This is a genomic window from Bradyrhizobium sp. SZCCHNS3016 (assembly GCF_032484535.1).
GTDB lineage: Bacteria > Pseudomonadota > Alphaproteobacteria > Rhizobiales > Xanthobacteraceae > Bradyrhizobium.
The window spans coordinates 1-57,671 of record NZ_JAUETE010000009.1 but is presented as its reverse complement, the minus strand read 5'-3'; the positions used below and the strand labels follow the sequence as shown (position 1 = coordinate 57,671).

At 65.6% G+C, this 57,671-nt stretch carries 45 protein-coding genes and 1 pseudogene (1 of these 46 running past the window's edge); 28 read left to right on the top strand and 18 right to left on the bottom strand.

Annotation, left to right across the window (positions count from 1 at the left end; all coding sequences use genetic code 11):
- On the top strand, positions 1-360 hold the final stretch of the coding sequence (locus QW881_RS18145) for a peroxiredoxin-like family protein (RefSeq protein WP_315758493.1). The gene continues 360 nt to the left of window position 1, outside the view; 360 of the gene's 720 nt are visible here — the last part of the coding sequence; its start codon lies off the left edge, out of view; its stop codon occupies positions 358-360.
- Here the strand turns inward: QW881_RS18145 and QW881_RS18140 are convergent.
- Positions 348-1,244, bottom strand: a complete 897-nt coding sequence (locus QW881_RS18140; protein WP_315758494.1) for a LysR family transcriptional regulator — start codon at positions 1,242-1,244, stop codon at positions 348-350. The two genes, QW881_RS18145 and QW881_RS18140, sit on opposite strands and share 13 nt — an antisense overlap.
- A 184-nt stretch (positions 1,245-1,428) precedes the next feature.
- Between QW881_RS18140 and QW881_RS18135 the strand changes: the two genes are divergently transcribed.
- The 3 genes from QW881_RS18135 (at position 1,429) to QW881_RS18125 (ending at position 5,845) form a co-directional block, all read left to right on the top strand.
- Complete coding sequence (locus QW881_RS18135) at positions 1,429-2,250, top strand: 3-hydroxybutyrate dehydrogenase (protein WP_316159123.1); 822 nt, start codon at positions 1,429-1,431, stop codon at positions 2,248-2,250.
- 76 nt (positions 2,251-2,326) lie between these two features.
- On the top strand, positions 2,327-3,481 hold the full coding sequence (locus QW881_RS18130; protein ID WP_316159122.1) for a patatin-like phospholipase family protein: 1,155 nt from the start codon (positions 2,327-2,329) through the stop codon (positions 3,479-3,481).
- A 240-nt stretch (positions 3,482-3,721) separates the two neighbouring features.
- Complete coding sequence (locus QW881_RS18125; protein WP_316159121.1) at positions 3,722-5,845, top strand: HAMP domain-containing methyl-accepting chemotaxis protein; 2,124 nt, start codon at positions 3,722-3,724, stop codon at positions 5,843-5,845.
- Between the two features lie 157 nt (positions 5,846-6,002).
- Here the strand turns inward: QW881_RS18125 and glgA are convergent, their stop codons facing one another.
- Positions 6,003-7,418 (bottom strand): glycogen synthase GlgA, encoded by a 1,416-nt coding sequence (gene glgA, locus QW881_RS18120; protein ID WP_315758499.1) that lies wholly within the window; start codon positions 7,416-7,418, stop codon positions 6,003-6,005.
- Positions 7,419-7,656: 238 nt separating this feature from the next.
- Between glgA and QW881_RS18115 the strand changes: the two genes are divergently transcribed.
- The 3 genes from QW881_RS18115 (at position 7,657) to QW881_RS18105 (ending at position 11,331) form a co-directional block, all read left to right on the top strand.
- Positions 7,657-8,826 carry a CaiB/BaiF CoA transferase family protein gene (locus QW881_RS18115; RefSeq protein ID WP_410052073.1) on the top strand — a complete coding sequence of 390 codons (1,170 nt, stop codon included), beginning with the start codon at positions 7,657-7,659 and terminating at the stop codon, positions 8,824-8,826.
- 229 nt (positions 8,827-9,055) lie between these two features.
- On the top strand, positions 9,056-10,123 hold the full coding sequence (locus QW881_RS18110) for an alcohol dehydrogenase (protein ID WP_315776388.1): 1,068 nt from the start codon (positions 9,056-9,058) through the stop codon (positions 10,121-10,123).
- 128 nt (positions 10,124-10,251) lie between these two features.
- Positions 10,252-11,331, top strand: coding sequence for an isocitrate/isopropylmalate dehydrogenase family protein (locus QW881_RS18105; RefSeq protein WP_315758501.1), 1,080 nt, complete (start codon positions 10,252-10,254; stop codon positions 11,329-11,331).
- Positions 11,332-11,434: 103 nt separating this feature from the next.
- Here QW881_RS18105 and QW881_RS18100 read toward each other — a convergent pair whose 3' ends face one another.
- From QW881_RS18100 to QW881_RS18090, 3 genes are all read right to left on the bottom strand, one after another.
- A complete protein-coding gene (locus QW881_RS18100) occupies positions 11,435-12,256 on the bottom strand; it encodes an enoyl-CoA hydratase (protein ID WP_316159120.1) in 822 nt (273 codons plus the stop codon).
- Positions 12,257-12,696: 440 nt separating this feature from the next.
- Positions 12,697-13,092 carry a helix-turn-helix domain-containing protein gene (locus QW881_RS18095; RefSeq protein WP_015668220.1) on the bottom strand — a complete coding sequence of 132 codons (396 nt, stop codon included), beginning with the start codon at positions 13,090-13,092 and terminating at the stop codon, positions 12,697-12,699.
- A 7-nt stretch (positions 13,093-13,099) separates the two neighbouring features.
- The gene (locus tag QW881_RS18090) at positions 13,100-14,320 is read right to left on the bottom strand and encodes a LysR family transcriptional regulator (protein WP_315758503.1); all 1,221 of its coding nucleotides are present in this window, start codon (positions 14,318-14,320) and stop codon (positions 13,100-13,102) included.
- 407 nt (positions 14,321-14,727) lie between these two features.
- On the opposite strand from QW881_RS18090, the gene QW881_RS18085 reads away from it, so the two are divergent.
- A complete protein-coding gene (locus QW881_RS18085; RefSeq protein ID WP_315758505.1) occupies positions 14,728-15,039 on the top strand; it encodes a hypothetical protein in 312 nt (103 codons plus the stop codon).
- Between the two features lie 304 nt (positions 15,040-15,343).
- Positions 15,344-16,078, top strand: coding sequence for a cytochrome c biogenesis CcdA family protein (locus QW881_RS18080; RefSeq protein WP_315758506.1), 735 nt, complete (start codon positions 15,344-15,346; stop codon positions 16,076-16,078).
- Between the two features lie 6 nt (positions 16,079-16,084).
- Here QW881_RS18080 and QW881_RS18075 read toward each other — a convergent pair whose 3' ends face one another.
- On the bottom strand, positions 16,085-17,602 hold the full coding sequence (locus QW881_RS18075; RefSeq protein WP_315758507.1) for a sensor histidine kinase: 1,518 nt from the start codon (positions 17,600-17,602) through the stop codon (positions 16,085-16,087).
- A 244-nt stretch (positions 17,603-17,846) separates the two neighbouring features.
- Complete coding sequence (locus tag QW881_RS18070) at positions 17,847-19,121, bottom strand: serine hydrolase domain-containing protein (RefSeq protein ID WP_315758508.1); 1,275 nt, start codon at positions 19,119-19,121, stop codon at positions 17,847-17,849.
- A 149-nt stretch (positions 19,122-19,270) separates the two neighbouring features.
- Here QW881_RS18070 and QW881_RS18065 point away from each other — a divergent pair, with 149 nt between their 5' ends.
- Positions 19,271-20,185 carry an intradiol ring-cleavage dioxygenase gene (locus QW881_RS18065; protein ID WP_315758509.1) on the top strand — a complete coding sequence of 305 codons (915 nt, stop codon included), beginning with the start codon at positions 19,271-19,273 and terminating at the stop codon, positions 20,183-20,185.
- 23 nt (positions 20,186-20,208) lie between these two features.
- On the opposite strand, the gene QW881_RS18060 is transcribed toward QW881_RS18065, so the two are convergent.
- The 3 genes from QW881_RS18060 to QW881_RS18050 all read right to left on the bottom strand — a co-directional run bounded on the left by QW881_RS18060 (position 20,209) and on the right by QW881_RS18050 (position 23,367).
- Entirely contained in the window at positions 20,209-21,939 is a 1,731-nt protein-coding gene (locus QW881_RS18060) for a bifunctional protein-serine/threonine kinase/phosphatase (protein WP_315758510.1), read from the bottom strand.
- Between the two features lie 68 nt (positions 21,940-22,007).
- On the bottom strand, positions 22,008-22,841 hold the full coding sequence (locus QW881_RS18055; RefSeq protein ID WP_315758511.1) for a formate/nitrite transporter family protein: 834 nt from the start codon (positions 22,839-22,841) through the stop codon (positions 22,008-22,010).
- 208 nt (positions 22,842-23,049) lie between these two features.
- Entirely contained in the window at positions 23,050-23,367 is a 318-nt protein-coding gene (locus QW881_RS18050; protein WP_315758513.1) for a hypothetical protein, read from the bottom strand.
- Between the two features lie 147 nt (positions 23,368-23,514).
- Between QW881_RS18050 and QW881_RS18045 the strand changes: the two genes are divergently transcribed.
- From QW881_RS18045 to QW881_RS18000, 10 genes are all read left to right on the top strand, one after another.
- Positions 23,515-24,831 carry a CmpA/NrtA family ABC transporter substrate-binding protein gene (locus QW881_RS18045; protein ID WP_315758514.1) on the top strand — a complete coding sequence of 439 codons (1,317 nt, stop codon included), beginning with the start codon at positions 23,515-23,517 and terminating at the stop codon, positions 24,829-24,831.
- A gap of 64 nt (positions 24,832-24,895) precedes the next feature.
- The gene (gene ntrB, locus QW881_RS18040; protein ID WP_315758515.1) at positions 24,896-25,804 is read left to right on the top strand and encodes a nitrate ABC transporter permease; all 909 of its coding nucleotides are present in this window, start codon (positions 24,896-24,898) and stop codon (positions 25,802-25,804) included.
- A gap of 12 nt (positions 25,805-25,816) precedes the next feature.
- On the top strand, positions 25,817-26,608 hold the full coding sequence (locus QW881_RS18035) for an ABC transporter ATP-binding protein (RefSeq protein ID WP_315737171.1): 792 nt from the start codon (positions 25,817-25,819) through the stop codon (positions 26,606-26,608).
- 84 nt (positions 26,609-26,692) lie between these two features.
- Positions 26,693-27,118, top strand: a complete 426-nt coding sequence (locus QW881_RS18030) for a globin family protein (RefSeq protein WP_315758516.1) — start codon at positions 26,693-26,695, stop codon at positions 27,116-27,118.
- Positions 27,119-27,123: 5 nt separating this feature from the next.
- Positions 27,124-28,338 (top strand): NAD(P)/FAD-dependent oxidoreductase, encoded by a 1,215-nt coding sequence (locus tag QW881_RS18025; protein ID WP_315758517.1) that lies wholly within the window; start codon positions 27,124-27,126, stop codon positions 28,336-28,338.
- 19 nt (positions 28,339-28,357) lie between these two features.
- Entirely contained in the window at positions 28,358-31,048 is a 2,691-nt protein-coding gene (locus QW881_RS18020) for a molybdopterin-dependent oxidoreductase (protein WP_315758518.1), read from the top strand.
- A 212-nt stretch (positions 31,049-31,260) separates the two neighbouring features.
- Complete coding sequence (locus tag QW881_RS18015; protein WP_315758519.1) at positions 31,261-32,100, top strand: aldo/keto reductase; 840 nt, start codon at positions 31,261-31,263, stop codon at positions 32,098-32,100.
- Between the two features lie 196 nt (positions 32,101-32,296).
- On the top strand, positions 32,297-33,250 hold the full coding sequence (locus QW881_RS18010) for a DMT family transporter (RefSeq protein ID WP_315737709.1): 954 nt from the start codon (positions 32,297-32,299) through the stop codon (positions 33,248-33,250).
- Positions 33,251-33,459: 209 nt separating this feature from the next.
- The gene (locus QW881_RS18005) at positions 33,460-36,495 is read left to right on the top strand and encodes an autotransporter domain-containing protein (RefSeq protein WP_316159119.1); all 3,036 of its coding nucleotides are present in this window, start codon (positions 33,460-33,462) and stop codon (positions 36,493-36,495) included.
- 85 nt (positions 36,496-36,580) lie between these two features.
- Complete coding sequence (locus QW881_RS18000) at positions 36,581-37,753, top strand: fumarylacetoacetate hydrolase family protein (protein WP_315758522.1); 1,173 nt, start codon at positions 36,581-36,583, stop codon at positions 37,751-37,753.
- 180 nt (positions 37,754-37,933) lie between these two features.
- On the opposite strand, the gene QW881_RS17995 is transcribed toward QW881_RS18000, so the two are convergent.
- The 4 genes from QW881_RS17995 to QW881_RS17980 form a co-directional block, all read right to left on the bottom strand.
- On the bottom strand, positions 37,934-39,196 hold the full coding sequence (locus tag QW881_RS17995) for a 2Fe-2S iron-sulfur cluster-binding protein (RefSeq protein WP_315758523.1): 1,263 nt from the start codon (positions 39,194-39,196) through the stop codon (positions 37,934-37,936).
- Positions 39,197-39,252: 56 nt separating this feature from the next.
- On the bottom strand, positions 39,253-40,356 hold the full coding sequence (locus tag QW881_RS17990; RefSeq protein ID WP_315758524.1) for a ferredoxin: 1,104 nt from the start codon (positions 40,354-40,356) through the stop codon (positions 39,253-39,255).
- 644 nt (positions 40,357-41,000) lie between these two features.
- On the bottom strand, positions 41,001-41,438 hold the full coding sequence (locus tag QW881_RS17985; protein ID WP_315758525.1) for a hypothetical protein: 438 nt from the start codon (positions 41,436-41,438) through the stop codon (positions 41,001-41,003).
- 70 nt (positions 41,439-41,508) lie between these two features.
- The gene (locus QW881_RS17980) at positions 41,509-41,970 is read right to left on the bottom strand and encodes an Lrp/AsnC family transcriptional regulator (RefSeq protein ID WP_315758526.1); all 462 of its coding nucleotides are present in this window, start codon (positions 41,968-41,970) and stop codon (positions 41,509-41,511) included.
- A 139-nt stretch (positions 41,971-42,109) separates the two neighbouring features.
- Between QW881_RS17980 and QW881_RS17975 the strand changes: the two genes are divergently transcribed.
- Positions 42,110-44,479, top strand: coding sequence for a transketolase (locus QW881_RS17975; protein WP_315758528.1), 2,370 nt, complete (start codon positions 42,110-42,112; stop codon positions 44,477-44,479).
- 487 nt (positions 44,480-44,966) lie between these two features.
- Positions 44,967-46,397 carry an aldehyde dehydrogenase family protein gene (locus QW881_RS17970; protein WP_315758529.1) on the top strand — a complete coding sequence of 477 codons (1,431 nt, stop codon included), beginning with the start codon at positions 44,967-44,969 and terminating at the stop codon, positions 46,395-46,397.
- Positions 46,398-46,508: 111 nt separating this feature from the next.
- Here QW881_RS17970 and QW881_RS17965 read toward each other — a convergent pair whose 3' ends face one another.
- Entirely contained in the window at positions 46,509-47,477 is a 969-nt protein-coding gene (locus QW881_RS17965) for an SMP-30/gluconolactonase/LRE family protein (RefSeq protein WP_315758530.1), read from the bottom strand.
- Positions 47,478-47,566: 89 nt separating this feature from the next.
- On the opposite strand from QW881_RS17965, the gene QW881_RS17960 reads away from it, so the two are divergent.
- Both QW881_RS17960 and QW881_RS17955 read left to right on the top strand, forming a co-directional pair.
- Entirely contained in the window at positions 47,567-48,385 is an 819-nt protein-coding gene (locus tag QW881_RS17960) for an NAD(P)-dependent oxidoreductase (protein ID WP_315758532.1), read from the top strand.
- Between the two features lie 138 nt (positions 48,386-48,523).
- The gene (locus QW881_RS17955) at positions 48,524-50,230 is read left to right on the top strand and encodes an IlvD/Edd family dehydratase (RefSeq protein WP_315758535.1); all 1,707 of its coding nucleotides are present in this window, start codon (positions 48,524-48,526) and stop codon (positions 50,228-50,230) included.
- An 8-nt stretch (positions 50,231-50,238) separates the two neighbouring features.
- Here QW881_RS17955 and QW881_RS17950 read toward each other — a convergent pair whose 3' ends face one another.
- Complete coding sequence (locus tag QW881_RS17950; protein ID WP_315758536.1) at positions 50,239-51,024, bottom strand: enoyl-CoA hydratase/isomerase family protein; 786 nt, start codon at positions 51,022-51,024, stop codon at positions 50,239-50,241.
- A gap of 150 nt (positions 51,025-51,174) precedes the next feature.
- Here QW881_RS17950 and QW881_RS17945 point away from each other — a divergent pair, with 150 nt between their 5' ends.
- Positions 51,175-52,410: an NAD(P)/FAD-dependent oxidoreductase gene (locus QW881_RS17945; protein ID WP_315758537.1), complete on the top strand. Its 1,236-nt coding sequence runs from the start codon at positions 51,175-51,177 to the stop codon at positions 52,408-52,410.
- Here QW881_RS17945 and rbsK read toward each other — a convergent pair.
- Entirely contained in the window at positions 52,407-53,315 is a 909-nt protein-coding gene (rbsK, locus tag QW881_RS17940; RefSeq protein ID WP_315758539.1) for a ribokinase, read from the bottom strand. The genes QW881_RS17945 and rbsK overlap by 4 nt on opposite strands.
- A 20-nt stretch (positions 53,316-53,335) precedes the next feature.
- Positions 53,336-54,229, bottom strand: coding sequence for a sugar kinase (locus QW881_RS17935; RefSeq protein ID WP_315737711.1), 894 nt, complete (start codon positions 54,227-54,229; stop codon positions 53,336-53,338).
- 205 nt (positions 54,230-54,434) lie between these two features.
- Here QW881_RS17935 and QW881_RS17930 point away from each other — a divergent pair, with 205 nt between their 5' ends.
- From QW881_RS17930 to QW881_RS17920, 3 genes and pseudogenes are all read left to right on the top strand, one after another.
- Positions 54,435-55,694, top strand: a complete 1,260-nt coding sequence (locus tag QW881_RS17930) for a Glu/Leu/Phe/Val dehydrogenase (protein ID WP_315758540.1) — start codon at positions 54,435-54,437, stop codon at positions 55,692-55,694.
- Positions 55,691-56,539, top strand: a complete 849-nt coding sequence (locus QW881_RS17925; protein WP_315758541.1) for a VOC family protein — start codon at positions 55,691-55,693, stop codon at positions 56,537-56,539. The genes QW881_RS17930 and QW881_RS17925 overlap by 4 nt, the downstream gene beginning before the upstream one ends.
- A 13-nt stretch (positions 56,540-56,552) precedes the next feature.
- Positions 56,553-57,279 (top strand): annotated as a pseudogene (locus QW881_RS17920) (NAD(P)H-binding protein); the annotation flags it as partial.
- Between the last annotated feature and the right edge of the window lie 392 nt (positions 57,280-57,671).

Sequence of the window (57,671 nt, the reverse complement as noted above, 5' to 3'; positions counted from 1 at the left end):
CGCATCGACGCCGCGGGCGGCGCGATCGTCGCGATCACGCCGGAGCTGCAGGCGTTCACGCAGCAGTTCAAATCGGACGCCGGCGCCACCTTCCCTGTGTTGACGGATCTCGACAACGGCTATGCCTTGTCGCTCAACCTCGCGATCTGGCTTGGTCGTGAGATCCAGCAACTACTGGCGCACCAGGACCTGGCGAGCTTCCACGGCAATGACGGCTGGGTGTTGCCCATCCCGGCTGCCTTCGTGGTCGGGCGTGACGGTCTCGTAAAGGCGCGCTTCGTCGATCCCGACTTCCGCAAGCGGATGGAGATCGACGATCTGGTCGAAGCGCTTCGCCAGGCCGCAGCTCAGGACTGCTGAGCGAGCCATTCCTGCCAGTTCCTGCCGCGCAGCATGCGCATCACGGTCGAGGCAACCGCCGTGCGTTCACGGCCAGCAACGCCGTAGAGATGAACGGTGCGCCGCACGTCGAGTCCGTCGACGGTGGCCCGATGCAGGGTCTCCGGAAGCGTGGTCGTTTGCGGCACCACGCCGATGCCGACTCCGGCTTCCATCAGCGCGATCAGGTCGCGTTCGGAGTGGACATCATGAGTTCGTCCGAGGTCGACGCCGCGTTCGCGGAGCAGCGTGCGCAACCTGTCCGCATGTTCGCAATAGTTGCGGCACAGCAACGCGTCACCGCCCAGATCATCGATCGCGATCGGATCCTGCCCGGCCAGCCGGTGCCGGCTGCTCACGGCGAGCGCGAAGTCCTCGGTGAAGAGAGGCCAGACATCCAGCCGATCCCAGGTCTCGTCGATCTCCGAGGCTATGCCGAGCTCCGCTTCGCCGTTCTTCAGATGCTCTGCGATCATGCGGCTGCTGCCGCGTAGAAACCTGAGCTCGAGCTGGTTGAACTGGCGCTGCAGCTGATCGAGCAGCGGAATCAGCAGCGCAAGGTCGACCGAGTCGGCGAGCGCGATCCGGAGCGTGCCGAGCTCTCCGCTCTTGAAGGACGAGGCGAGGGTTCGCGCGCCGACGGCAGCCTCGTAGCATTGTTTCAGCAGTGGATGCATGCGCTGGCCGAGCTCGGTGAGTTGCGCGGCCGGCCGCTCACGCCGGAACAAGTCGCCGCCGAGCTCGGCTTCGAGCTGCTTGATCGCACGCGTCAGCGACGGCTGCGTCACGTTGCATTCCTCGGCCGCGCGCGTGAAGTGCAGCAGCCGGGCAACGGCAAGAAAATACCGAACCTGATGCATTTCCATCGAGGTGCTCCGTTCGATCGGGCCGACGTCCCCGGGTGCAATATCCTACCAAGCGAGGCTTGGCACCAGCGATTGCGATAGCGAGCACCTATCGTGTGGCGAGCCAAACGGCATTTCCATTGGTCATGGCGGCCCGGCAATTTGTGCAGGCACGGAGCTCAACTGCTCGGACGAAGGCGACGCCATGGCTGTAGATTCACTGAAAGCCCGATCCACATTACCTCCGCTGTCCGGCAGGGTGGCGGTGATCACCGGCTCGACCAGCGGCATCGGTCTGGGGATTGCGCAGGCACTTGCCGGTGCCGGGGCGCACGTCATGCTGAACGGCTTCGGAGCTCCCGAGGAGATCGGCCGCATCAGGTCGCAGATCGCTGCGGAGTTCGGTGTTCGCACCGGGTATGCTGCGGCCGACATGACGCAGCCGGAAGCGATCGCGCGCATGATGGCGGACACCCTGCAGGAATTTGGCCGCATCGACATCCTGGTCAACAACGCGGGCATCCAACACGTTGCTCCGCTGGAGCAGTTTCCCGCGGAAAAGTGGGACGCCATCGTTGCCATCAATCTCTCGTCGGCGTTCCACACGATGCGACTGGCGCTGCCGTCGATGCGGCGGAATGGCTTTGGTCGCATCATCAACATCGCCTCCGCGCACGGCCTCGTCGCGTCGCCGTTCAAATCGGCCTATGTCGCTGCCAAGCACGGCATCATCGGCCTCACCAAGGTCGCGGCGCTGGAGGCGGCCGAGATCGGCATCACCTGCAATGCGATCTGTCCGGGTTACGTCTACACGCCGCTGGTCGAGGCGCAGATCGACGGACAGGCCAGGGCGCACGGCATCTCCCGCGATCAGGTCATCCGCGATGTCCTGCTGGCGCAACAGCCGAACAAGCGCTTTGCAACGGCGGAGGAGATCGGTGCACTCGCGGTCTTTCTCGCCAGCGATGCCGCCGCATCGATCACCGGCGTTGCCCTGCCGGTCGATGGTGGTTGGACCGCACATTGACGGTTGGGCGATGTAACAGCGACGGGAAAACTGCGAACAGGACAATGCATCAGGAGGGAGACATGAGGAGGGAGACATGGCCGACGTCGACGACACGATGTGCGCGATGATCGATCGCGGCAGGCTGCCAGGGCAGGTGGTTCTCGTCCTGCAGGGCGGTGGTGCGCTCGGTTCATACCAGGCCGGCGTCTATCAGGCGCTGCACGAGGCTGGTCTGGAGCCGGACTGGGTGATCGGGACATCGATTGGCGCCATCAATGCCGCTCTCATCGCCGGCAGCCCCGTGCAGGAGCGCATGACGCGGCTGCGGGAGTTCTGGAAGCGGATGCACCGGCGGCCAGCCTGGACGGTGCGCACGGCCTTTCCGGATTTCAACGAGCGGCTGTCCTATTGGACGACCGTGACGCATGGGATTCCGGGCTTCTTCCGTCCCAACGCCCTGGCGCATGCCGGGGAGTCCTATCCGCTCGGTGCCGAGCAGGCCGGCTATTACTCGACCGCTCCGCTGCGCGAAACGCTGCAGGAGCTCGTCGACTTCGATCGTCTCAACAATGGCGGTCTACGCCTCACGGTCGGGGCGGCGCACGTCAGGACGAGCCGGATGCGCTATTTCGACAGTCGCAACGAGGTGCTGGATGTCCGCCACATCCTGGCATCGGGCGCGCTGCCTCCCGCGTTTCCGGCAGTTCGCATCGATGGCGAACTGTATTGGGACGGCGGCATCCTGTCGAACACGCCGACCGAGGTCGTGTTCGACGACAATCCGCGAAAGGACTCGCTGATCTTCGCCGTGCATCTGTGGAATCCCGAAGGAGCCGAGCCGACGACCATGGCGGAGGTGTTCAACCGGCACAAGGACGCGCAATATTCGAGCCGAATCTCGAGCCATATCGCGCGCCAGCAGCAGACGCATCGGCTGCGGCATATCATCAATCAGCTTGCGGTTCATTTGCCGGAGTCGGTCCGCAATGATCCGGCGATCCGCGATCTTGTCAGTCACGGTTGTCAGACGCGGATGCATGTCGTCCGGCTGCTGGCCCCGCAACTTGCTCGCGAGAGCCATACCAAGGATATCGATTTCACCGAGCGAGGCATCATCGCGCGCTGGACTGCGGGCTATCAGCACACGCGATCGGTCCTGCAGCGCAGGCCCTGGTCGGGCGAGCACGATCCGCTCTCCGGCGTGGTGTTGCACGATCCGTCGGTGACGCTCGCAGCGGCTGCGGAGTAGAGGGGCCGATGAGCTGAGTCGATCCGATTAGTGCGGTATCTCGGCATTCCGATACCGCTCGGATCAACTCAGTTTAAGGGATTAGTCGCCATTCGTTCTTAATCATTATGGCGCGGCGGCGTCGCCGCGATCCTTGTTTGCCGACCGTGCGAAGACGTCGCCGGAGGGCCGCTGCGCAAGCGCGTATCGGCCGATGCGAGCGTGACCGGCCGGGCAGCGGTATTTGATTGGGATTGGCCAATGTCCGAACGCGCGGTGCTGCAGAATGAGACGGTTGAGCCGGAGACCGGTGCGGTCAGCCTCAAATGGAAAATTCTCGCCGGCAATCTGCTGACCGGATTTTTCGCGATGGCCTTCGCCTTTGCGCTCGCATGGAGCGGGTGGGGCGACTTGCGCAAGCGCGAGCGGGCGGAGCAGGTTCTGGACGCCTTCGAGCTGGCGCTGAAGGTCAATGCCCAGATCCCGCTCGAGCGCAGCCAGTGGAATCTGCTCGCGGCGGCCGGGTCCGCATCGGCTGATGATATCGCCAAGCTCGACAAGGCCATCGTCACGACCGACGAGTCGCTGGCACGGGCCAAGGCTGCCGCGCAAGTTGCGGGACTGCCGACCACCAATCTCGATGCCGCGGAGACGACGCTGCGTGGCGTACGGTCCGCAGCGCGCAGCGCGGCACCGCTTCCGGCCGCGCAGCGTCCGGCGAACATCCAGGCGACGACCACGGATGGCCTCGGTCGCGCGGCCGAGTCTCTGAATGCCGCCATCGACGAGTCCGCGATCGAGCTGTCGCGGGCCGGCGGCGAGGTCGAGAACCTGTTGCCGTCGGCCCAGCTTGCGCAATTGGCGCAATCGATGCGCACGATCAACGGCGCGCGCTCCGCCGTGTTGCGCTTCTTCATCCAGAACACCGGCTGGACCCCGGCGCGTCTTGCGGAGGTGACCGAGCAGAGCGGCCAGGTGACGTTGCTGTGGCAGCAGATCGAGCTTGCGGCGCGCAGCGTTCGCAATACGCCGGAAGTGTCCGCAGCGCTCGAGCACGTTCGCACGACCCTGATGGGCGCGGGCGAACAGCGCTACCGTCAACTCGTCACGGCGGGGCGCGACGGACAGCCGTCGCCGGTCACGGCGGAGGAGTGGGGCCGCTGGACGACGCCGATGCTGAACAACGTCATCGTGCTGCGCGATGCGGCGCTCAAGTCCGCGCATCAGGCCATCGATCAGGCCATTGGCGCGGCGCGGCTGCGGCTGTTCATCGCGCTCGGCGTTCTGCTGCTGGTGGCGATCGTGTCGGTCGCCGTGGTCATCGGCATCGTCCGTGGCGTCGTCGGCCCGCTGGTCGGACTGACCGGCGTGACCCTGCGGCTCGCCAATGGCGAGCTGAGCGCCGACATTCCGAACGAGTCCCGCAAGGACGAGATCGGCGCGATGGCGCGCGCCCTGAAGATCTTCAAGGATGCGCTGATCGCCAAGAAGGCCTCGGACGAGGCCGCGCAGCGCGACGCGCAGGCGCAGATCGATCGGGCCCGGCGGCTGGATGCGCTGACGCGCAACTTCGAGTCGACGATCGCCGACATCGTCAACACCGTGTCGTCGGCGGCCTCGGGCCTCGAAACGTCGGCGGATATGCTGACAAACACCGCCAACCGCTCGCAGGAGCTCAGCACGGTGGTGGCGGCTGCGTCGGAGGAAGCTTCCGCCAACGTTCAGTCGGTCGCCTCCGCCACCGAGGAGCTCTCCTCGTCGGTGACCGAGATCAGCCGTCAGGTCCAGGCGTCGGCGCGCATGGCCGGCGACGCCGTGCAGCAGGTGCGCCAGACCAATGGGCGCGTCGCAGAATTGTCGCAGGCCGCAGCCCGCATCGGCGACGTCGTCGAGCTCATCAACAGCATTGCCGGACAGACCAATCTGCTCGCACTCAACGCCACCATCGAGGCGGCGCGCGCCGGCGATGCTGGGCGCGGTTTCGCGGTGGTCGCGACCGAGGTCAAGGCGCTGGCCGAGCAGACGGCGAAGGCGACCGAGGAGATCTCGCAGCAGATCTCGGGCGTGCAGGCCGCGACGCAGGAATCGGTGAATTCGATCCAGGCGATCAGTTCGACGATCGAGCGGCTTGCCGAGATCGGCGCGGCCATTGCGGCGGCGGTCGAAGAGCAGGGTGCTGCAACGCAGGAAATCTCCCGCAACGTGCAGCAGGCCGCCCACGGCACCCAGCAGGTCTCGTCCAACATCACGGACGTGCAGCGCGGCGCCTCGCAGACCGGCTCGGCCTCCGCCGAGGTGCTGTCATCGGCCAAGTCGCTCGCCGGAGATTCCAACCGCCTCAAGCGTGAGGTCGGCAGTTTCCTGGAAGCGGTCCGCGCAGCGTAAGAAGCCCGCCTTTCAAGCGCACAAGAAAAAGCCCGGACGACGTCCGGGCTTTTGTTGTTTGACCGTAGCCCGGATGAGCGAAGCGATATCCGGGGCCTGTTCGACAGGATGAGATGAACCCGGATGCCGCTTCGCTCATCCGGGCAAGGGGAGCGGGCTACGACGCCAGCATCTTCCGGTACAGCGCGTTGTAGCAGGCGGCCGACAGGTTCCAGCTGAAGGAGCGTGCCATCGCCGACAGCCGCATCGCGTTCAGTCGCTCGGTGCTGGTGAACGCGGAGAATGCGCGCTTCACCCCGCCAAGGAAGGATTCCGCCGACGGCTTCTCGAACAGGAATCCGGTCTCGCCATCTGTGATGGTCTCGGCGAGGCCGCCGGTCTGGTGGCCGATCGGCAGCGAGCCGAAGCGCTGGGCATACATCTGGCTCAGGCCGCAGGGCTCGAAGCGCGACGGCATCAGGGTGAAGTCGCTGCCGGCGAAGATGCGCCGCGCCTGCGCATCGTTGAAGCCAATGGCGACCCCGATCGCGTCCGGCCGGCGGCGGTGAGCCTCCATCAGCGCGCGCTCGATGGCGGGCTCGCCGGTGCCGGTGACCACGATCTGGCCGCCGGCGCCGACGATCTCATCGGCGGCTTCCAGCACCAGGTCGATGCCCTTCTGATGGACGAGGCGCGCGACGATGCCGAACATCGGACCGCGCGACACCGCGAGGCCGAACTGCTTGCGGACGTAGTCGGCGTTGGCCTTCTTGCCCTTCCAGTCGCCGGCGGCGAAGGGCTGCGCCAGCTGCTGGCAGTAACGGGGATCCCAGCTCTCGTCGATGCCGTTGAGAATGCCGGTCAGCTCATGGGCGTTGGAGCGCTGCCGGAGCAGGCCCTCCAGCCCGCAGCCGAGCTCCGGCGTCGTGATCTCCTGCGCATAGGTCGAGCTGACCGTGGTGAGATGCGACGCATAGACCAGGCCACCCTTGAGAAAGGACAGCTTGTCGTAGAACTCCAGACCGTCGATGTGGAACGAGGATTCGGGGGCGCCGATCCGGCGCAGCGACTCGCGCGGGAACAGGCCCTGATAGGCGAGGTTGTGGATGGTCAGGATCGAGGGAACCTCGACCCCGCGCCATGCCAGATAGGCCGGCACCAATGCGGCCTGCCAATCGTTGGCGTGCACCAGATCGGCTGCCCAGTTCTCATCCAGCGTGCCCGCCGCCAGCTCGGCGGCGGCGGCGGCGAGACGGCCGAAGCGGATGTCGTTGTCCGCCCAGTCCTGCCCGTTCTCGTCGCCGTAGGGGTTGCCCGGACGGTCATAGAGCTCGTCGCAGAGCAGGACGTAGACCGGCAGGCCGTCGCGGGTCGAAGACCGTCCCAGCGCGCAGCCTGGCATCTCTGCCAGAGGAGCGCATTGGCCGACGATCTCGATGTGAGTGAGTTGCTCGATCACGTCCCGGTAGCCGGGCAGCATGATCCTGACGTCGGTGTGTGAGCGCAGTGCCCGGGGAAGTGCCGCCGAAACGGCAGCCAGTCCGCCCACCCGGACGAAATCGTCCATTTCGGTCGTAACGAACAGAACCCGCAAGAGATGTCCTCGATCAAGCCCCATGTTCGTCCTATGCAAGAAAAGGTCCAAATTCAGTCGTGAAGAAAAGCGTCGCCCCACCGCGGCGGAAGGCCAAACGCTTTCGACATCGAATGGTTCGAACTAGACTCCCCGCGCACCGCGCCCGATGGCTTACGCTTCGTGAATCGGCGAAGAGGAAGTGGATCATGCCGGCTTCGGCGTGCGGAAAAGAGAACTCCACCAGGGAGCTGCGCTCGTGAGTCTAGTTGGAAACGATGAGAGCCGTTTGACAGGATGCTTCGCGGGGCTGCGCGTCCTGGATTTTTCGACCACGATCGCCGGCCCGCATTGTGCACGCATGCTTGCAGACATGGGTGCGGAGGTGATCAAGATCGAGTCAGCTGAAGGTGAAACGATGCGCATCCGGCCTCCGATGCGCGGCGGCTGCTCCACCGCCTTCGGCCAGCTCAACGTCGGCAAGAAGAGTGTCGTGCTCGATTTGAAATCGCGCGACGGCGGCGACGCGGTGCGTCGGCTCGTCACAGGTGCCGACATCCTGGTCGAGAATTTCCGCCCCGGCGTGATGCAGCGGCTCGGGCTCGACGATGCGACCTTGCGCAAATTGAACCCGCGGCTGATCTACTGCTCGATCTCCGGCTACGGCCAGACCGGCCCCTCGGCGGAGCTCCCGGCCTACGCGCCGGTGATCCACGCGGCCTCGGGCTATGACATGGCGCATCTCGCCTACCAGCCCGGGCGCAGCCGGCCTGACTATTGCGGCATCTATCACGCCGACGTGGTGACGGGGACCTATGCCTTCGGCGCCATCGCCTCCGCCCTGTATCAGCGCGAGCGCACCGGCCGCGGCCAACACATCGACTGCTCGATGCTGGAATCGATGCTGAGCCTGACCTTGAACGAGATCCAATGGTCGCAATTTCCCGTCGCGCAGCCGTCGCGGCCGACCTTCGGCCCGGCGGAGTGTCGCGACGGCTTCGTGATGATCGCCATCGCCAGCGAGAAGACGTTCCAGAACCTGATGACGGTGATCGGCCAGCCGGACTGGGTCGATGATCCCAGATTCGGAAAATATTCCGACCGGCGGGCAAACTGGGGCGCGCTGATGGATGGCGTCGAGGCCTGGTCGCGCCGGCTCAACGTCGCCCAATGCCTGGACGCATTGAACGCGGGCGGCGTGCCCAGCTCGGCCTACCGCAGCGTGGCCGATGCGCTGGCCGATCCGCAGATCGCGCATCGCGGCGCGCTGGTCGACGTGGAGGATGCCGCCGGGACCTTCAAGGTCGTCAACCTGCCGTTCCGGATGTCGGAGGCAAAGGTTGCGGCGGGCCCGCGGGCTGCAAGCCTCGGAGAGCACACCGTGGAAATCCTGCGGGGGGCTGGCGTAAGCGACGCTGCAAAACCTTGAGCTCGTGAGCCAAACCGCTGCAGGGCTGCCATGACCGCACATGCTGCGCGCAGCCTTGCCGCTCCACGTGTTTCCAGCCAATGTCGCGATATCGCAAGAACAGTCCGGACCAGCCGGACGCGCTCATGCCGGGAGGAGGTCCAAGGCGACGTTGCCGCGCGCAGCCTCGCCGCTCGTCCCGTCGATGCGCCGTCCGGTCCCGCCCGCATCGGACTACGGGAGTGAAAGCATGAAGAGCTTCAAGGTCACCGATTTCAATGCGCCGCTGACCGAGGTCGACGAGCCGACACCGCAGCCCTTCGGCAAACAGGTGCTGATCAAGGTGAAGGCGGCCGGCGTCTGTCATAGCGATCTGCACATCTGGGAAGGCGGCTATGATCTCGGCCACGGCCGCAAGCCGCTGTCCCTCAAGGATCGCGGCGTGTCGCTGCCGCGGACCATGGGCCATGAGAGCGCCGGTGAGATCGTGGCGTTCGGGCCCGAGGTCACCGAAGCCGAGAAGGGCGGGCTGAAGGTCGGCGACGTCGTGCTGGTCTATCCCTGGATCGGCTGCGGCAAATGCGCCACGTGCCTGGCCGGCGACGAGAACATGTGCCTGAAGCCGGCCTCGCTCGGCGTCTATTGCGACGGCGGCTATGCCGACCACATGACCGTGCCGCATCCGCGCCACCTGATCGATCTCAAGGGGCTCGATCCGGTGACGACCGCGCCTTACGCCTGCTCGGGCGTGACGACCTACAGCGCGCTCAAGAAGGTCGAGAAGGATTTCGACACGCCGATCGTGATCTTCGGCGCTGGCGGGCTCGGGCTGATGGCGCTGTCGCTGTTGAAGGCCATGGGCGGCAAGGGCGCGATCGTGGTCGATATCGACGCGCGCAAGCGCGAGGCCGCGTTGGCGGCCGGCGCGCTGGCGGCGGTCGACGGCAAGGCTCCGGATGCGCTCGAGCAATTGAACAAGGCCGCAGGCGAGCCGATCCGTGCCGTCATCGACCTGGTCGGTAATGCCGCCACCGCGCAGCTCGGCTTCGACTGCCTGACAAAGGGCGGCAAGCTGGTCATCGTCGGCCTGTTCGGCGGCGGTGCGCCGTGGGCGCTGCCGCTCATTCCGATCAAGGCGGTCACCATCCAGGGCAGCTATGTCGGCAATCTCCGCGAGACGAAGGAGCTGCTCGACCTGGTCCGCGCCAAGAACATCGCGCCGATCCCGGTGACGCCGATGCCGCTTGCCAAGGCCAACGATGCCCTGCGCGAGCTACAGAAGGGCCAACTCGTCGGCCGCGCCGTGCTGACACCATAGGACACACCCACTCCATCGTCATTGCGAGGAGCGAAGCGACGAAGCAATTCAGAGTCTCAACCTGAGCCCTGGATTGCGTCGCTTCGCTCGCAATGACCGAGCTAACTCACTCGTATTGCGAAGAAGACATGCCCTCCACCAACGCACTCCACATCGCAGTCCTTCCCGGCGACGGCATCGGGCCGGAGGTCATGGCGCCAGCGCTCGAGGTGCTGCGCAAGGTCGAGGCCAGGGCCGGCCTGTCGTTCCGTTTCACCGAGGCCCAGGCCGGCGCCACCAATTATCTTGCGACCGGCGTCTCGATCGCCGAATCCACGGTCCGGCTGTGCGAGCAGGCCGACGCGATCCTGCTTGGCGCCTGCGGCCTGCCGTCGGTGCGCTATCCCGACAACACCGAGATCGCGCCGCAGATCGAGCTGCGCTTCCATTTCGATCTCTATGCCGGCGTGCGGCCGGCGCGGCTGATTCCGGGCGTGCCGAGCCCGATCGTCGGCGCCGCCGAGCACGGCATCGACTTCGTCGTCATCCGCGAGTCGACCGAGGGCCTGTTCGCCTCGATGGGCAAAGGTGTGGTGACACATGAGGAGGCGCGCGAGACGCTCGTCATCACCCGCAGGACGTCCGAGCGGCTCTTCAACTTCTCCTTCAAGCTCGCCGCCCGCCGCAAGGATCGCGGCCGCTCGGGGACATTAGCCTGCGTCGACAAGGCTAACGTCTTCAAGGCCTTCGCCTACTTCCGCAAGATTTTCGACGAGGTCGCTCAGCTTCATCCGGATGTGAAGGCAGATCATCTCTACGTCGATGCGTGCGCGCTGATGCTGGTGAAGCGCCCCTGGGATTTCGACGTCCTGGTTACCGAGAACATGTTCGGCGACATCCTCTCCGATCTCGCCGCCGGCCTCGTCGGCGGCATGGGCATGGCGCCCTCGGCCGACATCGGCGACCGCCATGCGGTGTTCCAGCCCTGCCACGGCACCGCGCCCGACATCATGGGGCAGGGCAAGGCCAACCCGACCGCGATGATCCTGTCGGCCGCGATGATGCTGGACTGGCTGGCGGACACCCATGGCATCGAGGGCGCAGCCGAGGCGGCCCAGCGGATCGAGCAGGCCGTCGACCAGGTCTATGCATCCGGCCTCAAGCCGTTCGAGTTCGGTGGCAATGCCGGCACGATCGACGTCACGAAGGCGGTGCTGGAGGCGCTTTAGAGCATGATCCGAAAAAGTGGGAACCGGTTTTCCGAAACGATCATGCTCAAACAATGAGAGATAGGATCATGATGCGTTTTCTTGGAAACGCATCATGATTTAATTAGCGTCCCTTGAAGGCCGGCTTGCGCTTCTCCATGAAGGCGCGGCGGCCCTCGCGGAAATCCTCCGAATCCATGCAGGCATCGCCAATCCGCTTGATCGCGGCTGTGTCGCGGCGGCTTTCGTCCTTCAGCACTTCGGCGATGGTGATCTTGGCGGCCTTAATCGCCAGCGGCGCATTGCCGGCAATGGTGCGGGCGATCTCCAGCGTGGCCGGCAGCAGCTCGTCGATGCTCATCATCCGATCGACGAGGCCGATCCGCAGCGCCTCCGCGGCATCGATCCTCTGGCCCGTATAGAGCAGCAGCCGCGCCTGCGACGGGCCGACCAGGGACACCAGATTGCGGAGACCGTCGTAACCGTAGGCGATGCCGAGCCTGGCGGCGGGGATGCCGAACTGGCTGTCCGCGGCGGCGAAGCGCATGTCGGTCAGCATCGCGATCTGCAGGCCGCCGCCGAGGCAGAAGCCGCGGATGCAGGCGATCGTCGGCTTCGGGTAGCCGGCGAGCAGCGCCCGCTGGGCGGCGCTTCGCTCGGCATAGGCCTCGGAGGCTGCGGCGTTGTGGCGGCTCTGCTCGAACTGGCTGATGTCGGCGCCGGACACGAAGGCCTTGTCGCCGGCGCCGGTCAGCACCACGACCCGGATCGGCTCGTCGTCGCGCAGCGCCACCAGCGCCTGGCCGAGCCCCTCCCACATCTCCAGCGACATCGCATTGCGCTTGTCCGGGTTGTTGAAGGTGATGATGCCGACGCCATCGCCCGCTCTGGTCATGAGGATCTTGTCCCCGGCGAAGGTGGTGGGGGACTCGGAGATGGTCGGCATGAAGGGTCCGTCGGCAGGAGGGCAGGCGGCCGGCATCGTTCACCGCGCCGGTGACGGCGTCAATGTGAGTTCAGGACATGATGGGCAGGCAAGGGACGTCCGGGCCGATGCTCTCGACCTGTGCACGGATCGTCCAGGAGAGAACGCGAGCCCTTCACGATCAGCGTCGGCCGGACGGGACCGAAACGCCGGCATGCCGCCACTTCCTATGACGGCAGGGAGCACGAGAATATAAAGGCGACGAAGCCTCAGACCGCGCAGCGATCGCTGGGCGGACGAGAAGGGCCGGTGTGTCGGCCACGCCGATCGCTCGGCCTTGAGCCGAGGCAGTGAACTCGCCCGAGCTGGCAGACCGCCTGGCGCCCCCAAGTTGCGCCCTCGAGCGAAGATGGCCCATAACCATCACGGGCAGACCTGTCTGACGGATCAGACAGCCTTGCCTATTCTTCGTTCGCTGCGATCGATTCCATCAAGGATACCAGCTGACGTTGTACCGTCTGGTCCTTGATCTTGCTGTAGGCGCGCAGCAACCGCAGGCTGAAGGCGCTGTCCAGGAACAGGAGGCTCTCGACCTCACGGGCCTTGCTGTCGCCGTCGTAGAAGAACGTCACGGGCACGTCGAGCGCGGTGGCGATCTGCTGCAGACGCGCAGCGCCGACCCGGTTGACGCCCTTCTCGTACTTCTGGACCTGCTGGAAGCTCACGCCGAGCTTCTCGCCGAGCTCAGCCTGCGAGATCTTCTGCTCTACACGCCGCAGGCGAATCCGCTTGCCGAGCTCGATGTCGGGCTTGCCCGCACTGCGCTGCTTCATTTTCTTTGCCGCTGATTTGTTCATACTGATTTTACCGTCCTTCCATCGGAAAGCCCCCGAAAAGATGGGTCAGGGGTTCACCCATATATACTGTTTTAAGTTGCTGTGGATGGATGAATTCGTCTTTAAACCACGGGTATTTGCCAGGGTTAAAGGCCTCCACCAGCCAGTCGATCATGTGACGCACCCTAGGGATGCGTCCAGTGGTGGCATGGTAAGACAGCCAGATGTCGTAGGACCACTTGAGATCAACCTCAAGCGGTATGATCTTCCCGCCCAGGGCACTCGCGTAGGTTGGGAATACTCCGATACCGGCGCCGTGCGCCACCGCCCAGTAATTGGCGCTCGAGACGTTGGTGGTCATCGCGATCAGGTCCCGCTGCTCAAAACCGGGAAAGATGGTGGCGAAGGCGGCGTTGGCGGCGGCCTCGTCCGCCACCTGCAGAACCAAGCGATGTTTGACGAGATCGTCAATCGTCTTTGGGATGCCAAATATCTCCAGATATTTCTCGCTCGCAAAGCACATCAGGTGCATGCGGCCGAGCCGGACCAGCTTGACGTCGAGCGCCGCCGGCCGGGTGAGGTGGATGGCGACATCGGCCTCGTGACGCGACACGTCGGCCGAGCGCATCGCGCAATAGAGGTCGACCATGACGTTGGGGAAGCTCTGCTGAAATTCGACCAGCCGGGGCGCCAGCCAGAACGTGCCGAGCCCCTCGGTCACCGCGACCCGGACCTCGCCCGACGCAGCGCCGGCGAGACCATCGCCCGCGCGCAGCAGCTCGAATGACGCGGCCTCCATGTGTTCGACGGCGGAGACCACCAGCGCGCCTTCGTCGGTCAGCCGAGCGCCGTGGACATCGCGCGTGAACAGCGTCGCGCCGATCTGCCGCTCGAAATCATCGATGCGCCGCCGCACGGCATTGATCGAGAGCGTCAACCGCTCGGCCGCGGAGCGGAAGCTGCCGGCCCTGACAACCTCGAGGAAGATCCGCGCTGCATCCCAGTCGGTGAGACTTGCCAGCGCCGATTTGCTCATGGCTGACTTGGCCGGGGCGGCCCGGCCCGTCACAGTTCTTGCCGGCTTGCTCGCGGCTGCGCCCCTGGCGCCGCCACTCTCTCGGCTCAGTTCGATGCTCGATCCTGCCGCAGCAGACGAGTCGCCGTGCTCCCCTGGCGCCAGCGTCGCAGGGGTCTCGGCTAGGTCCTGGCGTTCCTTCTGAGGAACGCCCCGTTCCGCCGCAACGCGCATACAAGCTCTCTCCGCCTGCTAGAGTGATTCCGATAAATTACGGGCAAGACACGTTCGTGCCATGATTTGGTTGAGCGATCGAGGGTCGATGAGTCTGCTACCTTCAGTTCTCTGCAGCATGGTCTTACCGCCAGCAGACGCGCGGTCTGACACATCATGTAGGACAAGGACACGCTTAGCGCGAGTCGAATCTAAGATCGACGGTTTTTGCCTCGACCGCAATGAAATGGTATTCGAAGATGGTCCGTTGTCATGCTATCTTGATGAACGGATCGTGGCGCTGACTCATCGAATGCCGGGGAGCGGTGGCGTGTCTTCACCCTGCGTCATGCCAGGACTGAACCGCATGGGCAAAGCGCAGGGGAGCAACGACATGACGTATTTGGAAGCCATCCGCGAGTCGGGAGTTGCTCGGCTCGATCTCGTCGCACGCTAGAACGGAAACGACGCCTGTGGCCAATTCAGACGAACAAATGCTTGCAGTGCTTGCATCCCTGGAGCAGTGCCGCGCCATGCTCGCGGCAACGGGCAATCGCGAATCGGCACATTTGGTCTCGGTTGCCATCCTCGACCTGCGTATGAAGCTGAACCGCCTGAGCGAAGACGATCTGAAATCGCTTTGCGATGAGATGGTTCAAGCTGACAATCCCGACAAGCTGCGCGATGCGAAGCTGCAGCCGGGTCAGCGCCGGCCACCGTTGCTTCGAGTGGTGAAATAGCACAGTTCGATGTGTGCACAAGGGTGCATTTAGCGCATTTGTGATATGTCGTGATCCCACAGTGAGCGCGCACCGGCTCGCAGACGAGCCGGTTGGAACGAGGCGGACACTCCCATCGGGGCGGGGGACTTCGCCAATGAGGCCCCCGATCCGGGGACGTCAGGCTCTGTCCTTGCGAAAGCCCGCAGGCGGTGATCATCGGTGACCGCCGTAACTTCGGCACGTCTGTTGCGTATTCCCGGCATCGGCGGCAAGAAGCGTCGTGCCCCGGCTTGCGCCTGGAGGGGCGTATCGCGGGACTCGCATGATCCAGAACGTATCGATTCCGGCCGCGTTCATTGCTGGCCTGGTCAGTTTTCTTTCGCCCTGCGTGCTACCGCTGGTTCCGCCTTATCTGGTCTATCTCACCGGCGCCACGATCGAGCACATCGAGAGCGAGGAGCCTCCGGCCGCGTCGCGCCGCGCCGTGATGATCTCGGCTGCACTGTTCGTGCTGGGCTTCTCGACTGTGTTCGTGATGTTGGGGGCGAGCGCTTCGCTGATCGGCGGCCTGATCCGGGCCTGGTCGGAGCAGTTGTCCATTCTCGCCGGCATCGTCATCATCGTGATGGGCCTGCACTTCCTCGGCCTGACCCGGATCGCGTTCCTGATGCGCGAAGGGCGGCTGCCGATCCCCAAGCCGGTCGGCCTGTGGGGCGCCTACGTCATGGGGCTCGCCTTCGCCTTCGGCTGGACGCCGTGCATCGGGCCGATCCTGGCGGCGATCCTCTCGATCGCAGCCGCGGAGACGACAGTCGCCAAGGGGGCCGGGCTTCTTGCCGTCTATTCCGCCGGCCTCGGCATTCCGTTCCTGGTCGCGGCGTTCATGATCGAACAGTTCTCGGCGCTGTTCATCCGCATGCGTGGCCATCTCGTGAACATCGAGCGCGCGATGGGCGTGCTGATGATCGCCACCGGCATCGGCTTTCTCACCGGCGCGGTCTCGACCTTCAGCATCTGGCTGCTCGAGACGTTCCCGGCGCTGCAGAGGTTCGGCTGACGCGGCTTAATCGTCGAGCTTGCAGGTGATGGTGTAGACCACGCCCGGCGGCAGGAAGTCGACCGTGGCCTCGCCGCCGAGCTGATCGCGCGCGCTGCGCACGATCAGGCGGGAGCCGAAGCCGCGCTGGATCGGCGCCGAGACCACCGGGCCGCCGGTTTCCTGCCACACCAGCCGCAGCCGTGCCGGCAGCTTCATCGCCGCGTCGGCCGCGCTCGCCAGCTCCCAGGACAGATCGACCGTGCCGGTGTCGTTGGAGAGCGCACCATATTTGGCGGCGTTGGTTGCGATCTCGTGCACGATCATCGACAGCACGACGGCGAGCCGCGGCGACAGCGCCACCTTCGGGCCGGAGATCCTGATGCGCTCGGGCGTGTTGAGGCGGTAGGGCTTGAGCACGCGCTCGATCACGTCCTGCAGCTCAGAACCCTGCCATTTCTCCTTGCTGAGCAGATTGTGCGCCTCGGCGAGCGCGCCGAGCCGGCCCTCGAACTTCTCACGCTCATGGCGGCTGGCGCTGCGGAAGGTCTGCACCGCGATCGCCTGCAGGATCGCCAGCGTGTTCTTGACCCGGTGATTGAGCTCCTCGATCAGCAGGTCGTGCAGCATCTCGGCGCGCGCGATCGTCGTCGCCATCCGCACCGCGAAGGCCAGACCGATTGCCAGCATGATGCCGCCGAGCAGGCTGGTGACCGCGAGGTTGCGCCACAGCGGCGCCACAAGCGAATCCTCGGCGATGCCGGCGCCGATGGTCCATCCGGTGAGGGTGGAATGGGTGAAGCTCGACAGCAGCGGCACGCCCTCGAGCGATACGCTCGACAGCGTCGCCTCCTGCTCGCTGCGCATGCGATCAAACACCGATGGCGAGGCCTGCTTGCCTATCGTGTCCGCCGGATTTGGCACGCGTGCGAATACGGTCGCCTGGCGGTCGAGCAGCGACAAGGTCCAGTCCGGGCTCGGCCGCTGCTTTTCCAGGATGGTCTGGAACATCTCGATCGGCGGGCTGAACGAGATGTCGTAGACGACCTCGCCCTCGCGAAAGACGGGCACCTCGACGGTGACGATCAGGCTCTTCTTCACGACGCCGTAGAACAGGTCGGAATATTGCGGCTGCCGGGTCTCGAACACGCGGCGGGTGATCTCGCGGTTGTTGCGCGGCGGCAGGTGAGCCGTATCCGTCGTCGCCGACGAGAACAGCTGGCGTCCGTTGCGGTCGGCGACCACGATCGCGCCGTTCTTGCCGTACTGCTCGAGGAAGCCCATCGCGATCGGGCGGAAGCGTTCGAAATCGCCGGTGGTCAGGGCATCGGTCAGCGCCAGCACCTGGACGCCGCCAGTCATGCGCTGCATTTCCGCATCGAGCGTCAGCCGGATGCTGCGCACCGTCTCCAGCACGCGCTGACGGGCGTCGCTGCGGTCCTGCATGTAGTTGTGCAAGACGATCCCGCCTGCGAACAGGATGAGCGGCAGCGTGGTCCCTGCGACCAGAAGAGCAAGCCGGATCGGCAGGGAGAGTTTTGGCACGGATGCCCCGTTTGAGCTGGCGCTGCTGATCGCCGTTGGGACTGACGCAGGCGGAGGTGCGTCGGGCGGAGGCGAATTTGTGCAGCGAGCGCATATCAGGCTGGAGCGGCTGCCTCCGCAAGGGCTCGGCGGTTGCAACCGTTCACATGACTGTCAGCATAGGAGAGCGCGGCGGCGTGCACGCCAAGCGCAACGCGCGGCGATCGCCGGTTCCCTGAGCGGCTTTACCGCCACAGCGCCTCTCCTAGACGTTGCTCTCGCTGATGGCCGCATACACCATCGTGCGCAGCTCGCGGCGGATCGGATAGGCGCTCGACGGCAGTACCTGGGTCATGAAGATCGTGATCAGCTCCTCGGCCGGATCGATCCAGAACGCGGTGGAGGCCGCACCGCCCCAGGCATATTCTCCGGCGCTACCTGGAATGAGCGTCTTGGCCGGATCCATCGTCACCGAGAAGCCGAGACCGAAGCCGATGCCGTTATAGGCCGCTTCCGCGAACATCGAGCGCGACAGCGCCGGCAGGTCGACGCCGCCCGGCAGATGGTTCGAGGTCATCAGCTTCAGCGTCTTCGGGCCAAGCAGCCTGACCCCGCCGAGCTCGCCGCCATTGATCAGCGCGCGGCAGAACGTCAGATAGTCCGCCGTGGTCGAGCACAGACCGCCGCCGCCTGAGATGAAGTCGGGCGGGCTCAAGAAAGAGCTGGTTGCCGGATCGTCCTGCAAGGTCAGGCCGCCCTTGCGATCGGCGGCGTGGAACGACAAGGCGCCGCCGGCATCGGCCGAGTAGCACGCCGCGAGCCGGTGCGCCTTCGCGGCGGGGACGTGGAAGTCGGTGTCGCTCATGCCGAGCGGATCGAAGATGCGCTCTTTCAGCACTTGCTCGAACGGCTTGTCGGCGATCTTGCCGACGAGATAGCCGACCACATCGGTGGAGACCGAGTAGTTCCAGGCTTCCCCCGGCGAGAACTCCAGCGGAATGCGCGACAGGTCGTCGATCATCGACTGCAACGTTCCTGCCTTTTCGACCGCGCCGATCTTGGCGTCGCGATACGCGGCATCGACGTTCGAGCGCTGCTGGAAGCCGTAGGTGAGGCCGGAGGTGTGGCGCAAGAGGTCGACGATCAGCATCGGCCGCGCCGGCGGCCGGCTGACAAAGGCCGGCGCGGTGCCGGCGACGAACACGCCCAGATTCTTCCACTCCGGAATGTATTTCGCGACCGGCTCGTCGAGCGCGACCTTGCCTTCCTCGACCAGCATCATGAAGGCGACCGAGGTGATCGGCTTGGTCATCGAATAGATGCGGTAGATCGTGTCGTCCCTGACCGGGACCTTGCGCTCGACGTCGGCATAGCCGAGCGAGCTCGCATGCACGATCTTGCCGCGGCGATAGACCATCAACTGCGTCCCGGGAAAGCGGCCGGCCTCGATATAGCGCTGCCGCAGATGGGCATCGATGCGATCGAGCGCGGCTTTCGACATGCCGACGGTTTCGGGCGAGGCGGGTGTCGGGGCGAGCATCGGGCGTCTCCGCTATGATCGGTTTCTGGCGGCCTGCGCGAGGATCGGCCGCACATGCCGTTTGTTCCGGGTGATAGCCGAAAAACGCGCCGCGTCCAATGGCAGGCCAGGGATGCGTCGTGTACCCTTTGCGCCGGGAGGAATTGGCAATGACACAATTCAACGAGGCCGAGCTCACGGAGGCCGTCGTCGCGAGCTTCGAAGGGACACCCGATCCGCGCGCGAAATTCCTGCTGCAGGAATTGGTGAAATCGCTGCACGATTATGTGCGCCGGACGGAGCTCACTTTCGACGAGTGGGCCGCCGCCATCGACTTTCTCACCCGCACCGGACAGACCTGCACCGCGAGCCGGCAGGAGTTCATCCTGCTGTCCGACGTGCTCGGCGTGTCGATGCTGGTCGACGCCATCAATCATCGCGACCGGGCAGGGGCGACGGAGACGACCGTGCTCGGCCCGTTCTACGTCGGCGAGCACAAGGTGACGCCCCACGGCACCGACATCTCGGCGGATCTCAAGGGCGAGAAGATGTTCGTCCAGGGACGGGTCACCGATCTGTCGGGTGCCCCGCTGGCGGGCGCCGCGGTCGATGTCTGGCATGCCGACGACGAGGGCTTCTACGATTCGCAGCGGCCGTCCTATGAAAGCGATGGTCCGTCGTCGCGGGCGCGCTTCATCACCGATGCGGATGGCCGCTTTTTCTTCCGCACCATCCTGCCCTGCAGCTATCCGATCCCGACCGACGGTCCGGTGGGACGGATGATCCTCGAGACGAAGCGTCATCCGATGCGCCCGGCCCATGTGCATTTCCTGGTGGACGCCAAGGGCTACGAGCCGCTGATCACCCACGTCTTCGTCGGCGGTGACGAATATCTCGACAGCGATGTCGTCTTTGGCGTCAAGGACGACCTCGTCGCCCAGGTGGAGCGGCGCAGCGACGCGGTGATGCCGGACGGCAAGCTGGCCGTCGGGCCATGGCACTTCATGACCTACGATTTCCGCATGAAGCCGGGAGCCGGCGCGGCGCCGAGGCCGCTCGGCGCGATCGCGCCTGAACCCGCCTGAGCTGTGGCGGCCGGCAGGCCCGCCTACCAGCCGCCGTGGCGAGCCGCGAGCAGGATGACGACTGCGATCGCGAGCAGCGCAGTCGTTGCTTTCCAGAACAGCAACGGATTGCGCTCGATCAGGGGCGTCCGGCTGTCGCCGACATAGGCCGGATTGGGGTGCCGAAGGTCGAAGACGAATTCGGAGAGGCTCTCGTAACGTTTGGCGGCCATGGGATGGACGGCGCGTCGAAGTGCGCCGTCGATCCAGAGCGGGACGGCTTGGTCATCGCCGGAGGCCGGCAGATAGCGGACCTTGCGAAACTGTGCCCGGGTTCTTGCGCGCGCCATCTGCGCGCCGTAGGGCAATCGCCCCGTCAGCATCTGGTAAGCGATGACTCCGAGTGAGAACTGATCGGACCATTCGGAGCCGCCCTCGCCGAGAAAATATTCCGGCGCCGTATACTGCTGGGTGCCGAGGATGCTGTCGTGGTCGGCAGCCGGATCGGCCTCGACCACGCCGCTGACGCGCACCGATCCGAAATCGATGATCTTCACCGTCCCGGTCCGGTCGATCATGATGTTCGCAGGCCGCAGATCCTGGTGCAGCACTTCCTTGCGATGCAGCGCCTGCAGCCCCTTGGCGATCTGCTCGATGATGTCTCTGATGGCATCGAGATCGGCTTTGGGATGGTCGATCATCCATTGCGCCAGGGTCTGGCCTTCGACGAATTCGGTGACGACGTAGAGATGATCGCGGCGACGCGTCGATGGGAGGGCCTTCAGCACGTGCGGGTTGTCGATCCGCCGCGCGATCCAGTCTTCCATCAGGAACCGTTTGAGATAGGCCGGGTCGCCGCGGAGGTCGATCGAAGGCACCTTGAGGGCGACGGCGAGCTCCGTCTCGACGTCGATGGCCAGATAGATGTGGCTGCGGCTGCTGGCATGGATCTCGCGCACGATCCGGTAGCCCTCGAAGATCATCCGCGCGTCCAGCAGCGGCGCCGGCGGCAGCTGCTCGGCCTGGACCGGAATCTCGGCGGCATCGCCGGCGCCGAGTTCGTCGATCCGCACGATCTGGATCGTGAGATTGTCCGCACTGCCCTGCGCCAGTGCCTCAGCGACGATGATGCGGGCCGCCTGGTCGAGGTCGTGGGAATTCTCCTTCAACACGTTGGCGACAAAACGCTTGCCCACGTGCTCGTGAACGCCGTCGGTCGCGAGCACGAAGATGTCGCCGCGCTCGATCCGAATGGCCTGATAGTCGATTTCGACCTCGGGATTGACCCCGAGCGCACGCCCCAGATAGCTCTGCTGCGATGAGATGATGACGCGATGATCGTCGGTGAGCTGCTCGAGCGAATGGCCTGCGGGGCGATAGATGCGACAATCGCCGATATGGAAGAGATGCGCGGTGGCCGCCTTGATCACGATCGCGCTGAGCGTGCAGACATAACCTTTGTCGCGGTCATAGGCGTATTGGCTGGCTCTGGTCTGGGCGTAGAGCCAGGAGTTGGCCGCGGCGATCACGCGTCGCGCCGAGGTCTTCACCGACCAGGCATCCGGCGTACAGTAATAGTCGGTCAGGAAGCTCTTGACCGCCGACTCGCTCGCAATGTGGCTGACCTCGCTGCTGCTGATCCCGTCCGCGATCGCGATTGCGATGCCCTTCAGGCTGAGCGCCGGCTCATCGGGAATCAGTGCGCCGTGGAAGTCCTGGTTGCCCGGCTTCTGCCCTTTGTCGGAATGCGCTCCGATGGTGATCCGCAATGGCATTTGGGCTGTCGGGCGAAGGGCGAGGGAGCCCGACCTTACCGGGGCCGGGCTCTCCAAGGGAAACGGAATCAGGCCGCGGCGCGAGCCGCGATCTTGGCATCTCGCTTCGGCTGCGTCCTGATGTGGGTGGCATAGAGCGTCAGGCCGGTGAACGAGAGGCCGCCGACGAGATTGCCGAGCACGGTCGGGATCTCGTTCCAGATCAGGTAGTCCATGATCGAGAACTTCGCATGGAGCATCAGCCCCGACGGGAACAGGAACATGTTCACCACCGAATGCTCGAACACCATGTAGAAGAAGACCAGGATCGGCATCCACATCGCCAGCACCTTGCCCGGGACCGTCGTCGAGATCATCGCGCCGACCACGCCGGTGGAGACCATCCAGTTGCACAGCATGCCGCGGATGAACAGCGTCGCCATTCCGGCCGCGCCATGCGCCGCGTAGCCCAAGGTCCGGCCTTCGCCGATATTGCCGATGACAGCGCCGACCTTGTCCGGGTCCTGCGTGAAGCCGAACGTGGTCACGAATGCCATCATGAAGGCAACGGTCAGTGCTCCGGCGAAATTGCCGATGAAGACGAGTCCCCAGTTGCGCAGCACGCCTGCGATGGTCACGCCCGGACGTTTGTCGATCACGGCCAGCGGCGACAGCACGAACACACCCGTCAGCAGATCGAAACCCAACAAATAGAGCATGCAGAAGCCGACCGGAAACAACAGGGCGCCGATGATCGGCTGGCCGGTGTTCACGTTGATGGTGACGGCAAACCAGGCTGCGAGCGCCAGGATCGCGCCAGCCATGTAGGCGCGGATCACGGTGTCCCGGGTCGACATGAAGATCTTGGACTCGCCTGCGTCCACCATCTTGGTCACGAATTCTGAAGGCGCGAGGTACGACATTCAAACGTCCTTTGCTTGCTCTCGGGAATAGATTGCGCGCTGCCTTGCGAGAGGTTCTGGCTCTCGAGGGACATCGCCACGGGCAGGCGGATCGGATGTCGAATGCGGGAAGGGCGTCACGACGACCGCGCCGAGGAGACCTCGGTCGCGTGCGCGCATCCGTCCCGGAGATCAGCGCCATAGGCGTCGACAGTCCGGCGAACCGCAGTCATCGTTGACTTGCAGAACCAGAAGCAATGCGTGTGCCAAATTTGACGCCACCGAGAAAGTCAGTGATTTCAAGCGACTGCGCTGGAGTTTCTCTGCTGCGGCTGCCTGAAAGGGCTCTTTTGGCGCCCTGATGCTCACGGAACAATCTCTCCATGCTTATTTTGTGTGCGCCGCACACAAAGTGTGCGAATCGCAAATTTTGGATGCGGCCCGCTGCCTCTGATGGATTGTTGTGCAACGCTAAAGGGTTGAATTTGCCTGACAAATCCGAATCGGCGCGTTGGCACGAAGCTTGAAAGAGCGTGTCCGACGCCATCGATGCCGTCCGCGCAACCCTCATCCGAATCGTGACGCTGCCCCTTCCGAGGCCTCCTCGGAACACGCCTTTGTGCGTGGTGCAGCGACCCGCAACGGACGGCCATTCACCCATCGAGCGCTCTTCAGACAAAGGACGACAGCACTCATGACGAAGACTGCCAATCCTGCTCGCCGCAACGGCCTCAGCCGTCGTCAGCTTCTCAAGGCCGGCGCAGGGACGGCTGCGCTGCTTGCAGCCGCGAAGCTGAACTTGCCGGGCGGAGCTTTCGCCCAGGGGGCGGGGCCGGAAGTCACCAGCGCCAAGCTCGGCTTCATCGCGCTCAGCGATGCCGGCCCGTTGTTCGTCGCCAAGGACAAGGGCCTGTTTGCGAAATACGGCATGCCTGACGTCGATGTGCAGAAGCAGGCCTCATGGGGCACGACGCGCGACAATCTCGTGCTCGGCTCCGAGGGCAATGGCATCGACGGCGCGCACATCCTGACCCCGATGCCCTACCTCATCTCCTCGGGCAAGGTGACGCAGAACAACCAGCCGACGCCGATGTACATCCTGGCGCGCCTCAATCTCGATGCGCAGTGCATCTCGGTCGGCAAGGAGTACGCCGACCTGAAGCTCGGTCTCGATACCGCGCCGTTCAAAGCCGCGCTGGAGAAGAAGAAGGCCTCCGGCAAGTCCGTGAAGGCCGCGATGACCTTCCCGGGCGGCACCCACGATCTCTGGATCCGCTACTGGCTCGCCGCCGGCGGCATCGACCCCGACAAGGACATCGAGACCATCGTGGTGCCGCCGCCGCAGATGGTGGCCAACATGAAGGTCGGCACCATGGACTGCTTCTGCGTCGGCGAGCCCTGGAATGCGCAGCTCGTCAACCAGGGCATCGGTTACACCGCCGTCACGACGGGCGAGATCTGGAACAAGCATCCCGAAAAATCCTTCGCGATGCGCGCCGCCTTTGTCGACAAATATCCGAAGGCCGCGAAGGCGTTGACGATGGCGGTTATGGAAGCGCAGCAGTGGGCCGACAAGATGGAGAACAAGCAGGAGCTTGCGACCATCATGGCCAAGCGGCAGTGGATGAATTGCCCGGTCGAGGACGTCGCCGGACGCACGGCCGGCAAGTTCGACTACGGTACCGGCAAGGTCGTCGAGAACTCGCCGCACATCATGAAGTATTGGCGCGACTTCGCGTCCTATCCATTCCAGAGCCACGATCTCTGGTTCATCACCGAGGACATCCGGTGGGGCAAGTATGAGGCCGGCTTCGACGCCAAGTCGCTGATCGCCAAGGTCAACCGCGAGGACATCTGGCGCGAGGCCGCCAAGGAGATGAACGTCGCCGCCGCCGAGATTCCGACCTCCAAGTCGCGCGGCAAGGAGACCTTCTTCGACGGCAAGGTGTTCGATCCGGAAGATCCCGCCGCCTACCTGAAGTCGCTGTCGATCAAGCGCGTCGACGCCTGATCAGGACCTCCCGCCGCGCGCGCGAGGCGCGCGGCCTCTCTCATTGCACGGAGAAAGATTTCCGATGTCCATGCCAGCGTTGAGCAACGATAGTGCTCCCAAGGTCGTGCCGACCGCGGCGGCGTCCACCTCGGCGTCCATCGTAACGATGACGCCCAAGCAGCCGCCGAAGGCCGAGCGCTATGTAAAGATGGCACGTGAGGCCGCGGTGCGCGTGGTGCCGCCGCTGATCGTGCTGGCGCTGTTCCTGCTGATTTGGGAGCTGGTCTGCCGCCGGGCCGGCTCGGCGCTGCCGCCGCCCTCCCGGGTCTTCAGCGACACCCGGGAGCTGATCTTCGATCCGTTCTTCGATCATGGCGGCATCGACAAGGGCTTGTTCTGGCATCTCGAAGCCAGCCTCCGGCGCGTCGCCTTCGGCTACGCGATTGCCGTCGTCGTCGGCGTCGGTGTCGGCACGCTGATCGGCCAGTCGGTGTGGGCCATGCGCGGCCTCGATCCGATCTTCCAGGTGCTGCGCACGATCCCGCCGCTCGCCTGGCTGCCGCTGTCGCTGGCGGCCTTCCGCGACGGCCAGCCGTCGGCGATCTTCGTCATCTTCATCACCTCGGTGTGGCCGATCATCATCAACACCGCGGTCGGCATCCGCAACATTCCGCAGGACTACCGCAACGTCGCCGCGGTGGTGCAGCTCAATCCGCTGGAATTCTTCGCCAAGATCATGATCCCGGCGGCCGCGCCCTACATCTTCACCGGCCTGCGCATCGGCATCGGCCTGTCGTGGCTCGCGATCGTCGCGGCCGAGATGCTGATCGGCGGCGTCGGCATCGGCTTCTTCATCTGGGACGCGTGGAACTCCTCGCATATCAGCGAGATCATTCTCGCGCTGTTCTATGTCGGCATCATCGGCTTCGTGCTCGACCGCATGATCGCGGTGGTCGGCAAGATCGTGACCCGCGGCACTGCGACGAATTGAGAGGTAGAGATCATGGCCTATCTGAAGCTCGACCACGTCGACAAGACCTTCACCCGCGGCACCGCTACCACCGAAGTGCTGAAGGACATCAATCTCTCGATCGAGAAGGGCGAGTACGTCTCGATCATCGGCCATTCCGGCTGCGGCAAGTCGACGATGCTCAACATCGTGGCGGGGCTCACCACGGCCACGACCGGCGGCGTGCTGCTGGAGGAGCGCGAGGTCAATTCGCCGGGACCTGACCGCGCGGTGGTGTTCCAGAACCACAGCCTGCTGCCCTGGCTCACGGTCTATGAGAACGTGCGGCTCGGCGTCGACAAGGTGTTCGCCAAGACCAAGACCCGGGCCGAGCGCGATGCCTGGACCATGCACAATCTGAATCTCGTGCAGATGGCCCATGCCAAGGACAAGCGTCCGAACGAGATCTCCGGCGGCATGAAGCAGCGCGTCGGCATTGCCCGCGCGTTGGCCATGGAGCCGAAGGTCCTGCTGCTTGACGAGCCGTTCGGCGCGCTCGACGCGCTGACCCGGGCGCATCTGCAGGACTCCGTGATGGCGCTGCATCAGAAGCTCGGCAACACCATCCTGATGATCACCCACGACGTCGACGAGGCCGTGTTGCTGTCCGACCGTATCGTGATGATGACCAACGGTCCGAGCGCACGGATCGGCGAGGTGCTCGAGGTCGCGCTGCCGCGTCCGCGCAAGCGGCTCGAGCTCGCGACCAACGCCACCTACGTGAAGTGCCGCCAGCGCGTGCTGGAATTCCTCTATGAGCGCCATCGCTACGTCGAGGCGGCGTGACGATTCGAACGCGGAGGACGGATCGAACCGCCCTCCGCCTCGGGCGACTAACGGGTTCTCGTCTCCATCATCGAAGGATTTCCCATGACGCCGTCTCAGATCGAATTGGTTCAGGATAGCTTTGCCAAGGTCGCGCCGATCTCCGATCAGGCCGCGGGCATCTTCTACGATCGCTTGTTCGAGGTCGCGCCGCAGGTGCGGCCGATGTTTCCAGACGATCTCACCGAGCAGCGCAAGAAGCTGATGGCGACGCTGGCGGTCGTCGTGAATGGATTGGCGAACTTGCCTGCGATCCTGCCGGCAGCAAGCGCGCTGGCCATGCGCCACGTCGATTATGGTGCCAAGCCCGAGCACTATCCGGTGGTCGGCTCTGCGCTGCTGTGGACCCTGGAGAAGGGACTGGGCGAGGCCTGGACGCCCGAGGTCGCCGAGGCCTGGACCGCGGCCTATGGCACGCTGTCCGGCTTCATGATCGCGGAAGCCTACGGCAAGGCGCAGGCTGCGGAGTAGCATCGTTGAGTGAACCGCTCGTCATCGTCGGCAACGGCATGGCCGCTGCAAAGCTGGCCGAGGAGCTGTCGCAGACCGCGCTCGGCCGCTACGCGATCGCCGTCATCGGCGAGGAGCCGCGTCTGGCCTACAACCGCGTGCTGCTGTCGTCGGTGCTGGCCGGCGAGGCTGCGTCCCACGAGATCGAGCTCAAGCCAGCCACCTGGTGGCGCGAGCGCGGCGTGACGCTGAAATACGGCGCGCGCGCGACCGGCATCGATGTCGGCCGCCGCGAGCTGCAGATCGAGAACGACGAGAACGTGGCGTTCTCGCGCCTGGTTCTGGCCACCGGCTCGCTGCCGCTGCGGCTTCCCGTGCCGGGCGCCGATCTGCCGGGCGTGCACACGTTCCGCGACAGCCGGGACACCGACGTGCTGTTGGCGCTGGCGGCGAAGAAGGGGCGCGTGGTGGTCGTCGGCGGCGGACTGCTCGGGCTGGAAGCGGCCTATGGTCTGGCGCGTGCCGGAGCCAAGGTGACGCTGTTGCATCTGATGGACCGGCTGATGGAGCGCCAGCTCGATGCGCCGGCCGCCGCGTTGCTCAAGTCGCTGGTCGCGCGCAAGGGGATCGAGGTTCTGCTCAATGCCAGCACCGCGGCCATCCATGGGGACGGGCGGGTCGAAGGAGTCGAGCTGGCCGATGGACGGCGCCTCGCCACCGACGCCGTGATCTTCGCGGCCGGAATCCGGCCGAACGTTGCGCTGGCGAAAGAGGCGGGGCTCGCCGTCAACCGCGGCATCGTCGTCGATGACGCGATGCAGACGTCGGCCCCCGGCATCTTCGCGCTCGGCGAATGCGCCGAGCATCGCGGCACCTGTTATGGGCTGGTCGAGCCTGCCTACGAGCAGGCCCGGGTGCTGGCGCGGCATCTGGCCGGCCGCCAGGCAGCCTATGGCGGCAGCGTTGTCTCGACCAATCTGAAAGTATCGGGCGTGTCGGTGTTCTCGGCCGGCGACTTCATCGGCGCCGAGGGCAGCGAGGTGATCGTGCTCAACGATGCCAAACGCGGCATCTACAAGAAGCTCGTCATCACCGAGGGGCGCCTCACCGGCGCCGTGCTGATCGGTGAGACTCAGGACGCGTTGTGGTATCGCGAGTTGATCCGGAGCCGCGAGCCGGTCGCCGCGATCCGAACAGCGATGATGTTCGGCCGCGCGGGCGCGCGGCCGCAGGCAGCGTGAGAAGGGGCCACGCACGACGATGACGACGGTCGATCCGAAGCTGCTGACGGTGCGCACTGCGTGTCCTTACTGTGGTGTCGGTTGTGGCGTGCTCGCCACGCCCGACGGCCGCGGCGGCGCTGCCATCTCCGGCGATCCGATGCATCCCGCCAATCTCGGCCGGCTTTGCTCCAAGGGCTCGGCGCTCGGCGAGACGCTCGGGCTCGAGAGCCGGCTGCTGTACCCGATGATCCGCTGCAAGGGCGGCATGCAGCGGGTGGCGTGGAGCGATGCGCTCGATCACGTCGCGACCCGCCTGAAGCACATCGTCGCCCGCGACGGCGAGGATGCGGTGGCGTTCTATCTCTCCGGCCAGATGCTGACCGAGGACTACTACGTCGCCAACAAGCTGATGAAGGGCTTTCTCGGCTCGGCCAATGTCGACACCAACTCGCGGCTGTGCATGGCCTCGTCGGTCGCCGGCCACCGCCGCGCCTTCGGCGCCGACACTGTGCCCGGCACCTATGAGGATCTCGATCAGGCCGATCTGCTGGTCTTCGTCGGCAGCAATGCCGCATGGTGCCATCCGGTGCTGTATCAGCGCATGCTGGCCAACAAGCAGACGCGCGGCGCCAGGTTCGTGGTCATCGATCCACGTCGCACCGACACGTCGAGCGAAGCCGATCTGTTCCTGGGATTGAAACCCGGTGCGGATGCGGCGCTGTTCTCCGGCCTGCTGGTGCATCTCGCCGACAGCGGTGCGCTCGACCACGACTACATCAACGCTCACACCAGCGGCTTCGACGAGACCCTGGCCCGCGCTCGGAGCCTCGCCGGCAGCGCCGCGGCGACCGCGCTCGCCACCGGCCTGTCCGAGGTCGACGTCGCCGCCTTCTTCAAGCTATTCCGCGATACTCCCAAGGTCGTCACCCTCTATTCGCAGGGCGTCAACCAGTCGGCGCAGGGCACCGACAAGGTCAACGCCATCCTCAACTGCCATCTTGCGACCGCGCGCATTGGCAAGCCGGGCATGGGGCCGTTCTCGCTGACCGGCCAACCCAATGCGATGGGCGGCCGCGAGGTCGGCGGGCTCGCCAACCAGCTCGCGGCCCACATGGGCTTCACGCCGCCGGACATCGACCGCGTCCGCCGCTTCTGGAAGGCCAAGGACATCGCCACCCATGAGGGTCTCAAGGCGGTGCAGATGTTCGAGGCGATCGCGCGCGGCGAGATCAAGGCGCTGTGGGTGATCGGCACCAACCCCGCGGTGTCGCTGCCGGACGCGGATCTGGTCCGTGCCGCGCTCAAGAAGCTCGAGCTGTTCGTCGTGTCCGAGAACGTCCGCTCCAACGACACCGTCGATGCTGGCGTCCACGTGCTGCTGCCGGCGCAGGCCTGGGGCGAGAAATCGGGCACGGTCACCAACTCCGAGCGCCGCATCTCGCGCCAGCGCGCCTTCCTTGCGCCGGCCGGCGAGGCCATGCCGGACTGGTGGATCCTGAGCGAGGTCGGCAAACGGCTCGGCCACGCGGGCGCCTTCAATTACAACTCTGCGGCGGACGTGTTCCGCGAGCACGCGGCGTTGTCGGCCTTCGAGAACGACGGCACGCGCGACTTCGACATCGGCGCGCTGGCCTCGCTCACTGACGACGAATACGAGACGATGGCGCCGGTGCAATGGCCGGCGCGCGCGGGCAAGCCGCCCGAGCCGCGCTTTTTCGCCGAAGGCGCCTTCTTCACCAACGATCGCAAAGCGCGCTTCGTCGCGCCGGAGGTGCCGGCGTTGCGCGGCGAGACCACCGCCGCCCGCCCGCTGCGCCTGAACACCGGCCGCATCCGCGACCAGTGGCACACGATGACGCGCACCGGCTTGAGCCCGCGGCTATCAGCGCATCTGCCGGAGCCGTTCGTCGAGGTGCATCCGGACGACGCGCTGAAAAACGGCCTGATGCATGACGGCTTCGCCAAGGTGACGACCGAGCACGGCCAGTGCATCCTCAAGGTCGTGGTCAGCGAGCGCCAGCAGCGCGGCATGCTGTTCGCGCCGATCCATTGGAACGCCACCAACTCGTCGCATGGTCGCGTCGGCGCGCTGGTCGCCTCCCACACCGATCCGTTCTCCGGTCAGCCCGAGGCCAAGGCGACCCCGGCTGCGATCAGTTCTTATGAGTACGTATTCCGCGGCTTCATCCTGTCGCGCAACGAGCTCACGCTGCCGTCCAACCTCTGGTGGGCGCGCGCGACGGTGCAGGGCGGCTTGGGCTATCTGTTCGCCGATAACGGCGATCTGTCGCGCTGGCCGGCCTGGTTCAAGGCGCGCGCCACCGACGACGTCACGGACTACATGGATGTCGGCGGCGGCGTCTATCGCGCCGCGTCGTTCGCCGGCGATCGCATCGAAACCTGTCTCTTCGTAGGCCCCGGCCATGATGCCGGCGACTGGAACGTCGTGAAGACGATGTTCGCCGCCGATCGCCTCGACGACGACCAGCGCCGCGTGCTGCTATCCGGCCGCGCGCCCGACGGCGTCGGCGGCGGCTCGATCGTCTGCGCCTGCTTCGGCGTCGGCCGCGACACCATCTGCGACGCCATCGCCGGCGGCGCGCGCACGCCCGCCGCCATCGGTGCGCAGCTCAAGGCTGGCACCAATTGCGGCTCGTGCATTCCCGAGATGAAGCGGCTGATCGCGCAGACGGCCACGGACGCCCCGCCGATCGCGGCGGCGAGCTAGCCGAGAACACTGTCATTCCGGGGCGAGGCCAACGGCCTCGAACCCGGAATCTCGACATGGTGGAAATGAAACAGCGCAAGACAAGCCCGGGATTCCGGGTTCGACGCTGACGCGTCGCCCCGGAATGACGTGGGTGTGGAGGCGCGTCAGATGCCTTGAGCAGGGAGGGCACCCAATCGACGCCGCGTGCCTCATTCTCTATGCTCGCCCGCATGAAGCACAAGACATTCGGAACTGGCGGCGCCAGCGTCTCCGTCATCGGGCAGGGCACCTGGTATCTCGACCACGCCGATCGCAGCCGCGCTATCGCCACGTTGCGGCGCGGCCTCGATCTCGGCATGAGCCACATCGATACCGCGGAGATGTATGGCGATGCCGAGCTGGTCATCGCCGAGGCCATCGCCGGCCGGCGTGACGACGTGTTCCTGGTCTCGAAGGTGCTGCCGAGCAACGCCTCGCGCAAGGGCACCATCACCGCCTGCGAGCGCTCGCTGAAGCGGCTGAAGACCGACCGGCTCGACTGCTATCTCTTGCACTGGCCGGGCTCCTATCCGCTCGCGGAAACGGTGGCGGCGTTCGAGGAGCTCAAGGCCGCCGGCAAGATCGCGTCCTGGGGCGTCAGCAATTTCGACGTCGACGATCTCGACGAGTTGCTCGATGTCGCCGGCGAAGGCCAAATCGCCTGCAACCAGGTGCTCTACCATCTGCAGGAGCGCGCCATCGAGCACGCGGTGATCCCGTGGTGCGGCCAGCATGGCATCGCCGTCGTCGCCTATTCGCCGTTCGGCCATGACGACTTTCCGGACCGCCGCAGCGCCGGTGGCGAGGTGCTGCAGCGCATCGCAGAGCAGCATGGCGCAACGCCGCGCCAGATCGCGCTCGCCTTCCTGACACGGGCGTCTTCGCTGTTCGCGATCCCCAAGGCGTCGCGGCCCGAGCATGCCGAGCAGAATGCCGCGGCCGGCGACATCGAGCTCACCGCGGCCGAGATCGCCGCGATCGATCGCGCCTTTCCGCGCGGGCCGAAGCCGCGCGGGCTGCCCATGCTGTAATGCAGCATCACGGAAAATTACGGATATTTGCTACTCCGGCGCGTGGCAACGCATAAGTGCTGCCCGCTTCGATGGGTTGTCGCGGCGTCGCGATTGGCGTTTTGTCGCCACTCACCGAATCGTCCCCGTTCCAAAACTTCCGAGTTCGACCGTGACCCCGCCACCGAGTGCGGCCGCAGCCGCGCGCCTCGACGATGTGCCGACATCCGTGCAGGAGAAGCCGCAGGCCACGCGCAAGCGCGCACCCGCGCGGGCCGACCGGCCGTTCCGCGGCATCGCGCTGATCCTGCTGTCGACCGTGTTCCTCGGCACCTCGGACGTCACAGCGAAATATCTGTCGAAGACGTTGCCCTCGATCGAGATCACCTGGATCCGCTTCGTCATATTCGCAGCGATCATGGTGCCGGCGATGATCCCGGGCTCGCCGCTGTTCGCGATGCGCACCGAGCGGCTCAAGTTCCAGCTGCTGCGCGGCGTTGCGCTGCTCGGCTCGTCGCTGATGTTCATCACCGGTTTACGCTATCTGCCGATTGCCGAGGCTTCCGCGACCGGCTTCGTCGCGCCGCTGTTCGTCACCGCGTTGTCGATCGTGTTCCTCAGCGAAAAGGTCGGCCTGCGCCGCTGGATCGCGACCGCGGTCGGGTTGTTTGGCGTGCTGATCATTCTCCGCCCCGGCACCGGCGCGTTCCATCTCGCTGCCTTGTTCCCGATCGCCTCGGCTTTCGCCTGGGCCTGCACGCTGATCATGACGCGGATGATGAGCGGGCGTGAGCACGCCATCACGATCATGACCTATTCCTCGATTGCCGGCCTCTGCGTGCTCACGGCAATCGTGCCGTTCGTCTGGACCACGCCGTCCTGGCAGGACATCGGCTTCGGCGTGCTGGTCGGCGTCGCCTCGACCATGGGGCAGTGGATCGTCGTGCTGGCGTTCCGCTATGCCGACGCCTCGGTGCTGGCGCCGTTCTCCTACACCCAGCTCTTGTGGGTCAGCATCCTCGGCTTCCTGGTGTTCGGCGAGGTGCCGGACGTCTGGACCATCGTCGGCGCCGCCTTCATCGTCTCCAGCGGCCTCTACACCGCCCATCGCGAGCGCGTCCGCCGCTCGCAACTGCTGCAGGTCGCCGGCGAGAGCTCGCCGAATCCGTGAGCCCTCGCTCGCGCTTCCCTGGCGAATGCGGGGGGGTGAATTTTTGGGCGGATGCGTTGCGCGATCGCCACAACCGGTGCGAAACGCGTAATGATCTGAAATCATTGGAAAAACGCATTCGCATCCCGTCCCGACCATCAAGTCTGAGCTGCTAGGTCTTGGACTGCACGAGACCGTGCAGAGCAGGGCTTGGGAGTGTCGGAGTGGGGATGTCGAGCGACAACACGGCTGACCGGCCTGTCCGCTGGCGGGTTGGCGCTTTGGTGCTCACGGTCGGCCTCGGGCTGACGACGTCGGCGCAGGCGCAAACCGACCACACCTGGGGCGGTCCCGGCGCCACGACGACGACCTCCGACTACAATCTCTCGACCAACTGGGAGACCCCGCCGGCCGGCGCGCCGCCCGCATCGGGCGGCCAGGAGGCGCTGTTCGGGGCCACCGGCGCATCGACCATCACGGTCACCGCGCCGATCAATCCGGATTCCTGGATCTTCCTCAGCAACGCCCAGTCCTATTCGATCGGCGGCGCCGACGTGAATTTCGGCGTCGCCGGCTCCGGCTGGAGCTTCATCAACAACGCCAATTCCGGCCAGACCATCACCATCGGCAACAACCTCGGCGAGACCGTTGCCGGCGTGCGCGCCGAATTGCTCGGCAACAGCACCACCATCCTGCTCGGCGCCAATTCCTACTCCGGCGGCACCTTCATCGGCAGCGTCGCGACCCTGCAGCTCGGCGATGCCACCCACACCGCCCGCATCATCGGCGACGTGTCGAATTTCGGCATATTCAACATCGTCAGGGCCGACACGTCCGGCATCGTCTCGCTCACCAATGATGGCGGCACCACCAACTTCCTCGGTGCGAGCTCCGCCGGCACGATGACGATCGTGAACCAGTCGATCGCCACGACCGCGTTCGGTGTCGCCGGCGGCACGGACACGGCCACGGCCGGCAACGCCGTGATCACCAACCATCAGGGCCGCACGCTGTTCAACGCCAATACCAGCGCCGGCAACGCGACGATCACGAACGACACGTTCAGCATGCTGGCGTTCGTCAATGCGGCCACGGCCGCCAATGCGGTCATCACCAATGGCGGCAATTCGTACGTGATGTTCGGGATCGGCTTCGGCAGCGACACCCCGTCGGCCGGCAATGCCACCATCACCAACAACATGAACGGCCAGGTCCAGTTCAACGCCCATTCCACCGCAGCGAACGCGACCGTCACCACCAATGACGGCGGCTCGACGCTGTTCTTCGATCACGCCAGCGCCGGCTCCGCCACGATCATCACCAACGATGGCGGCCGCACCCGCTTCCTCGACAATACGACCGGCGGCACCGCCCAGTTCGTCACCAATGGCACCGGCGTGGTCGATTTCTCCGGTAGCACGGGTGTCAATGGCGACGGCCGCATCACCGCCGGCTCGCTGGCGGGCTCCGGCAACTACTACATTGGCGCCTTCAACACGCTGGTGGTCGGCGGCAACAATCTCTCCACCGAGGTCTCCGGCGTGATCGGCGACACCGATCCTTGCGGGTGCGGCACCATCGGCCTGGGCTCGCTGACCAAGGTCGGCAGCGGCAAGCTGACATTGTCCGGCGTCAATACCTACACCGGCACGACCACGATCGACGGCGGCATCCTCGCCGTGAACGGCTCGATCGCCGGCAGCAATGTCGTGGTGAATTCCGGCGGCGCGCTCGGCGGCAACGGCATCGTCGGCAGCACGCTCATCAACGGTGGCGCACTCGCGCCGGGCAATTCGATCGGGCTGCTCACCGTGCAGGGCAACCTCGTGTTCACGACGGCTGCGAGCTACATGGTCGAGGTATCCCCGGCCAATGCCGACCGGGTCAACGTGACGGGAACGGCGACGCTCGGCGGCGCCACCGTGCAGGCGAGTTTCGCGCCCGGCAGCTACGTCAACAAGCAGTACACGATCGTCAATGCGACCGGCGGCGTCAGCGGCAGCTTCAATGCGCTGGTCAACACCAACCTGCCGGCCAACTTCTCTTCGAGCCTGAGCTACGACGCCAACAACGTCTATCTGAACCTGACGCTTGGCTCGACCGGCACCAACAACACCAACCAGCAGAACGTCACGGACACCACGACCGGCTATTTCAACCGCACCGGTGGCATTCCGCTCGCCTTCGGCGCGCTGACCCCGGCCGGCCTGACGCAGGTCTCCGGCGAGATCGCCACCGTTCCGCAGCAGGCGATGTTCGACTCGATGAAGATCTTTCTTGGCCTGATGACCGATCCTTTCGTCGCCGGTCGCAGCGCGAACGCATCTAGTCCGGCTGCGGCGTTCGCCGACGCAGGGCGGGGCGCCGCGCCGCGCGATGCCTTCGCGCGCATGCCGGTGAAGGCCACACCGGCCCAGCGCTTCGATGAGCGCTGGAGCACCTGGGCCGCGCCGTTCGGCGGCGGCTCGTTCACCGATGGCAACGCCGCCCTCGGCTCGAACAACGCCACGATCCGCGAGGTCGGCTTGGCCGCCGGCGCCGATTACATCGTGTCGCCGAGCTGGCTGGCCGGCTTCGCGCTGTCCGGCGGCGGCACCAGCTTCGGCGTCAATGGCGGCGGCAGCGGCCGCTCCCACCTGTTCCAGGCCGGCGCCTTCGCCCGCTATCGCAACGGCCCGGATTATCTTGCCGCCGCGCTCGCCTATGGCTGGCACGACGTGACCACCGACCGCACCGTGACGGTCGCCGGCGTCGACCAGCTCCGTGGCCGCTTCAACGCCTCGGCCTATTCGGCTCGCCTCGAGGCCGGCCGCCGCTATGCCACACCGTGGGGCGGGATCACGCCCTATCTCGGCGGGCAGGCGACGGCTTACGTGCTGCCGTCCTATGCCGAGCAGGTGCTCTCCGGAGCCGGCACCTTCGCGCTGACCTATGCCGGCAAGACCGTGACCGATGCGCGCATCGAGATCGGCGCGCGTTTCGACCGGGCTTTCGTGCTCGCCGACGGCGTGCTGTCGCTGCACGGCCGCGCCGCCTGGGCGCACAATTTCAACCCGGATCGCACCATGACCGCCGGCTTCCAGCTGCTCCCGGGCACGAGTTTCGTCGTCAACGGCGCTGCGCAGTCGCGCGACCTTGCGCTGACCACGGCCTCGGCCGAAATGGCCTGGCGCAACGGCTGGTCGGCGGCTGCGACCTTCGAGGGCGAGTTCTCGACCATCAGCCGCTCCTACGCCGGCAAGGGCGTGGTGCGCTACAGTTGGTGATTGCGCGACGTCGTGTGGCTTGGAGCCGGCGTGCACCGATGCTAGGGGTGCGCTGAGCAACAAGAACAACAGGGAGCACGACGCCATGATCAACCTGACGCCCGAGACCGTCCTGCCCGACGACGGCACCAGCGGCACCCTGGTTGGCCGGGTCTGGCGCCCCGACGTGGACGGACCGGCCGTGGTCGCCGTGCGCGACGACGGCGTGTTCGACGTCACCTCCGCTTTCCCCACCGTCAGCGCCCTCTGCGAGCACGACGATCCGGCGGCGGCCCTGCGCGCGATGAAAGGCGAGCGCATCGGCGATCTCGCCGGGATCCTTGCCAACACGCCGCCGGATCGCCGCAATCCGGCCAAGCCGTGGCTGCTGGCGCCGGTCGATCTGCAGGTGCTGAAGGCCGCGGGCGTCACCTTCGCGATCTCGATGCTGGAGCGCGTCATCGAGGAGCGCGCGCGCGGCAATCCGGCCTCCGCCGAGGCGATCCGCAAGGAGGTGGTGCGGCTGGTCGGCGACGATTTCTCCAAGCTCAAGCCGGGCTCGGACCAGGCGATGCACCTGAAGCAGGTGCTGATCGAGCAGAACGCCTGGAGCCAGTATCTCGAGGTCGGCATCGGGCCCGATGCCGAGGTCTTCACCAAGGCGCCGACCTTGTCATCTGTCGGCACCGGCATGGATGCCGGGCTGCATCCGAAATCGACCTGGAACAACCCGGAGCCGGAGGTCGTGCTGGCGGTGTCGAGCCGCGGCCGCATCGTCGGCGCGATGCTCGGCAATGACGTCAACCTGCGCGACTTCGAGGGCCGCTCGGCGCTGCTGTTGTCGAAGGCCAAGGACAACAACGCCTCCTGTGCCATCGGCCCGTTGCTGCGGCTGTTCGACAAGACCTTCACGCTGGACCACGTGAGGCAGATGGACGTGGCGCTCAACGTCACCGGCAGCGACGACTTCGTGCTCGACGGCCATTCCTCCATCAGCAAGATCAGCCGCGATCCGACCGATCTTGTCGCCCAGACCATCGGCGCCGTGCACCAATATCCCGACGGCTTCGCGCTGTTCCTCGGCACCATGTTCGCGCCCGTCAAGGACCGCGACGCCCCAGGGCAGGGCTTCACCCACAAGCGCGACGACATCGTCACCATCTCGGCCCCGCAGCTCGGCCGCCTCGTCAACCGCATGCGCAACAGCGACGAATGCGAGCCGTGGACTTTCGGCGTCGGTGCCTTGATGCGGAGTTTGGCGCGGCGCAAGCTGATCTGAGGCTTGCTTAGTCGTTATTCCGTCATGCCCGGGCTTGTCCCGGGCATCCAGGTCCTCCCACGTATGCCGAATGACGTGGATGGCCGGGACAAGCCCGGCCATGACCATGTGGAGATAGACGAGGACGGCGCTCTGGTCCTCGTATGCGGTCGCCCTGTTGCGGATACCCGGCCGCAGTCCTCACACGTGCCCCGACGCCATCTGCCCGGCGGCGCGGCGGGCGCGCTCCTGCAACTGCGTGGGATCGCCCAGCGCGGCACGCTCTCGCACCACCGACAATGCATGGTCGCGCTCGGCCGCCGCGCTGCGGCGCGGCTCGGGGCGGCGCAGGCCCATGTCGTCGTCGATCGGATCCTTCGGCACCAGCGACAACGCCCGCTCGAACGGATCGAGCGAAGCCTCGCGGCCCTTGCCGCTGTCGCGGCTCGGCTCGGGCTCCGGCGGCCGCCGTGCCACCAGCGTCTTGATGCGGCCGATCAGGCCCGACGGCGCTTCCGGCGGAGCGGGATCGAACGGGTCGGCGTAGAACGTCGCACCGGCCTTATCGACCATGCCGGCGAGCGCGCTGACCATGCGCGGCGAGCCGCAGGCATAGACGACGTCGGAGGCCGTCAAGGTCGGCATGTGCGGCTCGATGCGCCCGGTGCGGATCGAGGGATGATTGATCGGGCCTTCCTCGACGGTCGGGATGATCGTGACGTTCGGCAGCCGCGCGAGCTGTGCCAGGATCGGCGTCATGTAGAGCTGCGGCAGCTTCTTGGCGCCGGCGATGATGACCATCGGCCGGTCCCGCTGCTCGCGCAGCGCCATCGCCGCGATCGCCCAGATCGGCGCGAAGCCGGTGCCGCTGCCGACGAGAATCAGCCGGCCGGTCCCGCCGGGCCGCAGGAAGGCGTGACCATACGGCCCCTGGATGCGCAAGCGATGGCCGGGGCGAATGCCGCTGCCGAGCGCCGTCGTCACGCGGCCGCCGCGCACGCGCTTGATGTTGAGGTGGATGACGCGGCCGCCGATGCGGCCGTCGAACGAGGCGGTGGGGCTGTAGGCGCGCGCCGGATAGCCGTTGAAGGTGAACTTGAAGTACTGCCCCGGCAGATAGCTGATGCTCTTCTCCGGGGCGATCATCAGCTCCATGATGTCGGGCGCGACCTCGCGCAGGCCGACCAGGCGCGCCTTGGAGGTGTCGATCTCGGGCACGTCCTCCATCTCGACGTCGAGGTCGGACACGACGCGCGCCTGGCACGCATAGATCATGCCCTGCGTATGCGTCTCGCCGCACACGGTCTGCCCCTTGGAGACATGAACCATGCAGGTGCCGCAGGTGCCGGCGCGGCAGTCGAACGGAATCTCGACGCCGTTGGCCAGCGCGCCATCGAGCAGCACGTCACCCGCGCGGACGCGGAACTGGCGGCCCTTGACGGTGACGGTCCTGAAGTTCGACATGGTTCACTCCTCGATCGAATACGCTGTGACAATGTGGGCTGAAGGACGCCGCGGGATCACGCCCTGTCGGGTGAGACGCGGATGAGGTTCTTGTTGGCCGTGCTCTCGAACCGGCTCGACCAGTAGTTCGAGGCCATCACCGGCCGCTTCAGCCAGCTCACCTTCGGCGAGCGCAGCACCAGGAACCAGAAGAAGAACGGCGTCGTGACGAGGTGCGAGACCAGCGGAAACCAGTCCGGCAGCAGCGACGCCGGACCGGGCAGGCGATACCAATAGTAGGTGCTGACCGCCGTCGCGGCGAAGATGCGATGCATCCGGGTGCGTGTGGCCGGCTTGTAGCGCAGCATGTGCTCGCCGATCCTGAACACGATGTAGCTGATGACGGCCGCGCCGAACGGCCAGACATAGGCGGTGATGATCTCGGCACTCCCGACCTGCTGCGGCGGATAATCCGGCACCTGGAACCAGCCCCAGACGAAGCCGGGAAAGCTGCCGATCAGGAAGTTGCCGAGGAACTGCTGCACCTTCGTCGGCACGCCCGCGGTCGGCGTCAGCTCCGGCGTCGAGTCCGGGCACGGATTGCTGCAGGCCTCGCAGATATTGCAGCGGGCGTTCTTGAAGGTGAGGGCGGGGTTGGTGCCGTAGAGCCGCTCGACGGGGTGGATCGGGCACAGCGAGGTGCACCAGCCCGAGCGCATCTCGAACACTGAGCCCATCGCGAACGCCATGACCGCAGCCGACAGCAGCATGAGCGCCGTCAACGGCCCGTCAACATTGAGTCCGATGCGCCGCATCGGCACGACGATGAAGAGCAGGGTCACGCTGATCACGGCGAGCGTCGCCGCGCCCCATTCCGGCATCCGGATGTTCTGCGAGATGCCCATCTTGTTCGGCAGGAGATGGAAGGTCGCCATCGGACAGATGTTGCGCCACAGGCCCGGCGAGATCGTCACCAGCGCCGGCGCGACCGGAATCAAGAGATTCCACATCAGGGCGATGCCGAGCGCAGGGAAGAACAGCAGCAGATTCACCAGCAGCACGCCGACGACCAGCATGACCGTCTGCATCGTCAGCCAGAACCGGCGCTCGGCCCGTCCGGTGCTGCGGCTGCCGGGCTGTGCGGCCGGCTGATACCTGGCGGGAGCCACCTGCACGGCCACGTGTGTGAGCGGCCGGGCCTCTCGACGGTGCGAAGCGTAGTCGTATTGGGACGAACGTTGAGCGCTGTTGTTTCGCATTGCTTTCCAGGACGCTGGTTACTTGGCTCGGCGCGCTGGTGTGACGAGGCCGGGCCAGACGTGCTCGTCCGCCAAGCCTGTTAGTTCGCGTCATCAGCGCATGCTGTGCCGCGGAATCTGCCGACGAGATGTGGCGCTTTTTGACGGCCAATATGGACGTGTCTGGGCCATGCTGCGGTGGGCCTGCGGCCGTTTGATCTGGATCAAATCGAGGAACATCAAGCATTTGATCTGGATCGAGGTTTGTTTTCGAGTGCGTTTGATCTGGATCAATGACGGCCTTCACCGTGACAGATCGCAGGCGCAATCAAGGTGCATGTGCGTGGGATGCGGCATGCGAAAGCTGCCCGTCGGGCAAATCGGGGCGTGCGCGAGAAATCCTGTCCAGCCCTGTGCGGAAAAATAAATCGCTTGTCTATTTCGTAAAATCAGCATTAGAGTCCCGCCTGTTCCGTTGCGTCGGAGGGGACGTATCGCGGTCGTCATGGACGTCGGCAGCGGAATGCGATGGGCGTGTGTCGTTGCAGCGTGATCATTCGCGCGGACGAACAGCGATGCACGCACGGTCAAGTCGCGCGGTCCTGGCACCCCGATGCTGGTGTCCCGCGGCGGAGCGCGCAAAGCGCATCGTCGCGCACGGTGGCCAAAAGCCGGCGCACCGGGGAGAACGCGAAGCAGCCGTCAAAACCATCGCGCAGGGAGGGCCGGGCGTGTTCGGCCAGACCTGTGGTACCTGCCGCCTGCATTTTTTTTCGCAGGCGGGCCACGGGCGTGGCCAGCGCCCGGCCTTCCCTGCGCCCTCTGTTGTCGAGGAGGGTGAAGCGATCAGCAGAGCTCGGGCGCAACCCGCCGCGGGACTGCGAACGCATGTGGCGATAGATCGCCGGCGTTGGGGGGGGGACGAGCGCTCTCGCCCAGGATTCCAGTGTCGTCCCGGCGAACGCCGGGACCCATAACCCCAGGGAGATGTTGTTGCGCACGATGTCGACCCAGTCTTTCTTCACAATAACTGCCGCGGAGTGTGGGTCCCGGCGTTCGCCAGGACGACAGCTGAGATTGCTGAGGCCGCTGGCCTCACACCGGCAGCGCGATCGAATACTTCACCTGGCTCAGCGCGAAGCTACTTTCGATCGAGGCGATGCCGTCGAGACGGGTCAGCCTGGTCTTCAGGAACGCCTCATACGACGAGAGATCGGCGGCGACCACGCGCAGCAGGTAGTCGCGATTGCCCGTCATCAGATAGCACTCCAGCACCTCGGGCCAGGCCGAGATCGCCTTCTCGAACCGCTTCAAATCCTCCTCCTTCTGCCGCGCCAGCTTGATGGAGATGAAGACGGAGACGTGCAGCCCCAGCGCCTTCTGGTCGACGGTGGCGATGTAGCGGGTAATGACGCCGCGCTCCTCCAGCAGCTTGACGCGGCGGTGACAGGGCGACACCGACAGCCCGACCTTGTCGGCGAGCTCCTGCATGGTGATGCGGCCGTCGGCCTGGAGATGGCCGAGGATCTTGCGGTCGATGGCGTCGAGGTCAGGCATTGGGACGGTATCCCTAGAAGGGGTGATCGGATGGGAAAATATCCCAATAATAGCCTGTGATACGCGAAAATTTGAGAATTATGGTCTCGTCGACAGGATTAGGCTTGCAGAATCCAAACAATCCCCCGGGAGCCGCGCCATGGCCACGCCATCCGCACCGTCAGACCGTCTCGACATGCTGAACGCGCTGGCCCGCAAGGCGCTGTGGCTGTCGTCCTGGACCATTCATCACGCCAACCACATCCGGCCGAACATTGACGGCCTCAAGGTCGGCGGCCACCAGGCTTCCTCGGCCTCGCTCGCGACCATCATGTCGGCGCTGTACTTCTCGGTGCTGCGCCCGGAGGACCGCGTCGCGGTGAAGCCGCATGCCAGCCCGGTGTTCCACGCCATCCAGTATCTGTTCGGCCGGCAGACCCGCGAGAAGCTGGAGAATTTCCGCGGCTTCAAGGGCGCGCAGTCCTATCCCTCGCGCACCAAGGACATCGACGACGTCGATTTCTCGACCGGCTCGGTCGGCCTCGGCGTCGCTCAGACGCTGTTCTCGTCGCTGGTGCAGGACTACGTCAAGGCGCATGGCTGGATGAAGGACCGCCGCGAAGGCCGCATGATCGCGCTGGTCGGCGATGCCGAGATGGACGAGGGCAACATCTTCGAGGCGCTGGCGGAGGGCTGGAAGCACGGCCTGCGCAACACCTGGTGGATCGTCGACTACAACCGCCAGAGTCTCGACGCAGTCGTGCGCGAAGGCCTGTGGGAGAAGTTCGAAACCATGTTCCGCAATTTCGGCTGGGACGTGGTGATCGTGAAATACGGTCGGCTGATGCGTGAGGCGTTTGCGGAAGCCGGCGGCGAGGCGTTGAAGCGCTGGATCGACAACTGCCCGAACGCGCTCTACGCGGCGCTGTGCTTCCAGGGCGGCGCCGCCTTCCGCAAGCACATCCAGGACGACATCGGCGATCAGGGCGACGTCACGCGGCTGCTCGACAAGCGCAGCGACGACGAGCTGCTGGCGCTGATGTCCAATCTCGGCGGCCACGACATGGCGAGCATGCTGGAGGCGTTCGAGTCCATCGATCACGACCGCCCGGTCTGCTTCATCGCCTACACGATCAAGGGTGTCGGCCTGCCGTTCCAGGGCCACAAGGACAATCACGCCGGCCTGATGACCGTTGCGCAGATGGAGAAATGGCGCGCCCAGCAGAACATCCGCCCCGGCCATGAGTGGGACAAGTTCGAAGGCCTGAAGCAGGACCCGGCAAAGCTGGAGGCGTTTCTCGCCGCCGTGCCGTTCAATCGCGACGGCCGCCGGCTTGACGATGCTGTGTTCGACGTGCCGGAGCGGCTGACGTTCACCGCGGCGGCGCAGATGTCGACGCAGCAGGGCTTTGGCCTGATCCTCAACGATCTCGCGCGCAGCGACTCCGCGATGGCCTCGCGCATCGTGACGTCGTCGCCCGACGTGACGGTGTCGACCAATCTCGGCGCCTGGGTCAACCGGCGCGGCCTGTTCGCGCGCGCCGAGAAGGCCGACCTGTTCCGCAGCGAGAAGATCCCGTCGACCTTCAACTGGGCGGCCTCGCCCAAGGGACAGCACATCGAGCTCGGCATCGCCGAGATGAACCTGTTCATCATGGCCTCCGCGCTCGGCCTGTCGCATGCAATCAATGGCGCCCGGCTGCTGCCGATCGTGACGCTCTACGATCCCTTCATCGAGCGCGGCCTCGATGCGTTGAACTACGCCTGCTATCAGGATGCCCGCTTCATGGTGGCGGCGACGCCGTCGGGCGTGACGCTGGCACCGGAAGGCGGCGCGCATCAGTCGATTGCGACACCGCTGATCGGCATGGCGCAGGACGGGCTGTCGTCGTTCGAGCCGGCCTTCGTCGACGAGCTCGCCGCGATCATGAAATGGGGCTTTGCCCATATGCAGCGCGAGGCAGGCGAGGGCGGCTCGCTGTATCTGCGGCTGTCGACGCGCACCATCGATCAGCCGCAGCGGATCATGACGCCGGAGCTGGAATCCGACATCGCCGCCGGCGCCTATTGGCTGCGCAAGCCGGGACCGAATGCCGAGGTGATCGTCGCCTATACCGGCGCCCTTGCTCCGGAGGCGATCGAGGCGACCGGTCTGATCGGCGAATCCCGGCGCGACGTCGGCCTGCTCGCGATCACCTCGGCGGACCGGCTGCATGCGGGATGGACGGCGGCGCGCAGCCTGCGCCGGCATCGCCGCGGCGTGCAGCATCTCAGTCATGTCGAGCAGTTGCTGGCGCCGCTGCCGCGCGATTGCGGCATCGTCACCGTGATCGACGGCCATCCGGCGACGCTCGGCTGGCTCGGCTCGGTGCGCGGCCATCGTGTCGAGGCGCTCGGCGTCGAAAAGTTCGGCCAGACCGGCACGATCGACGATCTCTATCGCCACAACGGCATGGATGCCAACGCGATCATCGATGCGGCCGAGAGCCTCACCGGCGCTCCGGTGCGGCATCGCAAGATGGCGGTGTGAGGGCGGGGGGAAGAGGGGGCTGAAAACAGCTGCGCCGTCTCCCCCACCTGGATGAAGGAGACGGCGTCGCAACTTGGAGCAAAAAGGGCTAGGTGCTGAAAAGCTTCGCAATAAAAACTGGCGAAGTCATTCGTTGTGAAATGTTTTCCAGCGTCCTTTCGAGATGCTGGGCTGTCTATGAAGGAGAGAGTAACCGGCACGACCGGGCCACGATGTGAAGCAGTTCACATGTTGAAAATGAATCTGCGGACTTGGGAATTCTGCCATCCGGAATGATCGCCGCAATCGCATTTGCTGCGATGCAAAATGGAGCGGCGACGAAACGCAGGGCCGTCGGCTTGCGCCGGTCGCGGCCTTGCTCCTATATCCGCGAGACGCAACCCCGGTCCCCGCATGTGGCGGGTTCATCCCGCGGATCGTTCGTGCCAGGATGCCGGCCCGCGCGCTGCCGCCCCCTCCATATGCTTCCACGTGAAGAGGTTTTCCGATGGTCAATCGCCTGCAATTCTACATCGACGGCGCCTGGGTCGATCCCGTCGTCAAGAAGTCCACGCCGGTCGTGAATCCGGCGACTGAAGAGGCGATGTACGAGGTTGCGCTGGGTTCGAAAGCCGATGTCGACAAGGCCGTCGCCGCCGCCAAGCGCGCCTTCGAGACCTTTTCGCAGACCTCGCGCGAGGAGCGCGTCGCGCTGCTCGAAAAGATCATCGCCGTCTACAAGGGCCGCATGAAGGAGATTGGCGCTGCCGTCTCCGACGAAATGGGCGCACCGCTGCCAATGGCGGAGAAGCTGCAGGCGGGCGCCGGTCTCGGCCATCTGATGTCGACGCTCGATGTGCTGAAGAAATATGAGTTCGAGGAGACGTTGCCCGCATCCGTGGTGGTGCGCGAGCCGGTCGGCGTCGTCGGCATGATCACGCCCTGGAACTGGCCGCTCAACCAGATCGCCTGCAAGGTCGCGCCGGCGCTGGCCGCGGGCTGCACCATGATCCTGAAGCCGTCGGAGTTCACCCCGACCTCGGCGCTGATCTTCGCCGAGATCCTGCATGAAGCCGGCGTGCCGAAGGGCGTGTTCAACCTGATCAACGGCCTCGGGCCGGAGGTCGGTGCCGCCATGAGCGAGCATCCGGACATCGACATGATCTCGTTCACCGGCTCGACCCGCGCCGGCATCGACGTCGCCAAGCGCGCCGCGCCGACCGTGAAGCGCGTCAGCCAGGAGCTCGGCGGCAAGTCGCCGAACGTGATCCTGGAGGGGGCCGATCTGGTCAAGGCGGTGACCGGCGGCGTCATGCACATGTTCAACAATTCCGGCCAGTCCTGCAACGCGCCGTCGCGCATGATCGTGCCCGCCGCGCGGATGAAGGAAGTGGCTGCCATCGCGAAGGGCGTTGCCGACAAGACCAAGGCCGGCGATCCGCGTGGCGAAGGCACCACGATCGGCCCGGTCGTCAATCGCGGCCAGTGGGACAAGATCCAGGCCCTGATCAACAAGGGCATCGAGGAGGGCGCCACGCTCGTCGCCGGCGGTCCCGGCCTGCCCGAGGGCGTCAACAAGGGCTTCTACGTGCGGCCGACGATCTTCGCCGACGTCAAGCCCGAGATGACGATCTCGCGCGAGGAGATCTTCGGGCCGGTGCTGGTGATCATCGGGGCCAAGGACGAGAACGAGGCGGTGCGTATCGCCAACGATACGCCCTATGGTCTTGCCGGATACGTCACGGCCCCGACGATCGAGAAGGCCCGCGAGGTCGGCCGCAAGATCCGCGCCGGCAACGTCAACCTTCAAGGTGTCCCGAACGATCGCACCGCGCCGTTTGGCGGCTACAAGCAGTCCGGCAATGGCCGCGAATGGGGCCGCTTCGGTCTCGAGGAATATCTCGAGGTCAAGGCGGTCGCGGGCTACAACGCGGCCTGATCGGTGAGAGTGCGTAGGGTGGGCAAAGCGCAGCGTGCCCACCATTCACGCCAACAACGAAGCTGGTGGGCACGGCGCTCTGCGCCTTTGCCCACCCTACTCGGTGGAAGCTTAGCCCCCCAGCGCGCCCTGTGTATTCACGTAGAGCGCGTAGATCGACTGGCTGGCGGCCATGAACAGCCGGTTGCGCTTGAGGCCGCCGAAACAGACATTGGCGCAGCGCTCGGGCAGAGCGATGCGGCCGATCGGCGTGCCATCTGGCGCGAACACCATGACGCCGTCGAGCTCAGGGCTGCCCATGCCCCAGCCGCACCAGAGATTGCCGTCGACGTCGCAGCGCATGCCGTCCGGCGTGCCCGCCCCGGCATCGATGTGGACACGCTTGTTCGCAAGCGTCGCGCCGTCGGTGGAGACGTCATAGGCGAGGATCTTGCGGGTCGGCGCGCCGCGGGATTCGACGACGTAGAGGATGCTCTCGTCGGGCGAGAAGCACAGCCCGTTCGGCCCCAGCACACCCTCGGCGACGATGGTCGCCCGGCCGGTGGTGCCGTCGATCCGGTACACGTTGGCGTCGATCTCGGGCTCGGCCTTGTAGCCCTCGTAGTTGCCGAGCAGTCCGAAGGTCGGATCGGTGAACCAGATCGAGCCGTCGGATTTGACCACGACGTCGTTCGGCGAATTCAACCGCTTGCCGTCGAAGCTGTCGATCAGCACCGTGATCGAGCCGTCATATTCGGTGCGGGTGACGCGGCGGCCGCCATGCTCGCAGGTGACCAGCCGGCCCTGCCGGTCGCGGGTGTTGCCGTTGGCGAAGTTGGAGGGCTTGCGGAACACCGAGACAGCCCCGGTCTCCTCCTCCCATTTGAGGATGCGCTGGTTGGGAATGTCGCTGCACAAGAGATAGCGGCCGTCGCCGAACCACACCGGTCCTTCGGCCCAGCGCAGGCCCGTCGCCAGCCGCTCGACGGCCGACAATTTGAGCCAGTATTTCTCGAAGCGCGGATCGAGCGCCTGGATCGCCGGATCGGGATAGAAGGTGGCAGGGCGAAAGCCCTGGGCGTGAGCGTTTCCGTCGGACATCTGGCCGGTCCTGTTATTGCACCGTTACGATCTCTGCTATCATCCGCAAGCAATGACCGCAAACCTGCGGGCCGAACACGAGGGATGAAATGCCACGTATCTTGATGACCGGAGCGAGCGGTGGAATCGGCACTTCCTTGCGGAAGCTGCTGCCGCCGATCTATCCGGACCTTCTGCTCAGCGATCTCCGACCGCCTGCCGATCTCTCCAGCCAGGAGACGTTCAAGGCGGCCGATCTTGCCGACCTCTCCCAGGTCGAAGCACTGTGCGAAGGCATCGACGGCATCATCCATTTCGGCGGCTATTCGGTCGAAGGTCCATGGAATGACATCCTGCAGGCCAACATCATCGGCGGCTACAACCTGTTCGAGGCGGCTCGCCGCAAGGGCGTCAAGCGCGTGGTGTTCGCGTCGTCGAACCACGCGGTTGGTTTCTATCCGCGCCATCGCAAGATCGACAACGACGTGCAACCGCGTCCCGACGGCCGCTACGGCGTCAGCAAGGTGTTCGGCGAAGCGCTCGGCTCGCTCTATGCCGACAAGCACGGGCTGAAGGTGACGTGCATCCGCATCGGCAATTTCGGCGACAAGCCGCTCGACCGGCGCCGGCTGTCGATCTGGCTGAAGCCGGAGGATCTGGTCCAGCTCTGCCGCATCGGGCTCGAGCATCCGGACATTCATTTCGAGGTGCTCTATGGCGCCTCGTTGAACGAGCGCGCCTGGTGGGACAATCAGCGCGCCTACGATCTCGGCTATCGCCCGACCGGCCGCGCCGAGGATTTCCGCGAGCATGCTTTTGCGGAGCAAGCCAAGCTGCCCGCCGATCCGATCGGCGACTACTTCCAGGGCGGCGCTTTCTGCACCACCGAGTTCGATGGCGACACCAGCCGGATCATCGACTGGGGGTAATTGGGCGTCGTCGTTCCGGGGCGCGTCCGCAGGACGCGAACCCGGAATCTCGATGTGAGGGCGCAAGACAACTTCTGGATTCCGGGTTCGCGCTTCGCGCGCCCCGGAATGACGTTGAGAATGAAAGAAGAGAAGACCATGACCGATGGATTGCGCAAGGGACTGACCGCTTACGGCGATGCCGGCTTCTCGCTGTTCCTGCGCAAGGCCTTCATCAAGGCCGCCGGCTATTCGGACGACGCGCTCGACCGGCCCATCGTCGGCATCACGAACACCTACAGCGACTACAATCCCTGCCATGGCAACGTGCCGCAGATCCTAGAAGCGGTGAAGCGCGGGGTCATGCTGTCCGGCGCGATGCCGTTCGTGTTTCCGACCATCTCGATCGCGGAGAGCTTTGCGCATCCGACCTCGATGTACCTGCGCAACCTGATGGCGATGGAAACCGAGGAGATGATCCGTGCCCAGCCGATGGATGCGGTTGTCGTCATCGGCGGCTGCGACAAGACCTTGCCGGCGCAGATCATGGCGGCGGTGTCGGCCGACCTGCCGACGGTGGTCATCCCCGTAGGGCCCATGGTCGTTGGCCATCACAAGGGCGAGGTGCTCGGGGCGTGCACCGATTGCCGGCGTCTGTGGGCCAAGTATCGCGCCGGGGAGATGGACGACAGCGAGATCGAGGCGGTCAACGGCCGGCTCGCGCCGTCGGTCGGCACCTGCATGGTGATGGGCACGGCCTCGACCATGGCCTGCATCACCGAGGCGCTCGGATTGTCGCTGCCGATGAGCGCAACGATTCCCGCGCCGCATGCCGAGCGCTTCCGTTCGGCCGAAGCCAGCGGACGCGTCGCAGCCGAGATGGCCAAGGCCAAGGGGCCGAAACCGAGCGAGCTGCTGACGCCGTCCGCCTTCAAGAATGCGCAGGTGGTGCTGCAGGCAATCGGCGGCTCTACCAATGGCCTGGTGCATCTCACCGCGATCGCCGGCCGGACTCCGCACACAATCGATCTCGATGCCTTCGACCGCATCGGCCGCGAGGTGCCGGTGCTGGTCGACCTCAAGCCGTCCGGCGATCACTACATGGAGCACTTCCATCATGCCGGCGGCGTGCCGAAGCTGATGAAGCAGCTCTGTGATCTCATCGATCTCGATTGCCGCTCGATCACCGGCCAACCGCTGCGCGACATCGTGGCAGCCGCCGAGGACGTGCCGGGGCAGGACGTGATCCGCTCGCGCGACGACGCGATCAAGCCGGAGGGCGGGCTCGCGGTGCTGCGCGGCAACCTGGCGCCGCGCGGAGCCGTCATCAAGCATTCGGCAGCGAGCCCCAAGCTGCTGCAGCATACCGGGCGCGCCGTCGTGTTCGAGTCGGTGGAGGACATGACCCTGCGGGTCGATGATCCCGATCTCGATGTGTCGGCCGATGACGTGCTGGTGCTGCGCAATGCCGGCCCCAAAGGCGCGCCGGGCATGCCGGAGGCCGGCTATCTGCCGATCCCGAAGAAGCTCGCGCGCGGCGGCACCAAGGACATGGTGCGCATCTCCGATGCGCGCATGAGCGGCACCGCCTTTGGCACCATCGTCCTTCACATCACCCCGGAGTCCGCCGTTGGCGGGCCGCTGGCGCTGGTGCGGACCGGCGACATGATCCGGCTCGACGTCGCCAAGCGCAGCATCGACCTGCTGGTCGACGACGCCGAGCTGGACCGGCGCCGAGCTGCGCTGATGCAAGCCCCGACGCCGGAATGGGCGGAGCGCGGCTATGCGCGCCTCTTTCATGAGACGATCCTGCAGGCCGACGACGGCTGCGATTTCGACTTCATGCGCCGGAAAGGGAAGGGGTGAGCGCAGTCCTACTTTCCTTTGCTGGTGAACCGCTTCACGGCGGCGCGGAATTCATCCGTGTGCATGCAGTTGATGATTGCGTCGCGCTCGGCGGCGAGCTGGTCTTCGACCGCGCTGGTCGGTGCGCGATGGATCAGCGCCTTGGTCGCCGCGAGCCCAGCTGGCATGTTCTGCGCCAGCCGCGCAGCCAGCGCGTCGGTAGCTGCGACGAGCTCGGAGGCCGGGACGATTTTCGCAACCAGTCCCCATTCGTATGCCTGCGCCGCCGTGAGGCTGTCCTCGGCCAGGAATATCTGCAGCGCGCGCCGCACACCGACGGTCGCAACGACACCGACCGTGCCGCCGCCGTCGGGCGAGACGCCGAGCTTGGCATAGGCCGGCGTGAAGCGCGCATCCTCGGCCGCAATGCAGAGATCGGCCGCGAAGGCCAGCGACATTCCAGCACCGGCGGCGGAGCCGTGAACGCTGGCGAGCACGATCTTGTGCATGCGCCGCAGGCTCGCGATGAAGGCATGATAGTGATGCAGCAGCTCGCTCACGACGGCCGTGATGGTGTCGGCCTCGGCTGCAGCCCCGATGGTCTGCAGGTCGCCGCCGGCGCAGAAGGCGCGGCCTTCGCCCTTGAGGACGAGCACCCGGATGGTCGGGTCCGCCTCGACCTGCGCCGCGAGCTGTTCCAGGCGCTGCGCGATGGCGAGGTTGATGGCGTTGAACGCTGCCGGTCGGTCCAGCGTGATGGTCGCGATCGGGCCGTCAATGCTCAGGCGAGCGGGGTCCGCGGCTGCGTTCGACATTCAATCCTCCCTTGCATGGTTGTTGCCGCATTTAAAGCGCACAGCAGGCCGGTGACAATGCCGGGGAAGTCTGCGACAACCCGGCTCGGCTGGCATGACGGGAGGTAAACCCGCAGCAGACAAGGCGTGCAAACACGGGATATGGACAGAATGGGGCAGGACGCAGTGACGAAGGGACCGGTTGTGATCGTGGGTGCGGGGCATGCGGGTTTCCAGCTCGCGACCTCGCTGCGTCAGGCAGGCTTTGCCGATCCCATTCACCTGATCAACGACGAGCCGCATCTGCCCTATCAGCGCCCGCCGCTGTCGAAGGCGTATCTGAAGGGCACCGGCGGTCCCGAAACCTTGATGTTTCGGCCGCAGAAGTTCTACGCGGACCAGACCATCGATCTCGTCTATGATCGTGCCGTCTCTGTTCAGCGCGATCAGCGCAAGGTGTTGTTCGCCTCCGGCAGGACGCTCGACTATGGGCACCTCGTGTTCGCGACCGGTGCGCGCAACCGCCTGCTCGACATTCCCAATGCCAGCCTCCCGGCGGTCCGTTACTTGCGCATCCTCGACGACAGCGAAGCGCTCAGGACCTTGCTGGGCGATGCCAAGCGGGTCGTCGTGATCGGCGCCGGCTTCATCGGTCTCGAATTCGCGGCGACCGCACGCATCAAAGGGCTCGAGGTCGACGTGCTCGAGCTCGGCGCGCGGGTGATGGCGCGGGCCGTGACCGCCGAGATCTCAGACTACTTCCAGAAGCAGCATGCGGAAGCCGGCGTGCGCATCCATCTTGGCGTGCAGGCCACCAGCATCGAGGCCGACGGCAACAACGTCACCGGCGTCAGCCTCAGCGATGGTCGGCACATCCCCGCTGACCTCGTCGTGGTCGGCGTCGGCGTGCTGCCGAATGTCGAGCTCGCGGCGGAGGCTGGATTGCAGGTCGGCTCCGGCATCGTCGTCGACGAATATCTGCTCACCAGCGATCCGCACATCTCGGCCATCGGCGACTGCGCCCTGTTCGTCAGCCAGCGCTTCGGCGGGACGCTGCGGCTGGAGTCGGTGCAGAACGCCACCGATCATGCCCGCTGCGTTGCGGCGCGGCTGACGGGCGACGTCAAGCCCTATGACGGACAGCCGTGGTTCTGGAGCGACCAGGGCAACGACAAGCTCCAGATCGCGGGGCTCACCACCGGCTATGACCAGGTCGTTCTGCGCGGTGACCCGGCGCAAAAGGCGTTCTCCGCGTTCTGTTACAAGGAGGGCCGGCTGGTCGGCATCGAGTCGGTCAACCGCGCCGGCGACCATATGTTCGGCCGCAAGTTGCTTGCTGCGGGCGGCACCTTGGATGCAGCCAAAGCCGCCGATCCCAGCTTCGACCTGAAGAGCGCTCTCGCTTAGAGCAGCGCGCGCACCTCCTCTGCGGTCGGCATCGAAGGGCCGGCACCCATCCGCTGCACCGAGATCGATGCGGCGATGTTGGCATAGCCGATCGCATCCGCGATCGCCGCGCCCTGCGACAGCCGCGCGGCCAGCGCGCCGACGAAGCAGTCGCCGGCGCCGGTGGTGTCGACGGCCTTGACCGCGCGGCCTTCGACCAGCCTGGCCTCGGCGCCAGAAACCGCGACCGCGCCGCGCGCGCCGAGCGTGACGCAGACCGTCTGGTCGTCGCGAGGCTCGAGCGCGCGAACCGCCTCATTCACCTGCTGCGGCGTCGGCGCGTCGCCGAGCTCGATGCCGGCCATGAAGCCGAGCTCGGTTTCGTTGAGCACGAGCACATCAACCAGCGCAAACAGCGTGCTGTCGAAGGCGCTCGCCGGGGCGGGGTTGAGGATCGTGGTGGCGCCGGCCGCTTTGGCACGCTGGAAGAACGCGGTAATGGTCGGCTGCGGAATTTCGAATTGGCTGATGGCCACATCGTCCGCTGCCAGACTTACCTGGGCCACATCGTCGGCGCTGACCTCGGCATTGGCCCCCGGGATCACCACGATCGTGTTGTCGGCTTGTGCGAGCGTGATGATCGCCGTTCCGGTCGACGCACCGGCGCTGTCCTTGACGGCGGCGAGATCGATGCCCTGGCCGGTGAGGAACGCGCGCAGCTGCTCGCCGAAGGCGTCGCGGCCGAGTCGGCCGATCAGCGCCGTCGGCGCGCCGAGCTTGGCTGCGGCGACCGCCTGGTTCGCTCCCTTGCCGCCGGGAAAGTACATCACCGACCGGCCGGCGACGGTCTCGCCGATGCGCGGATGGCGCTCGGCCGTCGCCACCACATCCATGTTGATGCTGCCGGCGACGACGACCCGCCCCATCCGCTTGCTCCCCACAACCGCTAGACGCGCGCCTCGAATTCCTGCCTGACCAGCTCGATGTCGGCGAGAGTCGGCAGGCCGGCCTCGTTGCCGAGCTTCTGGATCTTGAACGTCGAGGCCGCGCGCGCGAACTCGAAATGCTCCTTCCAGCCCTTCGCCGGATTGGCGAGGTACGAATACACATAGGCGCCGTGGAAGACGTCGCCGGCGCCGTTGGTGTCGATCACGCGCTCGCGCGGGATCGGATAGGCCGGCAGCGTATGCACGGCGCCGACCTCGTCATACCAGAGCAGGCCCTTCTCGCCCTGGGTGACGCCGCCAATGCGGCAGCCACGGCTCTTCAGGTAGTCGAGCATCTTCTCCGGCGTGAGATCCATCTGCTCGCACAGCCGCTCGGCTACGATCGCGACGTCGATATATTCCAGGAGCTCATGGGTGTTGGCGCGCAGGCCGCCGCCGTCGAGCGAGGTCAGGACGCCGGCCTCGCGGCACAGCTTGGCATAATGCAACGCGGCGTCGGGCTGGTGGCCGTCGACATGCAGCGCCCGGCAATTGCCGAGATTGAGCAGCGGGAACGGGTGGATATGCGCATCGTCGCGGCAACGCACGATCGCGCGTTTGCCGTCCTTCGGCATGATGAAGGACAGCGAGGAGGCATTGACCTTCCGGGGGTGGACGGAGATGCCGTATTTCGCGGTCATGTCCTGGAACATCCGCCCGAGCCAGTCATTCGCGACGGTGGCGATCAGGTCGGGCACGATGCCGAGCTTGGCGCAGCAAAATGCCGCAGTCACCGCATTGCCGCCGAACGAGACGGCATAGTCGGAGGCCACGTGCTTCTCGTCCCCCGTCGGCATGTGGTCGGTGATGAACGTCACGTCGATGTAGGTCTGTCCGATGAAGAGGGCCTGCATTGCCATTTCTGTCTCACTAGGGGGTGATTGCGGCCCCGGCGCCGCAGATTAGCAAGCGGTCAAAGCGGATCAACGCTGAAATTCTTCGTCAAATCGTCACCATGGTGGTTGAGATCGGCCCTCTGCTACCGGTGGCCCCCTGCCGCCGGCGCTCGGGTCGCGCTATGGTTGCCGGCCTGCAGAAACGCAGATTCGGGAGTGGAATATGACTGTCTATGCGGGTCCGGTCTTCGAGATGGCCACCAATCAGTTCAACGTGATCGCCGACCATCTTGGCATCCCAGCCGACGAGCGGGACCGGCTTCTCTTGCCGAAGCGGGCGATCACCGTCTCGTGTCCGATCCACAAGGATGACGGCACGATCGCGGTCTATGAAGGCTACCGGGTCCAACACCTCCTGACCATGGGACCGACCAAGGGCGGCACGCGCTTTGCTCCCACTGTCGACATCGGCGAGGTGGCGGCGCTGGCGATCTGGATGAGCTGGAAGTGCGCCCTCGTCGGGTTGCCTTATGGCGGCGCCAAGGGCGGCGTCAACGTCGATCTGTCCAAGCTGTCCCGGCGCGAGCTCGAATCGCTGTCCCGCCGCTACATGCAGGAGATGATCCCCTTCGTCGGGCCGCACACCGACGTGATGGCGCCCGACATGGGCACAAACGAGCAGGTGATGGCGTGGTTCATGGACACGTATTCCATGTACCAGGGGCAGACGGTGATGGAGATCGTGACCGGCAAGCCGGTGTTCTCCGGCGGCACCTTGGGTCGCCGCGAGGCGACCGGCCGCGGCGTCGCCCATGTGTCGAGGCGGGTGATGGATGAGCTGGGCATCGACCCGACCAAGTCCACCGCGGTCGTGCAGGGCTTTGGCAATGTCGGCTCCTATGCCGCGCTCGGCTTCCACCAGATGGGCATGAAGGTGATTGCGGTCAGCGATCACACCGGCGCCCTCCATGATCCCCGTGGTCTCGACATCCCGGCCTTGATGGCGCACGCCGCCAGGCACGGCAGCATTGCCGGCTTCTCCACCGAGCTCGCCTTCGATCCGCGGGAGATCCTGACCCTGGCCTGCGACATCCTCGTGCCGGCGGCTGTCGAGCGCGTGATCGACGCCAAGGTGGCGGCGAACCTGAAATGCCGCGTCATTGCGGAAGCCGCCAATGGCCCGACCACGCCGGATGCCGATCTGGTGCTCGACCAGCGCCGCAACGAGATCTTCCTCATTCCCGACATTCTCTGCAATTCCGGCGGCGTCATCGTCAGCTATTTCGAATGGGTGCAGGATCTGCAGCAGCTGTTCTGGGAGGAAGAGGAGGTGATGCGCAGGGAGTACCAGATCCTCGACCGTGCCTTCGAGCGCATGCTGACGCGCGGCAAGGTCGACGGCATCTCCCACCGGACCGCGGCGATGGCGATCGGAGTGGAGAAGGTGCGCGCTGCCAAGAACTCGCGAGGGCTGTTTCCGTGATCACCCGGCTCGACCACGTCGTCGTCCTGCTGCAGGACATCCAGGCCGGCAGCGCCGCCTTCGAGACGCTGCTGGCGCGCAAGCCGTCCTGGCAGAATTCGGGCGAGGGCGCCGATCGCGTCCTGTTCACGCTCGACAATATGAGCCTGGAGCTGATGGCGCCGGCGGGCCAGAGCGTGGCGGCCGACCGCATCCGCAACGTTATCAAGATCTGGGGCGAGGGGCTCGCCAGCATCTGCTTTGCCACCAACGACATCGCCAAGATGCATCGCAGATTGGAGCGCGTGGCGCTGAAGCCGGACCCGATCACCGAGGTCGAGAACACCGATCGCGTCTCGGGCCAGACGCTGCATTGGAAGCGCACCCGCGCCATGACCGATCTCACGCGTGGCGTGCGCATGTTCTTCCTCGAGCTTGCCGAGCCGCGCCCGCCGTCCGCCAAGACCGCCGATACGGCCGTGCTCGGCCTCGACCATATCGTGATCTCGACCGAGGATCCCGAACGCGCCGCCGCGCTCTACGGCGCGCGGCTCGGGCTCGACATGGCGCTCGACCGCAGCCATCAGGAATGGGGGCAGTTGATGTTCTTCCGCTGCGGCGACCTGATCGTCGAGGTGGTGAAGCGGCCGGTCGCCGGCAACGACAAGGCCCATGACAAGCTGTGGGGCCTGAGCTGGCGTGTCGCCGACATCGAGGCGACGCGCGCGCGGCTGCTCGCCGCCGGCCTGCAGGTCTCCGAGCCGCGCGCCGGCCGCAAGCCGGGCACGCGGGTGATGAGCCTCTACAGCGGCACCTGCGGCATCCACACGCTGATCCTCGAGAAGACCCCGCGCGCGGCGGAGTGAGGTCGAAGCCGAGCCGACGGATGCCCAGGCGATCGACTATCAAGCCTATGTGAACGTGCTGAATGCTGCGCGGAGTGCTGGTGTGAGTCACTTCGTGCTGCTGTCCGCCATCTGCGCGCAGAAGCCGGTGCTGGCGTTTCAGAAGGCCAAGCTGGCGTTCGAAGCGCATCTGCTGGAGCAGGGGCTGACCTACTCGATCGTCCGCCCGACCGCGTTCTTCAAGTCGCTGTCGGGACAGGTCGCGCGGGTGAAGCAGGGCGGGCCGTTCCTGGTGTTCGGCGACGGCCGCCTGACGGCGTGCAAGCCGATCAGCGATGCTGATCGATGCTGATCTCGGCGACTATCTGGCCGGGTGCCTCGATGACGGGAGCCGCTGGAACCGGGTGTTGCCGATCGGTGGCCCGGGTCCTGCCATCACGCCGATCGAGCAGGTTGAGCACCTGTTCGCGCTGCTCGGACGCAAGCCGCACTTCCGGCACGTCCCGGTGGCGCTGCTCGATGTCATCATCGGCGGCCTCGATGTTGCCAAGCGGATCGTGCCATCGCTCGCCGACAAGGCGGAGCTCGCCCGCATCGGCCGCTACGACGCGACCGAGTCGATGCTGGTGCTGAACCCCGCGACCGGCCGCTACGACGCTGACGCCACGCCCTCGACGGGATCGGAGACACTGTTCGACTACTACGCCAGGCTGATCCGCGGCGAGGCGACCGCCGAGCGCGGCGATCACGCTGTGTTCTAACCTCGATCTCTCCGCGTCATTGCGAGGAGCGCAAGCGACGAAGCAATCCAGAGTCGCGGGCGCGGCCCTGGATTGCTTCGCTTCGCTCGCAATGACGGTGAGATGAGACATGCGGTCTTCTTCTCGCGGCGCGTTCCGCGTCCGAGCTTTGCTGATCGTCCTGCCCTCTCCTGGAAGAGGGCACGGGGAATGCCGGGCGCTGGCCGCACCCATGGCCCGCCTGCGGAAAAAATGCAGGCGGCAGGAACCACAGGTTCAGCCGAGAACACCCGGCATTCCCCGCGCGATGGTTTTCACGCTTATACGCGATCTCCCCGGTGTCCGGCTTGTTAGCTGTGGTCTTCCAGGAGGTTGTCCATCCGGTCTGAACCGAGGAAGCTGAGGTTGCGAAG

Bases quoted from the DNA above. Each gene is read 5' to 3' on its own strand.
- QW881_RS18140 (WP_315758494.1), bottom strand. From the start codon at position 1,244: ATGGAAATGCATCAGGTTCGGTATTTTCTTGCCGTTGCCCGGCTGCTG.
- QW881_RS18135 (WP_316159123.1), top strand. From the start codon at position 1,429: ATGGCTGTAGATTCACTGAAAGCCCGATCCACATTACCTCCGCTGTCC.
- QW881_RS18130 (WP_316159122.1), top strand. From the start codon at position 2,327: ATGGCCGACGTCGACGACACGATGTGCGCGATGATCGATCGCGGCAGG.
- QW881_RS18125 (WP_316159121.1), top strand. From the start codon at position 3,722: ATGTCCGAACGCGCGGTGCTGCAGAATGAGACGGTTGAGCCGGAGACC.
- QW881_RS18110 (WP_315776388.1), top strand. From the start codon at position 9,056: ATGAAGAGCTTCAAGGTCACCGATTTCAATGCGCCGCTGACCGAGGTC.
- QW881_RS18105 (WP_315758501.1), top strand. From the start codon at position 10,252: ATGCCCTCCACCAACGCACTCCACATCGCAGTCCTTCCCGGCGACGGC.
- QW881_RS18100 (WP_316159120.1), bottom strand. From the start codon at position 12,256: ATGCCGACCATCTCCGAGTCCCCCACCACCTTCGCCGGGGACAAGATC.
- QW881_RS18095 (WP_015668220.1), bottom strand. From the start codon at position 13,092: ATGAACAAATCAGCGGCAAAGAAAATGAAGCAGCGCAGTGCGGGCAAG.
- QW881_RS18090 (WP_315758503.1), bottom strand. From the start codon at position 14,320: ATGCGCGTTGCGGCGGAACGGGGCGTTCCTCAGAAGGAACGCCAGGAC.
- QW881_RS18080 (WP_315758506.1), top strand. From the start codon at position 15,344: ATGATCCAGAACGTATCGATTCCGGCCGCGTTCATTGCTGGCCTGGTC.
- QW881_RS18070 (WP_315758508.1), bottom strand. From the start codon at position 19,121: ATGCTCGCCCCGACACCCGCCTCGCCCGAAACCGTCGGCATGTCGAAA.
- QW881_RS18065 (WP_315758509.1), top strand. From the start codon at position 19,271: ATGACACAATTCAACGAGGCCGAGCTCACGGAGGCCGTCGTCGCGAGC.
- QW881_RS18060 (WP_315758510.1), bottom strand. From the start codon at position 21,939: ATGCCATTGCGGATCACCATCGGAGCGCATTCCGACAAAGGGCAGAAG.
- QW881_RS18055 (WP_315758511.1), bottom strand. From the start codon at position 22,841: ATGTCGTACCTCGCGCCTTCAGAATTCGTGACCAAGATGGTGGACGCA.
- QW881_RS18050 (WP_315758513.1), bottom strand. From the start codon at position 23,367: ATGGCGTCGGACACGCTCTTTCAAGCTTCGTGCCAACGCGCCGATTCG.
- QW881_RS18045 (WP_315758514.1), top strand. From the start codon at position 23,515: ATGACGAAGACTGCCAATCCTGCTCGCCGCAACGGCCTCAGCCGTCGT.
- ntrB (WP_315758515.1), top strand. From the start codon at position 24,896: ATGTCCATGCCAGCGTTGAGCAACGATAGTGCTCCCAAGGTCGTGCCG.
- QW881_RS18035 (WP_315737171.1), top strand. From the start codon at position 25,817: ATGGCCTATCTGAAGCTCGACCACGTCGACAAGACCTTCACCCGCGGC.
- QW881_RS18030 (WP_315758516.1), top strand. From the start codon at position 26,693: ATGACGCCGTCTCAGATCGAATTGGTTCAGGATAGCTTTGCCAAGGTC.
- QW881_RS18020 (WP_315758518.1), top strand. From the start codon at position 28,358: ATGACGACGGTCGATCCGAAGCTGCTGACGGTGCGCACTGCGTGTCCT.
- QW881_RS18015 (WP_315758519.1), top strand. From the start codon at position 31,261: ATGAAGCACAAGACATTCGGAACTGGCGGCGCCAGCGTCTCCGTCATC.
- QW881_RS18005 (WP_316159119.1), top strand. From the start codon at position 33,460: ATGTCGAGCGACAACACGGCTGACCGGCCTGTCCGCTGGCGGGTTGGC.
- QW881_RS18000 (WP_315758522.1), top strand. From the start codon at position 36,581: ATGATCAACCTGACGCCCGAGACCGTCCTGCCCGACGACGGCACCAGC.
- QW881_RS17995 (WP_315758523.1), bottom strand. From the start codon at position 39,196: ATGTCGAACTTCAGGACCGTCACCGTCAAGGGCCGCCAGTTCCGCGTC.
- QW881_RS17980 (WP_315758526.1), bottom strand. From the start codon at position 41,970: ATGCCTGACCTCGACGCCATCGACCGCAAGATCCTCGGCCATCTCCAG.
- QW881_RS17975 (WP_315758528.1), top strand. From the start codon at position 42,110: ATGGCCACGCCATCCGCACCGTCAGACCGTCTCGACATGCTGAACGCG.
- QW881_RS17970 (WP_315758529.1), top strand. From the start codon at position 44,967: ATGGTCAATCGCCTGCAATTCTACATCGACGGCGCCTGGGTCGATCCC.
- QW881_RS17965 (WP_315758530.1), bottom strand. From the start codon at position 47,477: ATGTCCGACGGAAACGCTCACGCCCAGGGCTTTCGCCCTGCCACCTTC.
- QW881_RS17960 (WP_315758532.1), top strand. From the start codon at position 47,567: ATGCCACGTATCTTGATGACCGGAGCGAGCGGTGGAATCGGCACTTCC.
- QW881_RS17955 (WP_315758535.1), top strand. From the start codon at position 48,524: ATGACCGATGGATTGCGCAAGGGACTGACCGCTTACGGCGATGCCGGC.
- QW881_RS17950 (WP_315758536.1), bottom strand. From the start codon at position 51,024: ATGTCGAACGCAGCCGCGGACCCCGCTCGCCTGAGCATTGACGGCCCG.
- QW881_RS17945 (WP_315758537.1), top strand. From the start codon at position 51,175: ATGGGGCAGGACGCAGTGACGAAGGGACCGGTTGTGATCGTGGGTGCG.
- rbsK (WP_315758539.1), bottom strand. From the start codon at position 53,315: ATGGGGCGGGTCGTCGTCGCCGGCAGCATCAACATGGATGTGGTGGCG.
- QW881_RS17935 (WP_315737711.1), bottom strand. From the start codon at position 54,229: ATGCAGGCCCTCTTCATCGGACAGACCTACATCGACGTGACGTTCATC.
- QW881_RS17930 (WP_315758540.1), top strand. From the start codon at position 54,435: ATGACTGTCTATGCGGGTCCGGTCTTCGAGATGGCCACCAATCAGTTC.